The organism is Streptomyces similanensis (assembly GCF_039543625.1).
Taxonomy (GTDB): Bacteria; Actinomycetota; Actinomycetes; order Streptomycetales; family Streptomycetaceae; genus Streptomyces; species Streptomyces similanensis.
In genome coordinates, this window is sequence record NZ_BAABKC010000073.1 from 1 (window position 1) to 56,731 (window position 56,731).

General features: G+C 73.0%; 49 protein-coding genes, 1 tRNA gene and 1 pseudogene. 26 read left to right on the plus strand and 25 right to left on the minus strand.

Annotated features, from left to right (window positions below; genetic code table 11):
* Together ABEB07_RS23880 and mscL are read left to right on the plus strand one after the other, a co-directional pair.
* Positions 1-485 (plus strand): RcpC/CpaB family pilus assembly protein (locus ABEB07_RS23880; RefSeq protein WP_345670213.1); only part of this gene is annotated, 485 nt, incomplete at its 5' end.
* Between the two features lie 57 nt (positions 486-542).
* Positions 543-1,004 (plus strand): large conductance mechanosensitive channel protein MscL, encoded by a 462-nt coding sequence (gene mscL, locus ABEB07_RS23885; protein WP_164585536.1) that lies wholly within the window; start codon positions 543-545, stop codon positions 1,002-1,004.
* Positions 1,005-1,021: 17 nt separating this feature from the next.
* Here mscL and ABEB07_RS23890 read toward each other — a convergent pair whose 3' ends face one another.
* Positions 1,022-1,192 (minus strand): hypothetical protein, encoded by a 171-nt coding sequence (locus ABEB07_RS23890; RefSeq protein ID WP_203634320.1) that lies wholly within the window; start codon positions 1,190-1,192, stop codon positions 1,022-1,024.
* Between the two features lie 112 nt (positions 1,193-1,304).
* Here ABEB07_RS23890 and ABEB07_RS23895 point away from each other — a divergent pair, with 112 nt between their 5' ends.
* The 3 genes from ABEB07_RS23895 (at position 1,305) to ABEB07_RS23905 (ending at position 4,673) form a co-directional block, all read left to right on the plus strand.
* Positions 1,305-2,333: a P1 family peptidase gene (locus tag ABEB07_RS23895; RefSeq protein WP_345670216.1), complete on the plus strand. Its 1,029-nt coding sequence runs from the start codon at positions 1,305-1,307 to the stop codon at positions 2,331-2,333.
* 195 nt (positions 2,334-2,528) lie between these two features.
* Positions 2,529-3,749: a L,D-transpeptidase gene (locus ABEB07_RS23900; protein WP_345670217.1), complete on the plus strand. Its 1,221-nt coding sequence runs from the start codon at positions 2,529-2,531 to the stop codon at positions 3,747-3,749.
* 177 nt (positions 3,750-3,926) lie between these two features.
* Positions 3,927-4,673 (plus strand): DUF6227 family protein, encoded by a 747-nt coding sequence (locus tag ABEB07_RS23905; protein ID WP_345670218.1) that lies wholly within the window; start codon positions 3,927-3,929, stop codon positions 4,671-4,673.
* Between the two features lie 45 nt (positions 4,674-4,718).
* Here ABEB07_RS23905 and ABEB07_RS23910 read toward each other — a convergent pair whose 3' ends face one another.
* From ABEB07_RS23910 to ABEB07_RS23930, 5 genes are all read right to left on the minus strand, one after another.
* Positions 4,719-4,979 carry a hypothetical protein gene (locus ABEB07_RS23910; protein ID WP_176149360.1) on the minus strand — a complete coding sequence of 87 codons (261 nt, stop codon included), beginning with the start codon at positions 4,977-4,979 and terminating at the stop codon, positions 4,719-4,721.
* Positions 4,980-5,107: 128 nt separating this feature from the next.
* A complete protein-coding gene (locus tag ABEB07_RS23915) occupies positions 5,108-7,237 on the minus strand; it encodes a PTS fructose transporter subunit IIABC (protein ID WP_345670219.1) in 2,130 nt (709 codons plus the stop codon).
* A gap of 118 nt (positions 7,238-7,355) precedes the next feature.
* A complete protein-coding gene (gene pfkB, locus ABEB07_RS23920; RefSeq protein ID WP_345670220.1) occupies positions 7,356-8,303 on the minus strand; it encodes a 1-phosphofructokinase in 948 nt (315 codons plus the stop codon).
* A complete protein-coding gene (locus ABEB07_RS23925; RefSeq protein WP_345670221.1) occupies positions 8,300-9,061 on the minus strand; it encodes a DeoR/GlpR family DNA-binding transcription regulator in 762 nt (253 codons plus the stop codon). Before ABEB07_RS23925 ends, pfkB begins: the two co-directional genes overlap by 4 nt.
* Positions 9,062-9,309: 248 nt before the next feature.
* Positions 9,310-10,860, minus strand: coding sequence for an MFS transporter (locus ABEB07_RS23930; RefSeq protein ID WP_345670222.1), 1,551 nt, complete (start codon positions 10,858-10,860; stop codon positions 9,310-9,312).
* Positions 10,861-10,922: 62 nt separating this feature from the next.
* Here ABEB07_RS23930 and ABEB07_RS23935 point away from each other — a divergent pair, with 62 nt between their 5' ends.
* A complete protein-coding gene (locus ABEB07_RS23935; protein WP_176149365.1) occupies positions 10,923-11,945 on the plus strand; it encodes a helix-turn-helix transcriptional regulator in 1,023 nt (340 codons plus the stop codon).
* A gap of 501 nt (positions 11,946-12,446) precedes the next feature.
* Here the strand turns inward: ABEB07_RS23935 and ABEB07_RS23940 are convergent.
* Together ABEB07_RS23940 and ABEB07_RS23945 are read right to left on the minus strand one after the other, a co-directional pair.
* Positions 12,447-13,445 (minus strand): sigma-70 family RNA polymerase sigma factor, encoded by a 999-nt coding sequence (locus ABEB07_RS23940; protein ID WP_164588258.1) that lies wholly within the window; start codon positions 13,443-13,445, stop codon positions 12,447-12,449.
* 543 nt (positions 13,446-13,988) lie between these two features.
* Complete coding sequence (locus ABEB07_RS23945) at positions 13,989-14,780, minus strand: dioxygenase family protein (protein ID WP_345670224.1); 792 nt, start codon at positions 14,778-14,780, stop codon at positions 13,989-13,991.
* Positions 14,781-14,983: 203 nt separating this feature from the next.
* Here ABEB07_RS23945 and ABEB07_RS23950 point away from each other — a divergent pair, with 203 nt between their 5' ends.
* Complete coding sequence (locus tag ABEB07_RS23950) at positions 14,984-15,520, plus strand: MarR family winged helix-turn-helix transcriptional regulator (RefSeq protein WP_176149367.1); 537 nt, start codon at positions 14,984-14,986, stop codon at positions 15,518-15,520.
* Positions 15,521-15,578: 58 nt separating this feature from the next.
* Here the strand turns inward: ABEB07_RS23950 and ABEB07_RS23955 are convergent, their stop codons facing one another.
* The gene (locus ABEB07_RS23955) at positions 15,579-17,132 is read right to left on the minus strand and encodes an MFS transporter (protein ID WP_345670226.1); all 1,554 of its coding nucleotides are present in this window, start codon (positions 17,130-17,132) and stop codon (positions 15,579-15,581) included.
* Between the two features lie 209 nt (positions 17,133-17,341).
* The gene (locus tag ABEB07_RS23960; RefSeq protein ID WP_345670227.1) at positions 17,342-18,025 is read right to left on the minus strand and encodes a TetR/AcrR family transcriptional regulator; all 684 of its coding nucleotides are present in this window, start codon (positions 18,023-18,025) and stop codon (positions 17,342-17,344) included.
* A gap of 312 nt (positions 18,026-18,337) precedes the next feature.
* Here ABEB07_RS23960 and ABEB07_RS23965 point away from each other — a divergent pair, with 312 nt between their 5' ends.
* Positions 18,338-19,621, plus strand: coding sequence for a M6 family metalloprotease domain-containing protein (locus tag ABEB07_RS23965; RefSeq protein WP_164588263.1), 1,284 nt, complete (start codon positions 18,338-18,340; stop codon positions 19,619-19,621).
* Positions 19,622-19,762: 141 nt separating this feature from the next.
* Here the strand turns inward: ABEB07_RS23965 and ABEB07_RS23970 are convergent, their stop codons facing one another.
* Entirely contained in the window at positions 19,763-22,492 is a 2,730-nt protein-coding gene (locus ABEB07_RS23970) for an ADP-ribosylglycohydrolase family protein (protein ID WP_345670228.1), read from the minus strand.
* 352 nt (positions 22,493-22,844) lie between these two features.
* Here ABEB07_RS23970 and ABEB07_RS23975 point away from each other — a divergent pair, with 352 nt between their 5' ends.
* The 4 genes from ABEB07_RS23975 to ABEB07_RS23990 all read left to right on the plus strand — a co-directional run bounded on the left by ABEB07_RS23975 (position 22,845) and on the right by ABEB07_RS23990 (position 26,190).
* Positions 22,845-23,393 (plus strand): hypothetical protein, encoded by a 549-nt coding sequence (locus ABEB07_RS23975; protein ID WP_345670229.1) that lies wholly within the window; start codon positions 22,845-22,847, stop codon positions 23,391-23,393.
* A 9-nt stretch (positions 23,394-23,402) separates the two neighbouring features.
* Entirely contained in the window at positions 23,403-25,217 is a 1,815-nt protein-coding gene (locus tag ABEB07_RS23980; RefSeq protein ID WP_345670230.1) for an alpha/beta hydrolase, read from the plus strand.
* Positions 25,218-25,306: 89 nt separating this feature from the next.
* Positions 25,307-25,789, plus strand: coding sequence for a hypothetical protein (locus ABEB07_RS23985; protein WP_345670231.1), 483 nt, complete (start codon positions 25,307-25,309; stop codon positions 25,787-25,789).
* 328 nt (positions 25,790-26,117) lie between these two features.
* Positions 26,118-26,190 (plus strand) — tRNA-Arg (locus ABEB07_RS23990).
* 608 nt (positions 26,191-26,798) lie between these two features.
* Here the strand turns inward: ABEB07_RS23990 and ABEB07_RS23995 are convergent.
* The 3 genes from ABEB07_RS23995 to ABEB07_RS24005 all read right to left on the minus strand — a co-directional run bounded on the left by ABEB07_RS23995 (position 26,799) and on the right by ABEB07_RS24005 (position 27,928).
* Positions 26,799-27,017 carry a hypothetical protein gene (locus ABEB07_RS23995; protein ID WP_345670233.1) on the minus strand — a complete coding sequence of 73 codons (219 nt, stop codon included), beginning with the start codon at positions 27,015-27,017 and terminating at the stop codon, positions 26,799-26,801.
* A gap of 184 nt (positions 27,018-27,201) precedes the next feature.
* The gene (locus tag ABEB07_RS24000; protein WP_345670234.1) at positions 27,202-27,669 is read right to left on the minus strand and encodes a type II toxin-antitoxin system VapC family toxin; all 468 of its coding nucleotides are present in this window, start codon (positions 27,667-27,669) and stop codon (positions 27,202-27,204) included.
* On the minus strand, positions 27,659-27,928 hold the full coding sequence (locus ABEB07_RS24005) for a type II toxin-antitoxin system Phd/YefM family antitoxin (RefSeq protein WP_345670235.1): 270 nt from the start codon (positions 27,926-27,928) through the stop codon (positions 27,659-27,661). Before ABEB07_RS24005 ends, ABEB07_RS24000 begins: the two co-directional genes overlap by 11 nt.
* 240 nt (positions 27,929-28,168) lie before the next feature.
* On the opposite strand from ABEB07_RS24005, the pseudogene ABEB07_RS24010 reads away from it, so the two are divergent.
* The 4 genes and pseudogenes from ABEB07_RS24010 to ABEB07_RS24025 form a co-directional block, all read left to right on the plus strand.
* Positions 28,169-28,231: pseudogene (locus ABEB07_RS24010) on the plus strand (cold shock domain-containing protein); the annotation flags it as partial.
* A gap of 200 nt (positions 28,232-28,431) precedes the next feature.
* The gene (locus ABEB07_RS24015) at positions 28,432-28,767 is read left to right on the plus strand and encodes a deoxyxylulose-5-phosphate synthase (protein ID WP_345670237.1); all 336 of its coding nucleotides are present in this window, start codon (positions 28,432-28,434) and stop codon (positions 28,765-28,767) included.
* A gap of 192 nt (positions 28,768-28,959) precedes the next feature.
* Positions 28,960-29,082 (plus strand): hypothetical protein, encoded by a 123-nt coding sequence (locus ABEB07_RS24020; RefSeq protein WP_345670238.1) that lies wholly within the window; start codon positions 28,960-28,962, stop codon positions 29,080-29,082.
* A gap of 4 nt (positions 29,083-29,086) precedes the next feature.
* Positions 29,087-29,824 carry a hypothetical protein gene (locus ABEB07_RS24025; protein ID WP_345670239.1) on the plus strand — a complete coding sequence of 246 codons (738 nt, stop codon included), beginning with the start codon at positions 29,087-29,089 and terminating at the stop codon, positions 29,822-29,824.
* Between the two features lie 63 nt (positions 29,825-29,887).
* Here ABEB07_RS24025 and ABEB07_RS24030 read toward each other — a convergent pair whose 3' ends face one another.
* Both ABEB07_RS24030 and ABEB07_RS24035 read right to left on the minus strand, forming a co-directional pair.
* On the minus strand, positions 29,888-30,346 hold the full coding sequence (locus ABEB07_RS24030; protein ID WP_345670240.1) for a DUF7144 family membrane protein: 459 nt from the start codon (positions 30,344-30,346) through the stop codon (positions 29,888-29,890).
* A 90-nt stretch (positions 30,347-30,436) separates the two neighbouring features.
* Entirely contained in the window at positions 30,437-31,633 is a 1,197-nt protein-coding gene (locus ABEB07_RS24035; protein ID WP_345670242.1) for an MFS transporter, read from the minus strand.
* A gap of 157 nt (positions 31,634-31,790) precedes the next feature.
* On the opposite strand from ABEB07_RS24035, the gene ABEB07_RS24040 reads away from it, so the two are divergent.
* Positions 31,791-32,786, plus strand: a complete 996-nt coding sequence (locus ABEB07_RS24040; RefSeq protein ID WP_345670243.1) for an ArsR/SmtB family transcription factor — start codon at positions 31,791-31,793, stop codon at positions 32,784-32,786.
* An 87-nt stretch (positions 32,787-32,873) separates the two neighbouring features.
* Positions 32,874-33,383: a glutathione peroxidase gene (locus ABEB07_RS24045; protein ID WP_164586911.1), complete on the plus strand. Its 510-nt coding sequence runs from the start codon at positions 32,874-32,876 to the stop codon at positions 33,381-33,383.
* 82 nt (positions 33,384-33,465) lie between these two features.
* Here the strand turns inward: ABEB07_RS24045 and ABEB07_RS24050 are convergent, their stop codons facing one another.
* Together ABEB07_RS24050 and ABEB07_RS24055 are read right to left on the minus strand one after the other, a co-directional pair.
* Positions 33,466-35,346 carry an MFS transporter gene (locus ABEB07_RS24050; RefSeq protein ID WP_345670244.1) on the minus strand — a complete coding sequence of 627 codons (1,881 nt, stop codon included), beginning with the start codon at positions 35,344-35,346 and terminating at the stop codon, positions 33,466-33,468.
* A gap of 151 nt (positions 35,347-35,497) precedes the next feature.
* Positions 35,498-37,936 (minus strand): D-alanyl-D-alanine carboxypeptidase family protein, encoded by a 2,439-nt coding sequence (locus tag ABEB07_RS24055; protein WP_425589068.1) that lies wholly within the window; start codon positions 37,934-37,936, stop codon positions 35,498-35,500.
* Between the two features lie 462 nt (positions 37,937-38,398).
* Between ABEB07_RS24055 and ABEB07_RS24060 the strand changes: the two genes are divergently transcribed.
* The 3 genes from ABEB07_RS24060 to ABEB07_RS24070 all read left to right on the plus strand — a co-directional run bounded on the left by ABEB07_RS24060 (position 38,399) and on the right by ABEB07_RS24070 (position 40,776).
* Complete coding sequence (locus ABEB07_RS24060) at positions 38,399-39,130, plus strand: GOLPH3/VPS74 family protein (protein ID WP_345670246.1); 732 nt, start codon at positions 38,399-38,401, stop codon at positions 39,128-39,130.
* Between the two features lie 380 nt (positions 39,131-39,510).
* Positions 39,511-40,368: a helix-turn-helix domain-containing protein gene (locus ABEB07_RS24065; protein WP_176149391.1), complete on the plus strand. Its 858-nt coding sequence runs from the start codon at positions 39,511-39,513 to the stop codon at positions 40,366-40,368.
* Positions 40,369-40,584: 216 nt separating this feature from the next.
* Positions 40,585-40,776: a DUF397 domain-containing protein gene (locus ABEB07_RS24070; protein WP_176149392.1), complete on the plus strand. Its 192-nt coding sequence runs from the start codon at positions 40,585-40,587 to the stop codon at positions 40,774-40,776.
* Positions 40,777-40,885: 109 nt separating this feature from the next.
* Here the strand turns inward: ABEB07_RS24070 and ABEB07_RS24075 are convergent, their stop codons facing one another.
* The 3 genes from ABEB07_RS24075 to ABEB07_RS24085 all read right to left on the minus strand — a co-directional run bounded on the left by ABEB07_RS24075 (position 40,886) and on the right by ABEB07_RS24085 (position 45,447).
* Entirely contained in the window at positions 40,886-42,004 is a 1,119-nt protein-coding gene (locus ABEB07_RS24075) for an ADP-ribosylglycohydrolase family protein (RefSeq protein ID WP_345670249.1), read from the minus strand.
* Positions 42,005-42,192: 188 nt separating this feature from the next.
* On the minus strand, positions 42,193-42,762 hold the full coding sequence (locus tag ABEB07_RS24080) for a hypothetical protein (RefSeq protein ID WP_345670250.1): 570 nt from the start codon (positions 42,760-42,762) through the stop codon (positions 42,193-42,195).
* A 99-nt stretch (positions 42,763-42,861) separates the two neighbouring features.
* Positions 42,862-45,447, minus strand: coding sequence for a bifunctional FO biosynthesis protein CofGH (locus tag ABEB07_RS24085; RefSeq protein ID WP_345670251.1), 2,586 nt, complete (start codon positions 45,445-45,447; stop codon positions 42,862-42,864).
* A 382-nt stretch (positions 45,448-45,829) separates the two neighbouring features.
* On the opposite strand from ABEB07_RS24085, the gene ABEB07_RS24090 reads away from it, so the two are divergent.
* The 3 genes from ABEB07_RS24090 to ABEB07_RS24100 all read left to right on the plus strand — a co-directional run bounded on the left by ABEB07_RS24090 (position 45,830) and on the right by ABEB07_RS24100 (position 50,122).
* Complete coding sequence (locus ABEB07_RS24090; RefSeq protein WP_345670252.1) at positions 45,830-46,660, plus strand: SAM-dependent methyltransferase; 831 nt, start codon at positions 45,830-45,832, stop codon at positions 46,658-46,660.
* Between the two features lie 138 nt (positions 46,661-46,798).
* On the plus strand, positions 46,799-49,741 hold the full coding sequence (locus ABEB07_RS24095; RefSeq protein WP_345670253.1) for an AfsR/SARP family transcriptional regulator: 2,943 nt from the start codon (positions 46,799-46,801) through the stop codon (positions 49,739-49,741).
* Positions 49,742-49,954: 213 nt separating this feature from the next.
* Positions 49,955-50,122, plus strand: a complete 168-nt coding sequence (locus ABEB07_RS24100; protein WP_203633724.1) for a hypothetical protein — start codon at positions 49,955-49,957, stop codon at positions 50,120-50,122.
* A gap of 140 nt (positions 50,123-50,262) precedes the next feature.
* Here ABEB07_RS24100 and ABEB07_RS24105 read toward each other — a convergent pair whose 3' ends face one another.
* The 3 genes from ABEB07_RS24105 to ABEB07_RS24115 form a co-directional block, all read right to left on the minus strand.
* Positions 50,263-50,820 carry a hypothetical protein gene (locus ABEB07_RS24105; protein ID WP_345670255.1) on the minus strand — a complete coding sequence of 186 codons (558 nt, stop codon included), beginning with the start codon at positions 50,818-50,820 and terminating at the stop codon, positions 50,263-50,265.
* A gap of 174 nt (positions 50,821-50,994) precedes the next feature.
* Positions 50,995-53,334, minus strand: coding sequence for an outer membrane protein assembly factor BamB family protein (locus ABEB07_RS24110; RefSeq protein WP_345670256.1), 2,340 nt, complete (start codon positions 53,332-53,334; stop codon positions 50,995-50,997).
* A 343-nt stretch (positions 53,335-53,677) separates the two neighbouring features.
* Positions 53,678-54,409, minus strand: coding sequence for a VOC family protein (locus ABEB07_RS24115; protein ID WP_345670257.1), 732 nt, complete (start codon positions 54,407-54,409; stop codon positions 53,678-53,680).
* Between the two features lie 134 nt (positions 54,410-54,543).
* Here ABEB07_RS24115 and ABEB07_RS24120 point away from each other — a divergent pair, with 134 nt between their 5' ends.
* The gene (locus tag ABEB07_RS24120) at positions 54,544-55,179 is read left to right on the plus strand and encodes a TetR family transcriptional regulator (protein ID WP_345670322.1); all 636 of its coding nucleotides are present in this window, start codon (positions 54,544-54,546) and stop codon (positions 55,177-55,179) included.
* A gap of 131 nt (positions 55,180-55,310) precedes the next feature.
* Positions 55,311-55,982 carry a pyridoxine/pyridoxamine 5'-phosphate oxidase gene (locus ABEB07_RS24125; protein ID WP_345670258.1) on the plus strand — a complete coding sequence of 224 codons (672 nt, stop codon included), beginning with the start codon at positions 55,311-55,313 and terminating at the stop codon, positions 55,980-55,982.
* Positions 55,983-55,994: 12 nt separating this feature from the next.
* Here the strand turns inward: ABEB07_RS24125 and ABEB07_RS24130 are convergent, their stop codons facing one another.
* The gene (locus ABEB07_RS24130) at positions 55,995-56,606 is read right to left on the minus strand and encodes a GNAT family N-acetyltransferase (protein WP_345670259.1); all 612 of its coding nucleotides are present in this window, start codon (positions 56,604-56,606) and stop codon (positions 55,995-55,997) included.
* Positions 56,607-56,731: the final 125 nt, after the last annotated feature.

Genomic DNA, 56,731 nt, shown 5'->3' on the forward strand with positions numbered 1-56,731 from the left:
CGCGGCCGGGGGCCGGTCCACCGGGCGGCGGCCCGGCGCGGGCGCACCCGGCACGGTCGGCCGACCCGCCGCCGGGCGGCACGCACGGCCTCGGGACGGACGGTCTCGGGACAGACGGTCTCGGGACGGACGGCGTCGGCGCGGACGCGGGGCGGACGGTGACCGCGCCCGTGCGCATCGCCGACGCGGAGACGGTACGGCTGCTGCGCCCCGGCGACCGGGTCGACGTGATCGCCGCCGGGGACCCGGCGACGGACGGCACGGCCCGGGTACTGGCCCGCGGCGCACGAGTGAGCCGGGTGCCGCAGCCGGTGACCGGCGGGGCGGCCCAAGGAGAGGCCGGTACGGACTGGGCCGGTGCGGACGGGGCCGGCCGGCGAGGGACGGAGAGTGGTGCGCTGGTCGCGTTGCGTGTGCCGCGTGCCACGGCCGCGCGGCTGGCCGGGGCGAGTGCGACCACCCGGTTGGCGGTGACCCTGTGGTGACCCGTAGGTTGAGTGGCCGTTTGTCCGACGAGCAGCACATCCGAGAAGGGGCCACCGGTGAGCAAGAAGCAGGACCCGAGCATCTGGCAGGGTTTCAAGGCCTTCCTGATGCGCGGCAACGTGGTCGACCTGGCCGTAGCGGTGGTCGTCGGCGCGGCCTTCACCAACATCGTCAACGCGGTGGTGAAGGGGATGATCAACCCCGTCGTGGGGGCGATCGGCACCAAGAACCTCGACCACTACAGTTCGTGCCTCAGCTCCTCGTGCAAGGGCGACCAGGGCATCGAGATCGCGTGGGGCTCCGTGCTCGGCGCGACGCTCCAGTTCATGATCACGGCCGCGGTGGTCTACTTCCTGATGGTCCTGCCGATGGCCAAGTTCCTGGCCCGGCAGGAGGCGCGGCGGAAGGCCAAGGAGGGCGCCCAGGAGATCGTGGACGTGACCGAGCTCCAGGTGCTCAAGGAGATCCGCGACGAGCTGGTCGCCCAGCGCGACGGCACGCACAGCGCCGGACGATAGCCACGGGGCCGCCGGCCTCAGATGTGGTGCGGCGGCTTCTCGTCGAGGAAGCGCTTCAGGTCGGCGGCGGCGTCGCCGTCCGGACGCTCGCCCCATCCCTTGTCGGTGTCGTCCGTGGACTGCTGGCTCAGCGGGTCGTCGAAGATCAGCGCGCTCTTCGGATCACGCGGCTCGGGGGCGGTACTCATGCCTCAAGGGTACGGTCCGCGCCGCGCGCCCCCGCCCCGGCGGCGGGCGACCCGGCGGCAGGCGACCCGGCGGCAGGCGTCCCGGCGGCGGGGTGCGGGGAGACTGGCCTCCATGACAGCTGACGCTTTGACGGATGTCGCCGGTCTGCGGGTGGGGCACGCCACGCGCCGGGGCGAGGGGTGGCTGACCGGGACGACCGTCGTGCTCGCGCCGGAGGGCGGCGCGGTCGCCGCCGTGGACGTACGCGGCGGCGGGCCGGGGACCAAGGAGACCGACGCGCTCGATCCGCGCAACCTGGTGCGGACCGTGGAGGCGGTGGTGCTGTCCGGCGGCAGCGCCTACGGACTGGACGCCGCGTCCGGGGTGATGGCCTGGCTGGAGGAGCGCGGACGCGGGGTGCGGGTCGGCCCCGATCCGACGCACGTGGTGCCGGTCGTCCCCGCCGCCTGCGTGTTCGACCTGGGGCGCGGCGGTGACTTCCGGGCCCGGCCGGACGCGGCCACCGGACGCGCGGCGGTGGCGGCCGCCGCGGCGAGCGAGCCGGGCGCCCCCGTGCAAGAGGGATGCGTCGGCGCCGGGACGGGAGCGGCCGTGGGCGCGCTCAAGGGCGGGGTCGGCACGGCCAGTACGGTCCTCGGCTCGGGCGTCACGGTGGCGGCGCTGGTGGTGGCCAACGCGTCCGGTTCGGTGATCGATCCAGAAACGGGGGTGCTGTACGGGGAGTTGTTCCAGGGCCGGGTGGAGTACCCCGACCCGCGCACGCACCGGGCGGCGCGTGCGCGGCTCGCCGAGTGCGCCGAGCGGAACGGGCCGCCGTCGCTGAACACCACCCTCGCGGTGGTCGCCACCGACGCCGACCTGTCCAAGGCGCAAGCGCAGAAGCTGGCCGGCACGGCGCACGACGGCATCGCGCGGGCGGTGCGGCCGGTGCATCTGCTCAACGACGGGGACACGGTGTTCGCGCTGGCCACCGGAGCCAGGCCGCTCGACGCCGGGCGGCCACTGGCCCTGAACACCGTGCTCGCGGCCGGCGCGGACGTGGTGACCCGCGCGATCGTCCGCGCCGTGCGCGCCGCCGACCCGGTGGACGGGCCCGGCGGGGCGTGGCCGGCGTACGAGGAGCTGTACGGGAGCCGGTGAGGCGAAGGGCGGGCGGCGGGGGCGCGGTCGGCTCCGCGCGGCGCCTCCGCCGTGTCACACCGCGTCGGCGATTGTCCCGGTTCTGTCACGTGCGGGCCTCACGGGCGTTCGGCGGGAACCCGGTGCCGGGCGGGCCGCCTCTTGCTCCACACACGTGCAGTGGATCACGCACCTCACACGAACCTGGAGCAGCCCGTGACTAGGCCGGACATAGCAGCGCGGCGCGTACTGGGGGCCTGTGCCGCCCTGATGGTCGGCACCCTCACCCTCACCGGATGCGGCGGCGACGCCAAGGCCGACGACGCCGGCAAGGACGGCGGCCAGAGCGCCGCCAAGTCCTCCACGGCGCGGATCACCATCTCCGCCAAGGACGGTTCGACGAGCGCGTCGATCAACGCGACCGGGGTGAAGGTCAGCGACGGCAGGCTCACCGACGTGAAGATGACGGTGGCCGGGTCGGGGCAGGCCGTGCCCGGGGCGATCTCGGCGGACGGCTCCGCCTGGAAGCCGAAGGAGCAGCTGGAGCGCGGGACCAAGTACCAGATCTCGGCGACCGCGAAGGACTCGGGCGGCCGGCCCGCCGCCGCGAACTCCATCTTCACGACCGTCTCCAAGGCGAACAGCTTCATCGGCACCTACACGCCGGACAACGGCACGACGGTGGGCGTCGGCATGCCGGTGTCGTTCACCTTCGACAAGGCGATCAGCGACAAGAAGGCCGTGCAGTCGCACATCACGGTCACCTCCAGCAGCGGCCAGCAGGTGGTCGGGCACTGGTTCGGCGAGCAGCGGCTCGACTTCCGGCCCGACGACTACTGGAAGGCCGGCTCCAAGGTCACGATGAAGATCGACCTGGACGGCGTGCAGGGCGCGAACGGCCTCTACGGCACGCAGAAGAAGACGGTGACGTTCACGGTCGGCCGCTCGCAGGTCTCCACGGTGGACGTCAGCACGCAGACCATGACGGTGGTCCGGGACGGCAAGACCGTCAAGTCGGTGCCGGTCTCCACGGGCAGCGCCGAGCACACCACGTACAACGGCGCGATGGTGATCGCGGAGAAGTTCCCCCAGACCCGGATGAACAGTCAGACGGTCGGCCTGGGCGGCGAGTACGACATCCCCGACGTGCCGCACGCCATGCGCCTGACCACCTCGGGCACCTTCATCCACGGCAACTACTGGTACAACAAGGGCAACCCGCCCTTCGGCCGCGAGGGCACCAGCCACGGCTGCGTCGGTCTCGCCGACGTGCAGGGCGCCCAGGGCGACACCACCGCCAAGTGGTTCTACGACAACTCGCTCATCGGCGACGTGGTGGTCGTGAAGCACTCCCCCGACAAGACCGTCTCCCCCGACAACGGGCTCAACGGCTGGAACATGTCGTGGAGCGAGTGGACCGCCGGCAGCGCCGTCTGAGCGCCTCGAAACGCCCTTGAGCAGCGGATTTTGACGACTCGGCGGGCCGCGCGGGAACTTCTCGCGCGGCCCGGCCGTTTTTCCGGCAGACGTTTTCTCGGTTCCGGGTCACGATGTCCGACCGAGGGGCTACGGTATGCACCCACCAGGTGACATGCAGCAACGCCGGGAGAAACCTTGAGCGTTCCGTACGAGACGGCAGCGTACGAGCCACGCGAGTCCCCGCAGTCCCCGGAGGAGCACCTCGCGCGGCTCCTCGGCCGTGCGCTGAACTCCTTCGAACTGCCCGACGAGACGATACGCCGGCTCGACTGCGCGCTGGCGTACGACGGCTCGCTGCGTTCGGCGCACCACAGCGCCGGACTGCACCGCGAGACCTACCGGCACACCTGGCTGCTCGCCGACGGTTCGGCGCTCACCCTGTGGGAGCTGGTGCACAACACCGTGCCCGGCGGCGAGTCGCAGCACGAGGTGTACCTGGACGAGGAGGAGCTGCGCTGCGCCACCGGCCGGCTGCCGCTCCCGCCGGACGCGCCGGACTTCGAGCTGCCGGTGCCGGTGCGGTTCGCGCCGCTGCCCGAGAAGCGGCCCCGCTACGTCCCGGACGCCTCGGGCGACCACGCGCGCCGGCTGCTGCGGCGCGCGGAGAACGCGGACCGGCCGGGCGCGGACGTCGTCGCGCTGCTGGCGGAGGCGTGCGGGCACCGGATCACCCAGGCGTTCGGCCGCCCCTGCCGGTCGGTGCGGGCCGGACTGTGCTTCTCGCTCTACGAGCACGCGTTCCTGCTGAGCGACGGCGCGGAGGTCTCCCTGTGGGAGGTGGAGCACACGGCGACCCCGGACGGACGCCACATGTGCGAGGTGTACGCGACGGAGGAGGCCGCGCGGGACGCCATGGAGCGGCGGGCGGCGCAGGTGTCGTGACCACGGCCGCGCCGCAGGCCGGGGAGTCCGGCGGGCGGGGCCGGGTCAGCCGTCGCTGAGCCGGCGCATCAGGCCCGCGAAGGCGGCCCGCTCCGCCGCCGAGAGTTCGACGTACTCGCGGTGGGGGCCGGAGGTGCGCTGCGGCGGGAGGGCCGGCAGGCTCGGCAGGCCCGGCACGGGGGTCCGGCGGCGGATCTCGAACCGGAGGCCGTAGCGGTAGCCGGCGAGAACGAGGGCGCAGGCGATGATCAGCACGGCGGGCAGGGCCACGCCGCACAGGATCAGCATCGAGACGTGCTCAGGCATGCGTCAAGTGAACACCACGGTCCGGGACATCGGCCCCGGACCGTGACGTATCTCGCAGGTGACGTGAACTACTCACAGCACCCCAAACCGACAGGGCGGCGGATGCCGCGGGTGACGTGGGTGGGCCGTCAGGCGGCCACCGGCTGTTCGCGGCCGGCGCGCGCGGACCGCGCCTCCTCGCCGTCCCCCTGCCCGCCGCCCGCGCCCGGGGCTCCGCGCAGCGTCTTGAGGGCGACCACCAGCGCCGTCGACGCGCACACGCCGGCCGCGACGGCGATCAGGTAGAGGAACGGGTTGCCGATCAGCGGGACCACGAAGACGCCGCCGTGCGGGGCGCGCAGGGTGGCGCCGAAGGCCATCGAGAGGGCGCCGGTGAGCGCGCCGCCCGCCATCGCCGACGGGATCACGCGCAGCGGGTCGGCCGCGGCGAACGGGATCGCGCCCTCGGAGATGAAGGAGGCGCCCAGGACCCAGGCGGCCTTGCCGTTCTCCCGCTCGGTCTCGTCGAACAGGCGGCCGCGCACGGTGGTGGCCAGCGCCATCGACAGCGGCGGCACCATGCCCGCCGCCATCACCGCGGCCATGATCTTCATCGCCGAGTCGCTCGGGTCGGCGACCGCGATCCCGGCGGTGGCGAAGGTGTAGGCGACCTTGTTGACCGGGCCGCCGAGGTCGAAGCACATCATCAGGCCGAGCAGCGCGCCGAGCAGGACGGCGTTGGCACCGCTCAGGCTGGTCAGCCAGTCGGTCATGCCCTGCTGCGCGGTGGCGATGGGCTTGCCGATGACGACGAACATCAGGAATCCGACGACCGCCGAGGAGATCAGCGGGATGACCACCACCGGCATGATGCCGCGCAGCGCCCGCGGGACGCGCACCCGCTGGATCGCGGTCACCACCGCGCCGGAGAGCAGCCCGGCCGCCAGGCCGCCGAGGAAACCGGCGTTGACGGTCAGCGCGATCGAGCCGCCGACGAAGCCGGGGACCAGGCCGGGGCGGTCGGCCATGCCGTAGGCGATGTAGCCGGCCAGGACCGGGACGAGGAAGGCGAAGGCCACTTGGCCGATCTGGAACATCAGCGCGGCCCAGCTGTCGCTCTGGGTCCAGAGGAAGTGGTCCATGACCGAGGGCGCCTTGTTGACCTCGTACCCGCCCAGGGCGAAGCCCAGCGCGATCAGCAGGCCGCCCGCCGCGACGAACGGGACCATGTAACTGACGCCCGACATGAGCCACTTGCGCAGCTTGGTGCCGTAGCCCTCGCCGGGCTCGCCCGCGCGGTCGACGGGGGTGGCGGCGGAGCCGGCGGGTGCGGTCGTCTCGCCGCGGGCTGCCTTCCGGCGGACCTCGGCGATCAGTTCGGCGGGCCGGTTGACGCCGGCCTTCACGCCGACGTCGACGGTGGGCTTCCCGGCGAAGCGGTGCTTGTCCCGTACGGGGACGTCGTGGGCGAGGATCACGCCGTCGGCCGCGGCGATCACCGCCGGGTCGAGGCGGGTGAAGCCGGCCGAGCCCTGTGTCTCCACGACGAGTTCGACGCCCGCCTCCCGGCCGGCGTTCGCCAGCGACTCGGCCGCCATGTAGGTGTGCGCGATGCCGGTGGGGCAGGAGGTGACGGCGACGATCCGGAAGGGCGCCTCGGTCTCCGGCGGGGACGCGGGCGCTTGCGCGGACTCGGGGGGCGTCTCCCGCGCCGAGTCCTGAGCCGTCTCAGGTGCGGGCGCAGGGGTGGGCGCAGGGGTGGGCGCAGGGGTGGGCGCAGGGGTGGGCGCTTGCGCGGGGTTCGCGGGCGTCTCCGGCGCGGCGGCCTCCGTGGGAGGGGTGTCTCCGCGGATCAGCGCGGCGACGGTCGTCGCGTCGGTCGCCGCCCGCAGCGCGGCGGTGAACTCGGCGTTCATCAGCTTGCGGGCCAGCGCGGACAGGAGGGTCAGGTGGGCGTCGTCGGCGCCGGCCGGTGCGGCGATCAGGAAGACGAGGTCGGCGGGACCGTCCGCGGCACCGAAGTCGATCCCGGCGGCGCTGCGCCCGAAGGCGAGCGTCGGCTCGGTGACGTGCGCGCTGCGGCAGTGCGGGATGCCGATGCCGCCGTCGAGACCGGTCGGCATCCGCGCCTCGCGGGCGGCCACGTCGGCGAGGAAGCCCTCCACGTCGGTCACCCGGCCGCGGGCCGCCATCCGCTCGGCGAGGGCGCGCGCCGCCGCCTCCTTGGTGTCGGCGGACAGGTCGAGGTCGACCAGGTCCGCGCCGATCATCTCGCTCATCGCGGGCTCCTTCGCTCGCGTATCGCCCGAACGGCGGGGATAGCCGGGGCGGGGGTGGGGACGGGGGTGCCGTGGGGGGCGGCGGGTGCTGAGAAAAGGGCCGGGACCGGAGGCGGGGTCATGGCGCGGGTTCCGACAGGGGGCGGTCCAGGGGGACGTCGGACGTCACCGTGACGGTCGCCGGGGACAGGTCGGGCGGGGTGGGCATCAGGCTGCCGGGCAGCTGGACGGCGGCCGCGCCGTGGGCGACGGCCGAGGCCAGGGCATCGGGACCGGCGCCGCCCGCGATCAGGAAGCCGGCCAGCGAGGCGTCGCCCGCGCCGACGTTGCTGCGGACCGCGGCCACCGGTGCGCCGCCGTACCAGAGGCCCGCGCCGTCCACGAGCAGCTGGCCGTCCGCGCCCAGGCTCGCCAGCACCGCGCCCGCGCCGAGCGCGCGCAGTTCCTCGGCCGCCTTCACCGCGTCGCCCACCGTCGCCAGGGGGCGGCCGACGGCCTCGGCGAGTTCTTCGGCGTTCGGCTTGACCACGTCCGGGCGCTCGCGCAGCGCGGCCAGGAGCGCGGGCCCGGAGGTGTCCAGCGCGATGCGCGCCCCGGCGGCGTGCGCGCGGGCGACCAGGTCGGCGTACCAGGAGGGGGCGAGTCCGCGCGGGAGGCTGCCGCAGCAGGCGATCCAGTCGGCGGCGCGCGCCCGCTCCCGCACGGTCCGCAGGAGCAGTTCGCGTTCCTCGGGCGCGAGCCGCGGGCCGGGCGCGTTGATCTTCGTCAGGACGCCGTCCGCCTCGGCGAGGGCGATGTTGGAGCGCGTGGTCCCGGCGACCGGGACAGCGGCGACCTCGATGCCCTGCGCGGCGAGGAGTTCGGCGACCAGGGCGCCCGGCGCCCCGCCCAGGGGCAGTACGGCGACGGTGCGGCGGCCGGCGGCGGCGACGGCGCGCGAGACGTTCACGCCCTTGCCGCCCGGGTCCATGCGCTCGCCCGTGGCCCGCACGACCTCGCCGCGGTCCAGCGCGGGGACCTCGTAGGTGCGGTCCAGGGACGGGTTGGGGGTGACGGTGACGATCACGCGCGGAGCACCTCCGTGCCGGCCCGCTCGATGGCGGCGGCGTCCTCGGGGCTCAGCGCGCTGTCGGTGACGAGCAGGTCCACGTCGCTCAGGTCGCCGAAGCGGGCGAAGTGCTCCTGGCCGTGCTTGGCGGAGTCGGCGAGCAGCACCACCCGGCGGGCGGCGGCGATCGCGGCCCGCTTCACGGCGGCCTCGGCGAGGTCGGGCGTGGTCAGACCGTGCGCGGCGGAGAAGCCGTTGGCGGCGACGAACAGCACGTCGGCGCGGATCTCGCCGTACGCCCGCAGCGCCCAGGCGTCCACGGCGGCCCGCGTACGGTGCCGTACGCGCCCGCCGACCAGGTGCAGCTGGAGGCCGGGGTGGTCGGCGAGGCGGGCGGCGATGGGCAGCGAGTGCGTGACCACGGTCAGCTCGCTCTCCAGCGGGAGGGCGGCGGCCAGCCGGGCCACGGTGGTGCCGGCGTCCAGGATCAGCGTGCCGTCGGCGGGCAGTTCGGCGAGGGCCGCCCTGGCGATGCGGTCCTTCTCGTCGGCCGCCGTGGACTCGCGCTCGGTGAGGTCCGGTTCGAAGTCGAGGCGGCCGGCCGGGATGGCCCCGCCGTGCACCCGGCGCAGCAGCCCGGCCCGGTCCAGGGTCTTCAGGTCGCGGCGGATCGTCTCCGCCGTCACCTGGAACTCCTCGGCGAGCGACACCACGTCCACCCGGCCCCCGTCACGGGCGAGCCGGAGGATCTCCTGCTGCCGCTCCGCCGCGTACATGTCCGACTGCCTCCGACCGATGCCCGAATCTGTGTGTACCGGGGGAGGCTACGCCCGGCCAACCGGAAAGTAAACAGATCCGGGCACTATCCGGGCACGAACGGGCACACCCTTCCGATGGGTACCGACCGGGACACCGCCCCGGAGGCCGCCCCGGGCACGGCGAAGGGCCCGGCGCCGCCCTCGCGGCACCGGGCCCCGCACCCGAACTCACCTCACCGTCGCACTCACCTCACCGTCGCCCCCGTTCAGCCGACCAGCGCGCGCTCCCGCCCCCGCTCGCCGTCCGCCGCGGCCGCCTCCGCCGCCGTGTCCGCCTCCTCGCCCGAGCCCTCGCCCTCCACGTGCTGGGCCGGCCGCTTCGGCAGCGCGGACATCAGCAGGAAGATGACGCCCAGCACCGCCGCCACCCACACCAGCGCGTGCTGGAAGGCGTGCACGAAGGCCGGGCCCACCTGGGCCGGGGTGAGCCGGTCGCCGATGACGCCGAAGAACACCACCGACACCAGCCCGAGCCCCAGCGCGTTGCCCATCTGCTGGACGGTGTTGATCAGACCGGAGGCGGAACCGGCGTGCTCGCGCGGCACCTCCGAGAGGACCGCGTCCGTCAGCGGGGCCACGATCAGGCCCATGCCCGCGCCCATCACCACCAGCGGCAGCGCCATCTGCCAGGGCGTGATGTCCAGACCGTAGCGGTGGGACTCGCCGATGTAGAGCAGGACGCCGGCCGCCATCAGCAGCGCGCCCGTCTGGAGCACCTTGCGGCCGAAGCGCGGGACCAGCTTCTGCACCGACAGGCCGGCCGCGGTGGACACCGCGAGCGAGAACGGCACGCCCGTCAGCCCCGCCTTCAGCGGGCTCCAGCCCAGCCCGGTCTGCATGTACAGCGTCCAGACCAGGAAGAACACCCCGAGCGCGACGCCGAACACGGTCTGCACGGCGATGCCGGCCGCGAAGCTCTTGACCCGGAACAGCGACAGCTCGACGAGCGGGGACCCGTCCCGCGCCGCCTTGCGCCGCTCGTACGCCACCAGCGCGGCGAAGACCGCGAACGCGCCCGCCATCGACACGTACCCCCACACCGGCCAGCCCAGCTCGCGGCCCCGGGTCAGCGGGTAGAGCAGCATCAGCAGGCCCAGCGTCACCAGGGCGACGCCCACCAGGTCCAGCTTCATGGCGCGCGGCGCGCGGGACTCCGTGATGAACCGGCCGCCGAGCAGGAAGGCGACGACGCCGACCGGCAGGTTGATCAGGAAGATGGGCCGCCATTCGAGGCCGAACAGGTTCCACTGGGTCAGCAGCGCGCCCAGCAGCGGCCCGGAGACCGCGCCCAGGCCGACGATCGCGCCGAACAGGCCGAAGACCTTGCCGCGTTCGCGCGCCGGGAAGGTGGCGTGCACGATCGACAGCACCTGCGGGACCATCAGCGCGGCCATGCCGCCCTGGAGGATGCGCGAGGCCACCAGCATCTCCGGGTTGGCGGCGAAGCCGCACAGCGCGGAGGCGAGGGTGAAGCCCGCGACGCCGACGAGGAAGAGCCGCTTGCGGCCGTGGATGTCGCCGAGCCGGCCGCCGGTGATCAGTCCGGCCGCGAAGGCGAGGGCGTAACCGGCGGTGATCCACTGGATCTGGCTGAAGGACGCGCCGGCGTCCTGCTGGATGGACGGGATCGCGATGTTGACGATCGTGACGTCCACGAGGTCCATGAAGGCCGCGGTCATCACGATCGCCAGCGCGAACCAGCGGCGGCGGTCGCCCGCCGGCGCCGGGCTGCTGACAGGGGTTTCGCTGGAGGTCATGCAGGCACGGTAGGAGGCCAGTAGGCCAGATCGTGTCCTAGATGTGCGGCATCCTCGGACCCATGACGACGGACACCCCGGCCCGGCTCCTCCAGCTGCTGTCCCTGCTCCAGACACCCCGCGAGTGGCCCGGCGGCGAGCTGGCCGAACGGCTCGGGGTGTCCCGGCGCACCGTGCGGCGGGACGTGGACCGGCTGCGCGAGCTGGGCTACCCGGTGCAGGCGACCATGGGCGCCGACGGCGGCTACCGGCTGGTCGCGGGCAAGGCGATGCCGCCGCTCGTCCTGGACGACGAGGAGGCGGTGGCGATCGCGGTCGGGCTGCGGGCGGGCGCCGGGCACGCGATCGAGGGCGTGGACGAGGCGTCGGTGCGGGCGCTGGCCAAGCTGGAGCAGGTCCTGCCGGCCCGGCTGCGCCACCGCGTCACCACGCTCCAGGCCGCCACCACCCCGCTGACCAGCGGCGACGGCGCGAGCGTCGCCCCCGAGACGCTGACCGTGATGGCGTCCGCGGTGGCCGGACGGGAGCGGCTGCGGTTCGCCTACCGGGCCGGGGACGGCGCCGGGACGCGGCGGACGACGGAGCCGTACCGGCTGGTGTCGACCGGGCGGCGCTGGTACCTGGTCGCCTACGACCTGGACCGGGCGGACTGGCGGACGTTCCGCGTCGACCGGGTGAGCGAGCCGTTCGCGACCGGGGCCCGGTTCGCGCCGCGGGAACTGCCGACGGGCAGCGCGGCGGAGTACCTGCGGCGGTCGGTGTACCAGCGGCACCAGGAGACGTACCGGGTCGGCGTGACGTTCGCCGCGCCGGCCGAGGTGGTCGCGGCGCGGCTGCCCGCCTGGTTCGGCACGCCCGAGCCGCTGGCCGACGGCCGCTGCCGGCTGCGGGCCTCGCTCGGCGACCAGTTGGAGTGGGTCGCGACGCGGCTGGCGCTGCTCGGCTGCGACTTCACCGTGCACGAACCGGCCGAACTGGTGCGGTGCGTACGGGAACTGGGGGCGCGGCTGAGCCGGGCCGGCGCCGCCGGCTCCCCGTCCGACGCCGGCGTCGGGGCCGAGCGGCCCGCGCGACCTGGGGATTAGCGATGCGTAGTTCCGCTGTGGCAGAGTGCTACGCGCGGGCCACCCCGGGGTTCAGGTCCGGGGTGTCCCGCTCTTTCGACACGCGCGGACGCGGATGTGGGGCCGGGCCTCGGCACCCGGGGGGTGGGGCGCCGAAGCCCGGCTCTGGGAAGGTCCCGGCGCCGGGGGGGAGTGCGTCGGGACGTGGCTCGCTTCGTCGGGCCGCCGTCGTCGAGAAGCCGCCGCGGCCGTCAAGTCGCCGCCGGCCGTCTCGTCGTCGGCCGTCTCTTCAGTTCGTCGGGTTCGTCGGTTCGTCGTCAGGGTGCGTGCGCGTTCCGTTCCGTACGTACGGCCATACGTACGGCACCGGCGGAGCGTTCACGACCCGCCGTAGGGGTTGTTCCCGGAGCGCCGCCTCTCAAGCGGCGGTACACGGCCATGTTCGCGCGGTCTTCGGCCACCGGCGCACGCCGTACCGGCCCGGCAGGGGCGCCGACGCGCCTCTGAGCCGCCCCCGCGGGGTCACGCCGCCGCGTCGAAGCCGGTGTCGCGGGCCAGCTTCTTCAGCTCCAGCAGCGCGTGCTTCTCGATCTGCCGGATGCGCTCGCGGGTCAGGCCGTGCTCCTTGCCGACCTCGGTCAGCGTGCGCTCGCGGCCGTCGTCGATGCCGTAGCGCATCTTGATGATGGACGCCGTGCGCTGGTCGAGGCGGCCGATCAGGTCGTCCAGTTCCTCGCTGCGCAGCAGGGTCAGCACCGACTGCTCGGGCGACACCGCGGAGGTGTCCTCCAGCAGGTCGCCGAACTGGGTCTCGCCCTCGTCGTCCACCGACATGTTCAGCGAGACCGGGTCGCGGGCCCAGTCCAGGACGTCCGCGACGCGCTCCGGCGTGGAGCCCAGCTCCGCCGCGATCTCCGCGGGCTCGGGGTCGCGGCCGTTCTCCCGGTTGAACTCGCGCTGGACGCGGCGGATGCGGCCCAGCTCCTCCACCAGGTGGACGGGCAGCCGGATCGTGCGGGACTGGTCCGCTATCGAGCGGGTGATCGCCTGGCGGATCCACCAGGTGGCGTACGTCGAGAACTTGAAGCCCTTGCGGTAGTCGAACTTCTCCACCGCGCGCACCAGGCCGGCGTTGCCCTCCTGGATCAGGTCCAGCAGCGGCAGGCCGCTGCGCGGGTAGCGGCGGGCCACCGCGACGACCAGCCGCAGGTTGGAGCGGATGAAGACGTCCTTGGCCCGCTCGCCCGCGTCGACCAGCGCCCGCAACTCCTCGGGCGTGGCCTCGGCCTTCGGCTCCTCGTACCCGTCGAGGATCTGCCGCGCGAACACACCCGCCTCGATGACCTGGGACAGCTCGACCTCCTTGGCGGCGTCGAGCAGCGGTGTGCGCGCTATCTCGTCGAGGTACATGCCGACCAGGTCGCGATCGGCGATCTCGCCGCCATGGGCGCGAACACTGCTTGCCGCGTCGGCCGTCTCGCCGGTGGCGGACTTACGACGGGCGACGGCACGGGTTGCCATGCGTGCTCCCTTGCGAATGGGTCCCCCCTGTTCGAGCGAAGCCGAGAACGTGGGGGAGGGTCAGCGGGTGGTCCTCGGGACGCCGGGCACTCTCATCGGACTTTCAGGAACTCTCCTCGGGTGCCCCGCATCCGTTGGAAACAACGACTGGAATCAGGACAGAATTCCCAAGCCGCCCCTCAAATTTTCTGATCATGCAGTACCCTGTCCGCCGCAACGCCCTGTGTGCGCCGTCGACGGACGCGGTCCCGCAGGTCAGGGCGGGGAGCCGGAGGCTTCGGAGCCCTCGTGGGGCCGCTCGGCCGCCCGGTGCCTGAGACGCCCCTCACACGGACACCGCAACGCCGCCGGTGTCCGCGGGCACGCCGCTCGGCGCCCGCCGGTGGGAGCGTGTCGCCGTCGAGCACCCTCCCACCTCCCATGACGGCTCGTACCGGCGGAAGGTTGCCGCACACCCGGACTCTCAGGAGATTCCCAGACTCTCCACACCCTCGCCGCACACCGCCCCCGGACGGCCGCGGCCGCTCCCGCTCCCGCTCCCGCTCAGCCGAACTGCACCGACCGCTTCGCCATTCCCAGCCAGAAGCCGTCGATCACCGAGCGCGGCCCGTCCAGCTCGCCGCCGGCCTCGGCCGCGCCCATGGTGACGAACAGCGGGGCGAAGTGCTCGGTGCGCGGATGGGCGTAGCGGCCCGCCGGAGCCTTGTGCGAGAAGTCCAGCAGGGCGTCCCAGTCCCGGCCCTCCAGCGCCCGCCGGCCCCCGTCGTCGAACTCCGAGGACCAGCTCGGCACGCCCGGCCCGGTGTGCCGCAGCGCGGCCAGGTTGTGGGTGAAGAACCCGGAGCCGACGATCAGCACGCCCTCGTCGCGCAGCGGGGCGAGCCGGCGTCCGATGTCCATGAGGGCGACCGGGTCGAGGGTCGGCATGGAGACCTGGAGGACGGGGACGTCGGCGGCCGGGAACATCTCGACCAGCGGCACGTAGGCGCCGTGGTCGAGGCCGCGGTCGGGCACGTCCCGCACGGGCAGCCCGGGGCCGCGCAGCAGCTTGCGCACGCTCTCGGCCAGTTCGGGGGCGCCAGGGGCGGCGTAGCGCACCTGGTAGTAGTGCTCGGGGAAGCCCCAGAAGTCGTAGACGAGGGGAACCGTCTCGACGGCGCCGAGGGCGAGCGGTGCCTCCTCCCAGTGCGCGGAGACGACGAGGATCGCCTTGGGCCGGGGCAGTTCGGCGGACCAGGCGGCGAGCTGGCCGGGCCACACGGGGTCGTCGGCGAGCGGCGGGGCGCCGTGGCTGAGGTAGAGGGCGGGCATGCGCTCCTGGGCGGTGGCGGACACGGCGGCGGCTCCCTGCGGTCGTCTTAGAGGTACGTGGCGTACGTGGCGTACGTGGCGTACATGGCCCGCATGGCCTGCGTGGCGTACGCGACGTATGTAGCTTGAAGTTTCAAGCTCCTGGCTCCTCCGAGCCTACGACCGTTTTGTTTAGTCCTCAAGTTTTTTGTTTAACCTTCAAGGAACCGTCTCGTACAGTGGGATGTATGAACACGGCACCCTCCACCGCACCCGAGTCGCCCCACGCCGCTGCCGCCGGGACGCACCGTTGGCTCACCGCCGACGAGCAGCGCGTCTGGCGCGCCTACCTGCACGCCACCACCCTGCTCGAGGACCATCTCGACCGGCAGTTGCAGCGCGACGCGGGCATGCCGCACATCTACTACGGCCTCCTGGTGAAACTCGCCGAGGCCCCGCGCCGCCGGCTGCGGATGACCGAGCTGGCCAGGGACGCCAAGATCACCCGCTCCCGGCTCTCGCACGCCGTCGCGCGGCTGGAGAAGAACGGCTGGGTACGCCGCGAGGACTGCCCCTCCGACAAGCGCGGGCAGTTCGCGGTGCTGACGGACGACGGCCGTGACGTGCTGCGGCGCACCGCGCCGGGGCATGTGGCCGCGGTGCGCCAGGCGCTGTTCGACCGGCTGAGCCCGGAACAGCAGAAGTCCCTCGGCGAGATCATGCAGATCGTCGCCGAGGGACTCCAGCCGAACGAAGCGGGCGCGGACCTGCCCTGGCTGCGCTGAACCGGGCGGGTACGGAGCGCGCGGCCCCGTACCCGCACCGGTACCCGGTGGGGTGCGCTCAGTGTGCGATGACCGGCACCGGCATCTCGTCCGCCGCGATCTCGCCGTCGGCGGAGCCCGCGCCGGTCACCGTGGTGCTCCCCGGCCGGCCCGCGTTGACGAAGGTCAGCGCGATCACGCCGGCCACGGCCAGGATGCCGACGGCGAACCAGATGGCGTTGGTGTAGCCGTGCACCAGGCCCTCCAGCTGGACCCGCTGCTGCGCGCCCCGGTTCGTGCCCGCGCCCGCCAGGTGGCCGGTGAGGTACGCGGCCGTGGCGGAGGAGGCGATCGTGTTCAGCAGGGCGGTGCCGATGGCGCCGCCCACCTGCTGCGAGGTGTTGACCATCGCGGAGGCGACACCGGCGTCGCGCGGCTGGACGCCCAGGGTGGCCAGGGACATGGCCGGCATGAACGCCGTGCCCATGCCGAGACCGAGCAGCAGCATCCCGGGCAGCAGCAGGGCGGCGTAGGAGGAGTCGAGGCTCAGCTGGGTCAGCAGCAGCATGCCGACCGCGGCGACCAGGAAGCCGGGGCCCATCAGCAGCCGGGCCGGGACGCGGGTCATCAGCCGGGCGCCGATCTGGGTGGAGCCGGTGATCATGCCCGCGATCATCGGCAGGAAGGCGAACCCGGTCTTGACCGGCGAGTAGCCCCGCACGATCTGGAGGTAGTAGGTCAGGAAGAGGAACAGGCCGAACATGCCGATGATGGCCAGGCCCAGCGAGAGGTAGACGCCGCCGCGGTTGCGCTCGGTGATCACCCGCAGGGGCAGCAGCGGGGCCTTGACCCGGGACTCCACCAGCACGAAGGCGCCGAGCAGGACGACGGAGGCGACGAACATCGAGACGGTCAGAGCGTCGCTCCAGCCGGCGGACTCGGCGCGGGTGAAGCCGTAGACGAGGGCGACCAGGCCGAGGGTGGACAGGACCACGCCCGGGATGTCGAGCGGCGAGCGGTTGCGGCCGCCGGCCGGCTCGCGGATGACGAAGTAGGCGCCGGCCGCGGCGACCACGGCGAACGGGATGTTCACGAAGAACGTCCAGCGCCAGTTCAGGTACTCGGTGAGGAAACCGCCGAGGATCAGGCCGACGGCGCCGCCGCCGCCCGCGATCGCGCCGTAGATGCCGAACGCCTTGGCGCGCTCGCGGGCGTCGGTGAACATCACCGCGAGCAGGGAGAGCGCGGCGGGCGCGAGCAGCGCGCCGAAGGCGCCCTGGAGCGCGCGGGCGCCGAACATCAGCGTGCCGGTGGTGGCCGCGCCGCCGAGCGCGGAGGCCGCGGCGAAGCCGGTCAGACCGGTCACGAAGGCGCGCTTGCGGCCCCACAGGTCGGCGATCCGGCCACCGAAGAGGAGGAGCCCGCCGAACGCGAGGGCGTAGGCGGTGACGACCCACTGGCGGTTGCCGTCGGAGATGCCGAGGTCCTGCTGGGCGGAGGGCAGGGCGATGTTCACGATGGTGGCGTCGAGGACGACCATCAGCTGAGCGAGCGCGATGAAGACGAGCGCTTTCCAGCGGTTGGCGTCGCCGGCCTCCGGGAGGAGGGGAGCCGGTGCGGCTGTTTTGGACATGGGGATACCCACTTCAGGACTTCGTGACGGAAAAAGGGTGTCGTCAAGGAACGGCCCGCCCCTCGGTGGGCGGCCGTGCGCAGCTTGGTGGTTACGGGACGGTCGGTGGCGGCTGAGGGCGCGGGAGCTGGGTGCGCCCGGTCAGGACGCTTGGTCAGGGCGCCCGGTCAGGGGCGGGCGGTCAAGGGCGCTCAGTCAAGGGCGCTCGGTCAGGGCTTCGGGGTCGCCGGCTGGGTGGAGCAGTCCCGGCGGAGGTCCTCCATGGTGGTCGCCGTGCCCGGCAGGGCGGTGCGGGCCGGGGCCCGCAGTCCGTCCAGGAACAGCTGAAGATGACGGTGGACGTAACGGTCGTGGCTGGGGCAGCCGGTGCCGGCCGGGGGCCGGCTGAGCTGGGCCGCGGCGACCAGCAGATCGCCGACGCCCACGTCGGGCCGGAGTTGTCCGGCCGCGACGGCGCGGTCCATGACCTCCTGGACCAGGCGTTCGCACCGTTCGCGCGCCGCCTCCAGGTCGGGGTGGTTGCGGTCGAAGGCGCTGGCCACCATCGGGCACAGCGCGCCGACCCGTTCGTCGGCAGCGGTGTGCACGAAGCTCGACAGCGCCTCGAAGGCGTCGCCGGTCTCGGCGAGCGCCTGCTCGGCGGCGAGCGTCGTGCGGTCCATGACCGCGCACAGCACCTCGCGGACGAGGGCGGCGCGGTCGGGGAAGTTGCGGTACAGCGTGGCGTTGCCGACGCCGGCCCGGCGGGCGACCTCGTCGAGCGGCACCTCGGGGCCGTGCTCGACGAGCATCTCGCGGGCGGCGGTGACGATCCGCTCGCGGTTGCGCAGGGCGTCGGCGCGCGGCCTGGTCGCCTTGCGCTGCGCGGTTGTCGCGGTCGTCGCGGCCTGCACGGCGTACTCCTTCGGTCGGGTGATGAGGCGATCCGGAGAGTGAATCCCCGTTTCGCGCGGACACCTGACCAAACGGGGAAACGGTCCCCGGTTATTTCCGCCCCGGCGAGAAGTTTCCCGTGACCTGGGTCACATCACACCGCGTCACGGTCGTACCCGTCCCCCCGCCGTCCCACCGCCCCGTTCCCACGACCGGACCGCTCCAGCGCGCGCCCGCCGCACCCGCGACAGAGAGTGATCGAAAGGGTGCAGCCAAAGACCGGTGGCTGTCTGGGGGCGAACCGGTGGCTGCCTGGAGCGAAGGGTCCACGCATGCCGCCGCAGCCGCCCCGACGCCGGATACGCAAGCGCCGTGCCGCCGCTCTCACGTCCGTCGCCGTCCTGACCTTCGCGGCCAGCACCGCCGGGGCCGCGCACCTGACGACGGGAGCCTCGGCGAACGGCGCCGACGCCTACGGCCTGGCCCGCTCCCCCGCCCTCATCCCCTGCATGATCAGCGGCCCGACCACCGTGCAGATGACCGAGGGCGTCCCCACCGCACACGGCTACGCCCGCTCCACCGGCACCGTGCACGCCCTCACCGTGATGATCGACTTCTCCGACGCGCAGGGCCAGGGCGACGCCCTCGACCGCTTCCACGAGTTCTTCCCGCAGACCCAGAACTGGTTCCGCACCGCCTCCTACGGCCGCCTCGACTACCGCCCCGAGACCCCGATACCCCGCTGGCTGCGCATGCCCAAGCCGTTCAAGGCGTACGGCATAGAACGCGGCGCGCCCTTCGACCCCGGCTACCGCAAGCTGGTCCAGGACATCGTGGCGGCGGCCGATCCCACGGTGGACTTCCGCGACTACGACCTGCTCAACGTACTGATGACCCCGAACGCCGGCCCCTCCGCGCTGGACACCGTCCTGTCCGTCACCTTCGCCGGCAACGCCGAGGCCCCGGTCGCCGACGGCGTCCCGGTCTCGAACGCCTCCTTCGTCTACTCCCGCCAGGACGACGGCTCCGGTACCTACGACAGCACCGGCTACCGGGTCCTGCCGCACGAGAACGGCCACGTCTTCGGCCTGCCCGACCTCTACACGCAGGAGGGCGGCGGCGCGGTCGGCCACTGGGACATCATGAGCGAGGACTGGGGCGCCAACAACGACCTGCTCGGCTGGCACAAGTGGAAGCTGGGCTGGCTGGACGCGCACCAGGTGAGCTGCGCGAGCGGGCACGGCTCGGCCGAGTACACCCTGACCCCGCTGGAGCGCCCCGGCGGCCCCAAGCTGGTCTTCGTCCCGCTCGACGACCACACCGGCTACGCCCTCGAACTGCGCACCCACGAGGGCAACGACGAGACGGTGTGCCGGCCGGGCGTCCTCATCTACAAGGTCGACGCCGGCGTCGACACCGGCCGCGGCCCGATCACGGTCTACGACGCCCGCCGCGACTCCGGCGGCTGCACCCGCAGCCCCAACGTGCAGGCCGAACTCTCCGACGCGCCCTTCGCCCCCGGCGAGACCTTCAAGGACCCCAAGGCCAGGATCCGCATCGACGTGGCGGCGGCCGACCTGGACGGCAACTACCGGGTCCGGGTGACCAGGCAGTGACGGCGCGGGCCGGACTGCCGCAGCCCCCTCCCGGCCGCGACTACCACAGCCCCCTCCCGGCCGCGACTGCCACAGCCCCCTCCCGGCCGCGGCGGCGAACCCGGTGCCCCGCCTTCCCCCGCCTCCCCCGGCGCCGCCGGCTCACCAGCCCGGGTAGCGGTCCCACCAGTGCGCGTCCCACCCCGGCGTGTACTCCGTGCCGCCGGGCCGGTCGACGAGCTGGGCGACCAGGTCACGGGCCAACGTGTCCAGCACCCAGGCCAGTTCGTGCCGGCTGACCAGATCGAGCGGCAGCGCCTCCGCCCCGTGCGCCGCGCCGAGCAGCGCCCCGGTCACACAGGCCGCCGAGTCCCCGTCCGGCGCCCCGGCGGCGAAGCGCAGCGCGGCCGCCACCTGGTCCCGCTCCGGGAAGGACGCGGCGGCGTACAGGCCGCCGAGCAGCGCCGAGGGGGCGGTGGGGTCGGGCGCGAGACGGGCGAGACGGCGCGCGTCACCGGGGTACGCCTCGCCTTCCTCCAACGCCTCGGTGAGGCGGCCGCACTCCTGGCCGGACGGACCGGAGCCGGTTTCGGAACCGGAGTCGAGAGTGGCGATCGCGTGCACGGCGTCGTGGAGGGCGCGCCGTACCTCCGGTCGCGCGCCGGCGGCCAGCAGGTGGCCGGCCAGCACGGTGGCGTGGACGGCGGCGGTCTGGGCGGCGGGGTCGCCGTGGGTGAGGGCGGCGACGGCACGCGCCTCCTTCGCCCAGTAGCCCGAGTCGTGCCCGGCGCGGACCACGGCGAGGGGAAGGGTGCGGGTGAGCGCGTGGCAGCCGCGGCTGGAGGTGGTCGGCGTCTCGACGGTGCCCTGTTCGGCCTCGGCCAGCGCGGCCACGGTCGCCGGCGCCGACCCGCGCCGCAGGCCCAGCACCGGTACCTGGGCGAGCCAGCCGTCCGGCCACGCCTTGTCTCCGTACGGGGCCCAGCGGCGCCGTAGCCGCTCCGCCCCGATGCCCTGGAGGGCGGCCCACCGGCAGTAGGCGTGCCACAGCACGGACGGCGGATGGCAGACGCCCTTGTGGTCGCCGCGTACCAGCGCGCGGATCGTGCCCTCGGCGGTGAAGCAGGCCAACTGCGTGCTGACTCCGGCCCGCAGCGTGACCCCGGCGGGCAACTCGCCCCGCGCCGCGCCGAGCGTGTCCCCGACGGCCAGCCCGAGCAACAGCCCGCGCACCCGCGACAGCGCCCACTTCTCCCCCGGGAACCCGCCCGACGGCTGCCCCTCGTTCTCACTCTCCCGAACCTGAGAGCCACTCTCCTGGACCCGGGGGACGGTCTCCTGCACCTGTGCGGCCGTCGCCGGCGTACGCCCCGAAGCATCCCCGACGGTCAACGCCCGCACGGCGTCGTGCAGTTCTACGTGTGCGGAGAGCTTCCAGCCGTGCACCAGCGCACCCCGCAGATCGGCGAGCGCGGTGTCGCCGTCGACGCCGGTGGCCAGGTGGCCGTAGACGGCGGCGACGGCCGGGGTACGGCTCTGCCCGGCGGCGCAGTGCAGCAGCACCCGCTTGCCGGCGCGGCGCAGCCGCAGCACCGCGCGGGCGGCCTGATCGACGACGTAGTGGAGATTGGCGTTGTGGTCGTCCCGGTCGACGAGCCAGACGCGGACGTGCTCGACGTCGGCGCCGGGCAGCACGGGCCCCGTCCCCATCCGGCACAGCGACACGACCGCGTCGACGTCGACGGGCGCACCGCTGTGCAGCAGGGGGAGGTTGCCGAGCAGCACGCCGGGGTCGTACGGGTGCGGGAGGGCGAAGCCGCGGGGCGCGCCGGCCGGGACGGGCGCGCGGACGATCGAAGGCCAGCCGATGCCGTCGTCCTGCCCGCCCTGCGCGGTGCGCACCGCCAGCCGGACGAGGTCGGCGCCGGTGAGCCCGGGCCAGCCGTGCACGTCCTGCTGCCACCGCAAGGGGATGCCGGAGCAGCCCCAGCGCGCGCCGAGCAGGGCGCCGGCGATGGCGGCGACGGTGTCGGTGTCGTTCCCGGCGCGCACCGCCTCCTCCAGCGCGAGCCGCAGATGCTGCGCGGGGAAACGTTTCTGGGCGAGGTCCAACTCGGGGACGGGCGTACGGACGACGGCCGACCAGGCGGCCTGGAGCGCGTGCACGACCCAGCCGTTGCCGGCGAAGTACCGCGGCGGATGCGCCTCGGCCTCGTCCAGCCGCTCGGCCCACAGCGCCCGCCGCTCGACGGGCAGCAACTCCAGTCCGGCCCGCACCCCGTCGAAGGTCCCGTCCAGCACGGCGGTACGGATGCCGGAGCACCACAGGACGCAGGCGTCGGCGCAGTCGGGGTCCGGGTGGGTGAGCGCGCTGACGGCGACGGCGGCCTCGGCCATCGCGCGCACGTCGCCGAGATGGGCGAGGGCGACGATCCCGGTCCGCATCAGCGAGCCGTTGCCGGCGCTGCGCGGGTGCCGGTCGGCGTAGTCACGGGCGGCGTCCCGCAGCGCGGCGCCCGGCGCCCCGCCGGCCTTCTCGGCGGCGCGGAGCACGGCGCGCGTCTGCGCCCCGACATCGCTGGCGCCGCCGCTCAGCCAGCGCCGGAAGCCGGCGGCGACGGCGTCGAGGGCCTCGGGCGCGCGCAGGTCGGCGCCGGTGGCGGCCACTTCGGCGACGCACACCTGCATCTGGGTGTCGTCGGAGTACTCACCGGGCGCGTACGGCCCGAGCCCGCCCCCGACCATCTCCGGCCGCTGCTCGGCCCCGAGCACCGCCGCGAACTCGTACGGCACCCCGAGCGCGTCCCCCACACCGGCCCCGAGCAACACCCCGGCGGCCCGATCGGTCCGCCGCGCATCCAGCCGCGGATTGGGAACGCGCACACGCCCCATGAGACCTCCTTGACGAAGCGACGTCACGCGGGGGGGACGGGGTCGACACCGCCAGCCCCACCGACCGGCCGACCGGCCGACCAGGCAGCTGGCCGGCGAAACCCGAACCCGAACAGGCGGAACCGGCCCGCCGAACCAACGAACGAACCGAGGAACTCCCCCGCCCCTGACACTGCGCCAGCTTGGCACGCGCCCCCCTTATCGTCAAGCAGACGCTATCCCTCCACTCCTCCCCCTTGATCACCGGCCCCTGGGCGCAGACCCCCGTGCCTCCCTGTGGCCCGTCTGAGTACGCCTACTCAGACGGGCTGGTGGCCGATACGGATGGGTGGCTCGACGCGGCGTCACTACTGTGCTTCTCGACCACCGCAAAGTGGTGATCGAACGTTCAGAGGTCTCGCCGACGTACGACGAGGCACGGGGGGAGGGGCCGCGCGTGGCGTGGGACGAGTGGGAGCAGCTCAAGGCTACGGCGGCCGAACGGCACTCCACACGGATGCAGCTCAACCAGGCGCCCGGCGACCAGAACGGCGCGACTTCGAGCAGTAGCGGCGTTTCCGGCAGGCTCCGGTCCGACAAGAAGGCGTGGTCTACGGCCGGTCAAGGCGTGGGGGACTTGCGGGACAACATCGGCAAGGCGTTGACGAAGCTGGAGCACGGCGCGTCAGGGCTCGGCAAGGACGCCGCCTGTTCAACCGCGGCAGCTCAAAAGAGCGTGTACGACTCTTGGGAACGCCGCGTGAAGGAAATCAGCGAGCTGTGCGACGGGCTCGCCGACGTGCTGGAAAAAGTGGGGAACGACCAACTCAGGACGGATGAGTCCATCAAGGCCGGGATCGCTGGGCTGAAGGCCCACTCCGAGGGCACGTCCGCCGGCGGCGGCACGGGCACGGGCCGGTGATCCGGACGCATGGACCTCAAGAAACTCCAGGCCATCAACCCCTCCGAGTACGCGGACGCAGCAGACGGATACCGCGCGATCAGTGACATGGCCGACGCGGCCAAGGGGCGCATCGACAAGCAGATCACCAAGGCCATGCAGCAGGCCAACGAGGGTGAGGCGGCGAACGCGGCGCGGCAGCAGTTGACCAAGCTCTCGCAGAACTTCCACTACACCCAGACCGAATGCGGCCTGATCAGCGGAGCACTCACCGGCTTCTCATCCGAGATCGCCGCACCACGTCGCCGTCTGCTCGAGGCGCTCGATGACGCGAAGGCGCTGTCATACACCGTTCACGCGAACGGCGGCGTCACCTACCCCGCCGGTGGCGAGAACGAACAGACCGGAGAGAAGATCGTCGGCGGCACGGTCACCGGGTTCAACGGCATCTACAGCCGCGGACCCGGCCCGGACATGACCGGCCTGCGCAGCCCCAACCCGAACCGTGCGAAGGCTCAGGACATCGCCGACCGCGTCGCCCACGCCGTACAGGAAGCCAGGGAGATCGACGACCGCTACAGCACGGCGCTGGGAAAACTCAAGGCCGCACCGGGTCTGGCCGTCGACACCAAGATGTGGGCCGACGTGGCATCCGACGTCGACGCCGTCAGCTCAGCGGCAACCCCATACCTTCTGGACAACATCCCGATGGACAAGTCGCCGGCCGACATCACCAAGTGGTGGAACAGTCTGAGCGATGAGCAGCGGGATGAGTACAAGAGGGGTTTTCCTGAGCTCATCGGGAATCTGGACGGCATACAGGCGGTGGTGCGCGACGAGGCGAACCGCGAGAACATCCAGACGCTGATTGCAAAACTGGAGGGCCAGCACGACGACGACTCCCAGACGAAGCTGGACGGCTTGAAAGGCATCCAGGAGAAGCTTCTCGCGGGCAGCGACCCACCCATGTATCTCCTTGGCATCGGCGACCAAGGTAACGGCCGGGCCATTGTGGCCTACGGAAATCCGGACACCGCACAGAACGTCTCCGCCTATGTTCCGGGGCTCACCGCGAGACTTGACGGAGATTTTCCCGGAGGGACAATGAAGCGCGCCCAGGACACGGCTCTGACGGCCAGGGAAGTTTCCCCTCACAGCTCTACTTCGTCAATCGTCTGGCTCGGCTATGACGCACCCCAGCTCAGCGCGCGTGACTTCCTGAGCAGTAGGAGCGTCATGTTCAGGGACGACGCCGAGGCGGGAGCACCCGATTACAACCAGTTCATGGCCGGCATCTCGGCGACACACGAAAACGGCGATCCTCACATCACGGCCATCGGCCATTCGTACGGATCACTCACCGTCGGCCTCGCGGCTCAGGAGAAGGGCGGCATCCCGGGAGCCGATGACATCATTCTCGTGGGAAGCCCGGGGACTGGGGCGAACTCTGCGGACCAGTTGAATGTAGGTAAGGGACACGTGTTCGTGGGCGCGGCCGATCACGACATCGTCACGGGACTTCCCTCCAGGGGACAGGTCGGCAGCGGGGTCGCCGGGGGTATTCTGGGTTCTTTCGCGGGTGCGCCGGAAATCGGTGCGGCAGCTGGTGCGAGCGCGGGTGACCCGGACGGCGACGATCTCTGGTTCGGCAAGGATCCTTCCAGCAAGGCTTTCGGTGCCACACGGTTCGCGGTGAGTGACGGGCCGACTATTCTGGAGGATCACGGGAAGATGAAAGCCCACTCCAACTACTTCAACCCCGCAAAAGATCAGATGTCGGCGGACAATATCGCGAGGATTGTTGTCGGCAAATCTGACGAGATCGTTCAGGAGCAGCCGCGGTGAGAACTGCATACCCTGGAATTCTGCTTGGTGCTTTGCTGTTGACTGGATGCAGTTCTTCGGACGCGACGTCTGTAGGTGACTCGAAAAAAATGAACATGCAAGAAGCGGCAGAGCACGCGGACAAGATCCTTGACGGCACGTTCGCCGCGATCAAGCCGACAGTTCATTGGACCCATGGCCAGTCAACCGAGGGCAGCTGTGACGTATCGAGGCGACGGGCAGTAATGACCGTTATTTCGGAGGAGCGAAGGGGAAACTTTCTGGGCGTGGTGGAGCGCTACTGGAAATCTCAGGGATTCAGCCAGATCGGCATGAACCGGAATGCGAAGAGTCCGGCCATGTATTTTCAGACGCCGGATGAATTCAACGTACGCCTTTTGATCGGCGACAACGGGCAGGCGTTCTTCGAAGTAGCAACACCGTGTGTGGAAAAGTCATCGGTGTCACCGCCCGCTTCGAAGACGGTCGGCCCGAATTATGCAGGAAAGCCGATTCCGGACCCGAACGTCCACTCCGACTTCTGGTCGGCGTCAACCCCGATCACCTCAGCTTCACCGACGCGGTCGCGGTAGTCGACGGGGGGCCTGCCCGTCCAGGCTTGCCGTCAGCGGTGCAGGGCGGTGGCCGGGGGGGAACCACCGTCCACCCAAGGTCGGTCCACACGGAGCCGACGGCGCTCCGCTCATCCGCATCGGGTTTTGCCAGGTCAGCACAGAGGACTCGGCACACAGGGGCGGGGCCCCAGAACAGCAGGGCATGACACCTCGGTCCGCTGCCGCAACCGCTAGACTGTGCGCGGTGCACCACTCTGGTGGGGCGCCCTGCGGATGTCTGGGGCCCTCATGGGTCGGGATCCGTCCGATGTGGGCGGATTTCCAACACCCTTGCCCACACATCCCTGCCTTCGTAGCTCAGGGGATAGAGCACCGCTCTCCTAAAGCGGGTGTCGCAGGTTCGAATCCTGCCGGGGGCACAGAGAGATGGGCCGGTTCGAGAGGGGTTTCCTCTCGAACCGGCCTTTCGGCGCCTCAGGGGTCGCGCTGCGGAGGGACCGCCTGTCGCCTCGTTTCCACGCATCATGGGAGGCATCGAAAAGCGGGCGCACCGCCGGCCACCCGGGACCGGGCTGGAAGCCGCAGTCCGTCCAGAACATGTCGACGGCCTCCAGGCACAGAGTCCCAACGAGCCGATCCCCGCGCATGAGTTGCCAGATCTGCTCGGCCATAGTTCCATGCCCTTCGGTCACCTCGCCGGGAGTTGGCGCGTCGTTGCTCATCGCTCCACGGTTACGTCCGGGCAGCGCAGATCCAGCAAGTCGGGCATGCTGCGCTCGGCGTTCTCGGCAAGTACCCACCCGTACTCGTTGTGGGCGATGTCGAAGGCGTGTCGCGCGCCCAGCAGACGGTAGTAGCTGTCGTCGATTCCGGGGCGGTGCCGACCACCCGCGCAGGGCAGAGGCGGGGCCGCCCCTGGACGCGGGGGGACACAGGTGAGGCTGTGGTCGTTCAGCAACTGCCTCAGTTCCCGCTCCTGGATCTGCGGATTGGTGATGCGCTCCAGTCGAAGTCGCTCCCGGTCGAGTCAGATCCGCCTGCGCCACCGCGGCCTCCGCATGCGGCCTCGGCCCGACTGCGGAGCCTCCACGTCGAGCACGGTGAGAAGCAGCAACGGGAGGCGGGCCAGCAACCAGACCGGCGGTCCCCACAGCCACTGGAAGCCGTAGCGCGTCCAGAGGCGCAGCTCCGACTTCGGCGGACGGGGTCCCCAGACGCCGTCCGAGCCGTTCGTCGCGGTGGTCATCCGAGTGCTCCCGGTCCGCGCTGGATCACGTCCCTGTACTTCTCGACCTTGCCGTGGGACTCAAAGGATTCGGCGGCCTCGGGACCGATGTCCTTCGTCTGTTTCGACGCGGAGCGCATCCTGCCCGCATCACGCGCCGACACCGCGAAGCCCGTTGCGCGCCCACCTGCCCGGTGTCCGGGCGTCAGCCTTCGTGGGGCGCTTTCGGGCGGGTGACCGGGACGACAGTGAGGAGGTCGTCCAAGCCTTTGAAGTCGTCGGGATTGGTGGTGAAGAGGGGGAGGTCCTCGGCCACGGCAATGGCGGCGATCATCAGGTCGGCCACCCGGCGGCGCGGCTTACGGCCCGCGCTGATCACCGCGGCGCAGATGCGGCCGTAGATGCGCGCCGCGTCGGCGTCGAAGGGAATGGGGTCGAACTCGTTCTCGGCACGCTGGAGAACGTCGAGCCTTCGGGCGCGTTCGGCGTGTTCGTCATAGCCGCTCTGTTCGTCGTCGCGACGGACCTCGTGCGGGCCGGCGGAGAGTTCGGCCAGGGTGATGGCGGTGATCGCCATTTCGTCCGGCAGTTCCTCCGGGGCGACCCACCGACGCAGAATCATGATGTCGGTGTCGAGCAGTCCCTGCCTGTGCGCCGGGCGGTCAGCGGGCATAGGGGTCGTCCAGGTAGGCGTCAGCCGTGGCGTCCTGGTAGGCGCGGAACGCTTCCAGGTCGATGGCGGGAGCGGTCCGGGACATCGCGGCGAACTCCTGGCGGGAGACGAACCGGCGACGTCGGCGCAGAGGGACGAGCTGGCCGATGGGGTGCCCGTCACGGGTGACAGTGAACGACTGGCCGCCCTGTATGGCGTCCATGATCTCCCGGGACCGGTTACGCAGATCCCGCTGGGTGATTTCGGGCTGAACGCTCATAACCTTCACCGTAGCGCTCGGTGCTACAGCGTGGCATTCGGTGCGTAGAACTTCGGTTCGTGGTGCTCCAGCACGATGGCGGGGCGTTCGCCGTCGCCGTCCTCGAAGGCGTACCCCCGCACTCGCTCCCGGTTCCGTCCTCCACCCAGCCGAGTGCGGCCGTCGCGGGCACTGACCCGGTGTCCGCCGCGCACCTGCTTAGGCGAAGCCCCTGAGGTGGCGCGCCTGGCGATCGCGACGATGCATGAGTGGTACGACGAGGAAGGGTGGGGGGTGCTCGACTCGCCCGAGACTCCGGGAGGCAGGGAGCCACGGTGAACGCTGCCCCGCCCGAAGAGGCCACGACGTCACCGCCGCGGCGCGGGATGCCCGCCAAGGAGGGGCCGGCCCGGTGGCGGCAGGAGAGGCCGGTCGGCCGTCGTGATCCCGCCTTCGCTGGAGGGCCTGCGCAGCGGGCCGGAAATCTGTCGAGCCAGGCCCTGTGCCGGTTCTATCCTTCCCGCATGGCCCATGGAAAGACCTCGTACGTTTGCCTGCCCTGCCGGGCCTCGTACAAGCAGCCCTACCCCGGGCACCACGACCACGACCGGGTCTGTCCGCGCTGCGCCGAACCGCTGATCCACGTCGGCTCCGCCTTCGCGGCGCCCAGGAGGCGGGACACCGCCGCCTGGCGTGCCCTCTCCGTGCTGCTGCACGCCGGCGTGCGCTTCCACAAGAGCTGCTGCGGAGGCCCCGGCTACCGCCCGCGCACCCTCAGTGAGGTACGCGAGCGGATGGCTTACGCCCGTGCAACCGGAGAGCCCTTCGCTCAGGCGTTGGTCCGCCGCGTACTGCCCTGAGCCCGCCGTGCCGCAGTGATCAACCGACTGCCATCGTCTGCGCCCCCGACCGCACGGACCATGCAGCTTCTGGCACCGATCACACACGTGGGTGCTTCCCGTCGGCCCCTGACATGGCGCCGACGCGCCTGCTCTGCCAAGACCTCAGCCAACTCCGGTTCCCACCGTGCGAGAAACCTGTACACGGAAGGCATGCGCATCGCCACCGATCCGGTCCAGTACGGATCCGAAAAGATCCACGAACAGGTGGACCATGCCCGCGAGACGGTGGGCGACGTCTTGGGCCGCCTGTCGAGCGCCGATCCGTTTGGATGACAGAGTGGACACCATCCCGTACGCCTTCGTGGTCACCGTGATCAACCCCGTCCCGGTGTCGGCCTCGCCACCGGGTCACTTGCCGCCCGACGCTGAAATGAACTCGGTGATTCGGCTGTCGACCTCCCGGCTCCCCGAGGACGTCCCACTGGCACGGGTGTACGCCTCCCGTACCACCCACCGTCTCGACAACCAGAACCCTGTGCCCTTCTGGATTCATCTCGGGCCTGACAGCGGCTCGTGGTGTTCTGTCCGTCCCGTCGCTCCGGACGCCTACGACGTCCACGCGGCCGACGGCGCCTGCCTGGCCCGCATCACCCGCCGAGCCGCGCGCCTCCTGCCCTGGCCGCGACGCGCCCGATGGTCCGCACAGCTCACCAGCCCCTCGCAGTCGGTCACGGGGAACGTGGGCACCTGGTACGCGTGGCTCACCTATGTGGTGACCGCTCCCGTCTGGATTCTCTTCGCGCTCTGCGGGATGGCGTACTCGTTCTTCGACGGCACCGCGGACGACTACACGTTCCGCAGCCCGAGCCGCACCCGCTGGCGCACACGCGGCGCGGGCACGGTCCTGGACCGCCGGGGCATCAGCAAGACCTACCGCTTCGCCGGCCGGGGTCTGGACGTCCGGGTCGCGTACGCCCTGGCAGTTCTCCAGACTTGGCAACGCGGACGCCAGCCCGCGCGCGACCGTCAGGTCAGCTCCCCGGCCGGTCGGCCCGCGCACCGAGACAGGCCGTAAGGCCGGCGGTCGCGCTCGGGATCGTGCCTCGGGCTGGCTGACGGCCGTGCTGCCGCCGGTGTTTCACAGGCCCGCCGTGCGGGTAGAGCGGTGGGCGGTCAGGGCCCAGATGACCCAGGCGTCCAGTGCGATCGAGATCAGGGCCCACAGGGGCTGGTACGGGAGCCAGAGGAAGTTGGCGATCAGGCTCAGGGAGGCCATGAAGACGCCGACCACCCGGGCCCACAGGGCGTCGGTCAGCAGGCCGAGGCCGGTGATGACCGAGATCACGCCGAGGATCAGCAGGACCCAGCCCCAGCCGGTGAGGTTGAAGCGGTAGACGTAGTCGTTGATGTTCGCGTAGATGTCGTCGGACGCGATGGCCGTGATGCCCTTGAGGATGTCCAGCAGGCCGTCCACCAGCAGCACCACTCCGGCGAACACGGTGCCGCCCGCGACCCACATACTGGCCCGGTCCTTGCCGTCGCCGCTCGCGTGGCCCTGGTGCGGATGGCTTCCCGGCGATGTCGGCTGCTGCGTCATGGCGTCGTCCCTCCTGCGGTGCGATGCGTCCACCGTGTTCGCCGGGCGGACGCGCCACCAGCCGGAAGCCGCCGAACGGGTGAATCGACCCTACGGCTGCAGCGCCGGCTCCGGCCGCCGGCGTTCGGACGCCCCCGCCACGGCCAGCAGCAGCGTCACCGCCGCCGACGCCGCCGCCATCGCGGTCATCGCCGCGGCGGGCGAGGCGAACTGCGCCGCCGTGCCCGCCAGGGCCGCGCTCACGCCCTGCGTGGTCAGCATCCCGGCCGAGTGCAGCCCCAGCGCGTGACCGCTCAGTTCCGGCGGGGTCAGCCGCATCAGCCGCTCCTGCTGGACCAGGCTCGCGCCGAAGCCGGCCGAGGCCAGCGTCACCAGGCAGGCCGCCACCGGGACCGGCGGGTGCAGGGCGAACACGAGGTACGGCGCGGCCAGCAGCGTCAGCAGCGGCGTGGCCGTGCGGCGGCGCACCGCGGGCGGCAGCAGACGGCCCACCGTGACGTCGCCCGCCAGCATCCCCAGCGCCGCGCACGCGAACAGCGTCCCGGCCGCACCGGGGGCGTAGGAGACGTACAGCGACTCGCAGCCGACCACCAGGCCGTTGGGCAGCCACAGGCCCAGGTAGGTCAGGCGGCGCGGCCGGTCGCGCCACAGGCGGGCGTTGGCGTGCCAGGTCGCCGCCACCGACGGGCGGCCGGACGAGCGGGGCGCGCGGCCGGTCAGGCCCAGCCGGGCCACGGCCGCGGCCGTCGCGTACAGCGCCGCCGCCAGCAGCAGCGACACCCGCGGCGACAGCGCCGCCACCAGCGCCCCGCCGGTCGCGTACCCGGTGATCTGCATGAGGCCGCTCATCATGTTGAACACCGAGCGCCCCAGCAGATAGCCGTCGGCGCCGCCCGTCGCGAGGATCTCGTTCAGCAGGCCCCAGCGGACGCCGCCGCCCAGCGAGGCGACCAGGCCCTGGACGAGGACGACGGCGAGGACCGCCGTGAGCGGCAGGCCGGGCAGTGCCAGGGCCGCCGTGAGCGCGGCGAAGGCGAGCGAGACGCCCGTCAGGGCCGCGCGCGGCGGCAGCCGGTCGGCGCCCGAGAGGAACAGTGTCGCGCCCAGCACCTGGGCGAGCGAGGAGCCGAACATGCTCACCGCCGACAGCAGCGGTGAGCCGGTCGACCGGTACACCAGGGTGCCGAGCGCCAGCCCGCTCGCCGTCTGGGCGACGGTCTGGGCGGCGGCGGAGAGGAACAGCGGGGTGAACTCCGGGGTGCGGAAGAGGTCGCGGTAACTGCGCATGCGCCGGAGTCTCGGCCGGGCGCCGTCACGGCCGTTACTGTTTCGCGGGAGCGCGAAACCTCCGGGCGCGGAACGGAGCCGGAGCCCGGAGCACGAATCCTCCGGAACACGAAACCTCCGGAACACGAAACTTCCGGGAGTGGGGAGGCGGGGCATCGTGGGGCTCTGGCAGGTCAACGCCGACACCCTCGCCGGCAGCCGCTTCCTGATCTCCCCGCTCGCCGAGACCTTCGCGAGCCTCAAGCTGCTGCACGCCGGCGCCGGCCGGCACCCCGGCGAGCGGGCCTGGCTCCGCGCCCACCTGCCCGGCTACCGGCGGCTGCTGGCCGGCGATCCCGTCACCGCGCTGCTGGTGCGCGCCGGGCTCGGCCCTTCCTGGATCGCCGACTTCCTCACCCCCACGCCCCGCGACGAGGAGGACTTCGCGGCCGGGGCCGCCCGGGTCCGCGCCGCCGATCCGGTCGCCGCCCGCGCCCATCTGCGCACGGCGCTCGCCGGGCCGCTGCCGGCCGCCCTGGACCGCGACGACCTGCCCGAGCGCGCGGCCCGGCTGCTGGAGTACGTGTGGACCGAGACCGTACGGCCCTCCTGGGAGCGGCGGCGGCACGTCCTGGAGGCGGACGTCGGCGTGCGCACCGCGCGGGTGAGCCGGGGCGGCTGGGCGGCCGTGCTGGACGAGCTCAGGCCGGGCACCCGCTGGCTCGGCGGCAACCGGTTCCAGGTCAACACGCACGTGTATCCGCCGCGCGAGATCGCCGGCGCCCAGCTCGTCTTCGTGCCGGTCACCCCGCAGACCGGCTGGGTGTCGTGGGACGAGCCGCCGAGCCGGTACGCCGTCGTCTACCCCTGCGCGGGCGTCCTCGCCGACGCGGACGCCCGGCGCTCCTCGGTCTCCGCCGCGCTCGGCGCGCTGCTCGGGCCGGCCCGGGCCGAGGTGCTGGTCCTGCTCGACGCGCCGCTCAGCACCACGCAGCTGACCGCCATGACCGGGCAGGCTCTCGGGTCGGTCGGGCGGCATCTGCGGGTGCTGCGGGAGGCCGGCCTGGTGGAGCGGCGGCGGGCCGGGCGGTCGGTGCTGTACGCGCGCACGGAGGCGGGCCGGGTGCTGGTCCGGGCGGCCGCGCCGGACGGCGGGCGGGCGCGGCCGCGATAGGGTCCTGCGTTCGGTCCGGGACCGATCCGGGCTACCCGGCCCCGGCGGCCGGTCCGGGCGCGGCGCACAGGCGCTAGCATCCGGCCCATGACGACAGCAGACAGCAACGGCGCCTCGCCCCTCGACGTGGAGATCGGCGCCCTGCGGGGCGGCCCGGCGGACCTGAAGCAGTACGCGGGCCGGCCCGTGCTCATCGTGAACGTGGCGTCCAAGTGCGGGCTCACCCCGCAGTACGCCGTCCTCGAACAGCTGCACGAGCGGTTCGCCGGGCAGGGCTTCACCGTGCTGGGCGTGCCCTGCAACCAGTTCGCCGGGCAGGAACCGGGCAGCGCGGCGGAGATCGCCGAGTTCTGCTCGGCGACGTACGGCGTCACCTTCCCGCTGACGGAGAAGGTCGACGTCAACGGCGAGGACCGGCACCCGCTCTACGACCGCCTGGCCGGCTTCGCCGACGCCGAGGGGCACAGCGGCGACATCCGCTGGAACTTCGAGAAGTTCCTCATCGGACGGGACGGCGAGGTCGTCGCCCGGTTCTCCCCGCAGACCGCGCCGGACGCCCCCGAGGTGGTCGCGGCCGTCGAGGCGCAGCTCGCCTGACGCACGGCGCGCCGCACCACGGAAGCGCACCGCACAGCGCCGCACCGCGGCACGGCGACGCGCCGTGCCGCGGTGCGGCGCCTCACTTCAGTTCGTCGGGGCAGGGCGTCCCGCGCGGCACCTTGTACGGCGCCGCCAGCCGGTACGTCCCCGCCCGCGGCGCGAGCAGCATCGTCCACTTGTCGCCCTTGTCGTCCTCGGACGTCTCCCACAGGCAGCCGTTGACGTTGTCGTACGTCTTCGGCGTGCCCTCGGCGCGGTGCTTGGACGCCTCGGTCTCCTCGGGCGCCTTGAGCCGCTCGCCGTGCTCGTCGACGATGCTCAGCCAGGGCGAGTACGGGATGCGGATGAGGACGCGGCCCGGCTCGCTCACCTCCAGGGTCAGCTCGTCCTGCTCGGCCCGGTCGACCACCGCGTGCGGCTCGGCGAGCGGCGCCGGGTCGGTCACCTCGAACAGCTGCCAGTTGGCGTCGCCCCAGAGCTGCCGCAGATAGGGCTGGCCCTGGCGCACCAGCTCGCGCTCGCGCTGGCCGCCGTCGCCGTCCGGCTCGCCCTTGGGCAGCACCACGTACTGCACGGCCCAGCGCTGGAGCCACTCGTGGTAGTTGGCCGAGTTGAGGGTGTCGTCGTAGAAGAGCGGGTTGCGCTTCATGTCGGCCTGGCGGTTCCAGCCGCGGGCCAGGTTGACGTACGGCGCGAGCGCGGAGGCCTCGCGGTGGGAGCTGGCCGGGACGACCTCGACCCGGCCCTTCTCGGCGCCGGCCTTCTGGAGCTGGTGGACCAGCGGGGCCAGCTCGTGCGACCAGGAGGCGGCGGGCGCGGTGTGCACGACGTCGTCCACCGACTTGACGCCGATCCAGCTGACGAAGCCGATCAGCGCCACCACGATCGCGTACCACTTGCGCGAGCGCGGCACGGCGAAGGGCAGCGCCGCCACCAGGATCACCCCGCCGAACAGCATCGCGAGCCGGGTGATGTTGGAGCCGATCTGCGAGCTGACCACCCACACCCCGACGACCGACAGGGCGTACACCCAGGAGGTGATCCGGACCGTCTTCCACTCCCGCGGGACGAGGACGGCGGCGAGGATCGCGTAGAGCAGCGGCAGGCTCGCCGAGCCGAAGCCCATGGGCTGGGTGCCGGAGAAGGGGAACAGCAGGGCCGAGACGGCCACCACGGCGGCCGGCGCGAGGCCCAGCGCCCAGGCGCCCGGGCGGCGCTTCTGGAGGAACAGCGCGACCGCGACCAGACCCACGAACAGGCCGGCCACCGGTGAGGACATGGTGGCGAGCGCGGCCAGCGGGGCCGCGGTCAGCGCCTTCGCCCAGCGCTTGTGGCGCCAGCGGTAGGGCCAGCAGAACACGGCCGCCAGCGCGCCCAGCGCGAACAGCGAGCCGAGGCCGAACGTCACCCGGCCCGACAGCGTGTTGCACACCAGGCCGAAGACGCCGGCCAGCGCCGCCCACAGGGGGTTGCGGACCGCGCGGCTGCGGATCAGGACCAGGGTCAGCAGACCCGCCGACAGCGTCCCGGCGATCATCATCGTCGTGCGGACGCCGAGGACGGACATCAGGTACGGCGACACCATGCTGTAGGAGACGGCGTGCATGCCGCCGTACCAGGCCAGGTTGTACGCCGAGTCCGGGTGCCGGCCGACGAACTCGGCCCAGGCGTCCTGGGCCGCGAGATCGCCGCCGCTGTTCGCGAGGGCGAAGATCCAGACGAGGTGCAGGGCCCCGGACAGGACGGTGAGGGAGAGGGCCGGGTGCCGGAGCATCCGCTCCCGCAGCGCCATGACGGCGGCCCCGGCGCGGGACCGCCCGCCGCCGCTGCCGGCGGCGGCCCGGTCACCGCGTGGAGCCGGTGCGTCACGTTCCGCGGTGTTCGTCCGCGGACGTATTCGCGGCCCGGCTCCCGGGCCCGGCTCGGCATCGTCGGCGCGTGTCGGCTCCGCTGTGGCCACCTGAAGGCACTCCCCGTGTCCCGTCCCTGAGTTTCCGGCCGCGTCCCGCGTCCGGCGACGTGCCCCGTCTCGCGACGCTAGCACGCACCCCGCCGGGCGGCCCCACCTGGAGGGCGTACCGACGGGGTGCGTGGGCCGGGCCGGCCGGGTGTCAGGAGATACGGGTCAGCTTGTCGGTGAAACCGGGCTCGGCGAGGTCCTTCTGGAGGGCCACCGGGACCCGGATCGCGCTGCCCGCGCCGCCGTCGCCGACGGTGAGCGTGCCGACCTTGGTCCCCGCCTTCGCGGAGTGCGGCACGGCGTCGGCGGTGAAGGACAGCTTCACCTCGGAGCCGGCCCAGCCGACCGCGGTGACGTCCCGGGTGAGCACGACCGGGGTGTGGCCGCCGAGCCGGTCGTCGACGTAGCCGACGACGTCGCCCTTCTTGAGGATCTTCGCCGAGGTCAGCGCGTCCTGCGCGCCGAGCAGCGCGGTCTTGCTGACCTCGTTGGCCGTGGCGAGGATCGACGGTCCCTTGTGCTGGCCGAGGATCGCGCCGACGATCGTCACCGTCTGGCCGCCCACCTTCTTGCGGGAGGCGAAGAGCAGGTTGCCGCCGGCCGCGGTGGTGGTGCCGGTCTTGAAGCCGATCGCGCCGATCCGGTACGGCAGCTCGTTGTAGTTGGGCCAGTTGTGCCCGGAGGGGTCGGTCCAGCTGGCCACGCTGGTGATGGCGACCATGGCCGGGATCCGCACGGCGGCGTTCCCCAGCTTCACCTGGTCCTCGGCGGTGGAGACGGTGGTCTTCGTCAGGCCGGAGGGGTCGGTGTACGTGCTGTTCGTCATCCCGAGTTCCTTGGCGGTGGCGTTCATCTTCTTCACGAACGCCGCCTCCGAACCGGAGTCCCAGCGCGCCAGCAGCCGCGCGATGTTGTTCGCGGAGGGGATCATGACGGCCGACAGCGCCTGCTTCTCGGTGAGGAAGTCGCCGGCCTTGACGGTGTTGAGCGTGGACTCGTCACCGGTCTTGTCGTAGCCGCCCTCCTTCTCCGCCGTCGGGTCGACCTTGATCTTCGGGCCTTCCTCGCCGGGCTTGAGCGGGTGGTCCCGGAGGATGACGTACGCCGTCATGGTCTTGGCGACCGAGCCGATGGCCACCGGCGTCTGCTTGCCGAAGTGGCCCATCGTTCCGACGCCGGTCACGTCCATCCAGCCCTGGCCCTCGCCCGGCCACGGCAGGGTCAGCCTGCCGCCGCCGAAGGTGTAGCTCTCCTTCGCGGTGAGCTGGAGACCGGGCGCGGGCAGCGGCCGCATGGCCTGCGCGACTGCGAAGACGATCAGCAGCAGCAGCACCAGCGGCGTCCAGATCTTCACCCGGCGCACCGTGGTGCGCAGCGGGGTCTGGGGCGGCGGCGGGGTGTTGGTCAGCTCGGCGAGCAGGTCCAGCGGGGGCTTGGGGGGCAGCGGCTGCTGGGTGGTGCGCTCGGGGCCGACCGGGGCGGCGGCGGGGATGGCGGTGGTGGCCGTCACGTCCGCCTTGGGCCGCGGCGACTGCTTGCCGGGGGCGTCCTTCGGCTTGCCCTGCGGGTCCGGCTTCGGCTTCGGCCCCGCGTCGTCACCGGCGTCCGGCTCCGCCTTCGGCTGCGACGTCGTCTGCGGCTTGCGGGTCGCCGGGTCGTCGAGGTGCTTGAGCGCGACGAACTTGCTGGTGCGCTCGGCCTCCGACTCGGGGGCGGACTTACCGTCCGGGCCGGCGTCCTTCTTCGCGCCGGTCGCCTTCTTCGCGCCGGCCTTCGTCCCGCCGTCCTTCTCCGGGGTCCTCCCGCCGTCCTTCTCCGGGGTCCTCCCGCCGGCCTTCTCCGGGGCCTTCCCGTCGTCCTCCGGTCCTGCCTCGCCGTCCTTCTTCGCGCCGCCGCCCAGCTTGAGCATGGTGGTCGGCTGGTCCACCGGGGGCTTGGGCGCCTTGAAGATGGCGGTGGGCTGATCGACCGGGGGCTCGGGGTCGGCCTCGGGGGCCGGGTCGGATGCGGACTCGGGTGCGGGCTCGGCGGACGCGGGCTCGGGCTTGGACGCGGGCGTCTTGGCCTCGGACGTCTTGGCCTCGGGCTTCGAGTCGCTCTTCGCTTCGGTGGGCTTGGCCTCGGTGGGCTTCTTCGCGTCGGCCTCGGCCTCGGCGGCCTTCGCCTCCGGCTCGGCCACGGCCTCGGCGTCCGGCTTCGCGCCGCCGGTCTTCGCGTCCGGCTTCGCCACGGGCGCGGCCACGGGCGAGGCGTCGTCCGTCGCGTCGGCCTTCGCATCGGCCTTCGCATCGGTCTTCGGCTCGTCCGCGTCGGCGGCCTCCGGCTCGTCGCCGCGCTCGGCGTCGTCCCGTACGGCGTCGTCGCGCTCGTCCTCGTCGCCGGACCCGCCGGCGCCGTCCGCCTCGGGGGCCGTCTCCGGCTCGGGGGCGTCCCCGGCGGGCTCCTGCCGGTCCTCGGCCGCGTCGGCGGCCTTCTCCCCGGCCGCCCCGGCCTTACCGCCTTCCGTGTCCTTCTCGGAGGATCCGGAGGTCTCGGTGTCCTCCGCCGTCTTCAGTTCCCGTACCGAAAGCACCCGAGTGGCGGTGTCCACGCCACCGCGCCGCTCGGACGTATCGGCCGACCCGCTCTTCCCGGTGGTGCCGGACGTGCCGGACTCCCCCGCCAGCGCCAGGCGCGGGTCGCGGGCGTCGCGCGCCTCACTCCTCGCCCCGGGAACCGGACCCGCGCTCCCCGACGTCGGTTCTGCCGACGACTCGCGCTGCTTCGACCTGTCGGGGGACTCGCCCGCCACCGATGCCTCCTCCGTGTGCCGCACCCCGCGTACGGCTGCTGAAACCGTGAACCGCCACCTGGACGCCGGCCGGTCACGACCGGCCGTAGCGACCGGTCGTACCGCTGTCCGAACCATGTACCAGTGTCCTGTGTGCGGACCAAACCCACGCGGAAGACGAGAACGACATACCTACTGGTTCCACTACGAACCGGTCACGCACCCTCGACAGACCAATGTGAGAGGGGTCACCCTGTCATTCATCCACGCGGGGAGGCATGGATGGGCAGGAGCCGCAGAACCATTCCGGAGGAGCTTCTGCTGCTGGCGCTGGACCCGACCACGGGTACCACTGCACAGCCGCAGTCGCTCGACCTGGGTCTGGCCGGAGCGCAGCTAGTGGAGCTGGCGCTGGCCGGACGGATAGCCCCAGACGGGGATCGTATCGCCGTGGTGGTGCCACGGCCGACAGGAGATCCGACTCTGGACTGCGCGTTGGAGTTGCTGCGAAGGCGCGGCGCTCCGGTACGGGCCGTCCACTGGATCGGCGGGCCCCGTCTCGGGCTCCGCCAGACCTATCTCTCGCATCTGGAGCGGTGCGGCATGGTCGCCGCCGTGCCCGGCCAGATGTGCGGGGTGCTGCCGACGACGCGCTACCAGGCGACGGACACGGCCATCAGCCGGGAGATCAGGGCCCGGCTGGACTCCGCGATCCGCACCGGCGTGCCGCCGGACCCGCGGACGGCGGCGCTCGCCGCGCTGGCGCACGCGGTCGGCCTCGGCAAGCACCTGTATCCGGGCAACGAGGGCCGCTCGTCGCGTTCCCGGCTGCGGGACCTGATCCGGCACGACCCGATGGGCGGACTCGTCGCGCACGCCGTGATGGACGTCCAGAACGGCGCGGCGGCCCAGCCACGCCGCGGCCAGGCCACGGCCGGGGCCCGGCCGGAACCCGCCCGCGGCGTGCCGATGCAGGCGCACCACGGGTCCATGGCGCGCGCCGTGGCCCACTGAGGCACGGCACGCACGGACACCGGCACGGCAGGCGCCATCCACGCCACGGGCGCCACGCACGGCACGCACGGCACGCACGACCCACCGCGCTCATGAACCACCGCACGCCACGCACCACAGCACGCCACGAACGACCGCCGCACCGCACGTCCCCAGTCCCGGTTCCGGGAGCCGCAGGCCGAGCGGGGTGGGGAGGCCCCAGGGTCTCGCCACCCCGCTCCGCCGTGTCCGGGGCGCGCGGCACCCGATCCGGCGTGCACGCGAACTGGCGCGCGGCGGCCGCATATCCGGCGTTTTCCAGCGGCGGGAAGCACGTTGGTGGCAATCTGCTCAACAGCAGATACGCAAAGTAGAGGTACGCAGCCGGAGGTGCACGTCCCGTGGCGTCCAATGTCAATCCCACCGTCCGGCGGCGCCGGCTGGGCCAGGAACTGCGCAGGCTCCGTGAGCTGAAGGGCATGACGGCCGAGGAGGTGGCGGAGCGGCTGCTGGTGTCGCAGTCGAAGATCAGCCGCCTGGAGAACGGCCGGCGCAGCATCAGCCAGCGCGACGTCCGCGACCTGTGCGGGGTCTACGAGGTGGAGGACCACCGGATCGTCGAATCGCTGATGCAAATGGCCAAGGACTCGCGCCAGCAGGGCTGGTGGCACTCCTTCGGCGACATCCCATACAGCGTCTACATCGGTCTGGAGACGGACGCGGCGAGTCTGCGGGTCTACGATCCGCAGGTCGTCCCGGGCCTGTTGCAGACCCGGCAGTACGCGGAGGCGCTGATCGCCGGCGCGCTGCCGGAGACGGCGCCCGCCGACGTCGACAAGCGCGTCCAGGTGCGGCTGCGGCGGCAGGAACGAATCTCCGCCGCGGAGAACCCGTTGCGGCTGTGGACGGTGCTCGACGAGGCCGCGCTGTGCCGCACCGTCGGCAACTCCGACGTGATGCGCGACCAGTTGGAGCACCTGGTGGAGCAGTCCCAGCTGCCGCACGTCACCGTGCAGGTGATCCCCTTCGACATGGGCGCGCACCCGGGTCTGAACGGGCAGTACGCCATCCTGGAGTTCCCGGACGCGGCGGACTCCAGCGTCGTCTACATCGAGGGCGTCACCAGCGACCTGTACCTGGAGAAGGCCAACGACGTGCAGAGGTACAGCGTGATGTACGAGCACCTGCGGGCCCAGGCGCTGAACGTGGAGCAGTCGCGCGAGTTCATCGCGAAGATGGCCAAGAAGCACGCTAGTTGACGAGCGGGCGGCACGGTACATCGTGATCTCGCTACGTGGAAGACCTGTGGAAAAAAGCCATTCGGACGAGTGAACGGGTTTCCTCCGACACCGAGTCCGGCGAGTAGCGTCGATCACGCCATCGAGCAAGAACGGTGGCGTGAACCGCGCTGTGGGTTTCCGACGCGTCGTGCGGTGTCAGCGACTCAACCACACCACTCGCATTCCGGAGCAGAAATGGCAATTCGTCAGGGCGCCACGGCCACCTGGACCAAGTCCTCGTACTCCACGGGCAACGGCGCGTGCGTCGAGATCAAGTCACCGGTGACCGCGGCCATGGCCGTCCGGGACTCCAAGGTCACCGAGGGGCCGGTGCTCGACTTCCCCGCCGAGGCGTGGAACTCCTTCGTGCACGCGATGAAGGCGTGAGGGGGAGCGACCCCCAGCACCTGGAGCCCTCTCGACGAGGTCGCCGTCCTTGCCGAGGGGGCTCTGTCCTGCCCGGCCTCCGGGCCACGACGCGCGAGGACGGACCGGTCTAGGCGCCCCTCGGGTACCGGGCCAGCCAGCCCGGGGACGAGCCGCCGGGGCCGTGCAGGGCGGGGCCCTGGGTCATCTCCATCGCGAAGTCGTCCGCCAGGGCCAGCAGGGTCGGACGGCCCTCCAGCTCGGCCAGCCAGGCCGGCGGGAGGGCCGTCTCGCCGTGCAGGGCGCCCAGCAGGCCGCCGGTGAGCGCGCCGGCCGCGCCCGAGGGCCCGCTCTGGTTCACCGCCAGGCACAGCCCGTGCCGTACGTCCTCGCCGACCAGCGCGCAGTACACGGCGACCGCCAGCAGCTCCTGCGCGCTCCCCTCCCGCGCCAGCTCCGCCACCCGCCCGGGGCCCGGCATGCCCTGGCGCACCGCGCCCAGCGCGTGCTGGAGGGCGTCCGACACCGGCTGGTGCCCGGGCCGTACGGCCAGCAGCGCCAGCGCCTTCTGCACCGCGCCGTCGAGATCGTCGCCGCGGGCGAGGCCGTGCACGATCACGGCGTACGCGCCGGCCGCCAGGCACGCGGCGGGGTGGCCGTGGGACTGTGCGGCGCACTCGACGGCGAGCTGCACCACGAGCTGCGGCTCCCAGCCGACGAGCAGCCCGAACGGCGCCGATCTGGCGGCCGCCTCCGGTCCCGGCTCGGCGGGGTTCTTGGGCGCCTCCAGGGTGCCCATGACGTCGTCGCCGAAGCCGAGGAGCAGCGCCCGCGGCGCGTCCCGGCGGGCGTAGAGCCATTCCTCCCGGGCCAGCCAGCCGTCCTCCGCGCGCCGTTCGTCGGGCCCCCAGTCGCGCTGGGTGGCCGCCCACCGCAGATAGGCCCGGTGCAGGTCGGTCGGCGGGTGCCAGGCGCCGGTGTCGCGGCGCACCTGGGCGCGGATCAGCCCGTCGACGGAGAACAGGGTGAGCTGGGTGAGGTGCGAGACCGCGCCGCGCCGGCCGTGCGCGGGCAGCAGGTCGACGACGCCCTCGACGCCGTGCTCGGCCTGGATCTCCGCCAGGTCGAGCCGGTCCACCGGCGCGCCCAGCGCATCCCCGAGCGCCGCCCCGAGCAGGGTGCCGCGCACCCGGCCGCGGAAGTCCTGCTGTTCGGCGCGGCCCCAGACGACACCGGTCGTCGTACTCACCCAGACCTCCCTCACGGCACCGTCCGTACGCACGACGCTCGGCACTGTAGTCGAACGGGAAGGCTGTGTTCAGGGGGCGATTTCGGGCGGGGCGCCGTCCGCCGGGGGCGGGGGCGCCGCCAGGTGTCGGGGCGGGGCGGCGCTAGGCGACGGGGCGGGGCGCAGCCAGGTGTCGGGGCGGGGCGCCGCTAGGCGACGACCACGACCCGGGTCGCCTTGGCCGCGAACGTCCACAGGGCCGCGCCGTCGGCCTTGCCCGTGCGGACGCCGCCCGTCTTGACGTCGGGGGCGACCGGCGGCGGCGAGGCGCCGTCCACGGCGTTGCTGAAGGCGACGAAGACGCCCGCCTTGCCCGCGAAGTACAGGACGTGCTCGATGCGCACGCCGTCGGAGCCGGTGCCGGTCTCCGTCCGCTTGGAGATCGCGTAGGCGCCCGGGTCCGGGTTCACCGTGCCCGGCCAGACGGCGAAGGTGCGCACCGGCATGCCGCGCACGTCCATCAGCCACACCCGCTTCTGGCCCAGCGAGTAGACCACGCGGCGGCCGGTGCCCGAGCCGGCCGGCGGCTCGGGCGGGGTGCTGGGCTTGGGCGAGGCGGCCGGGTGGTGCGCGCCGGCCGACGCCGACGTGCTCGGGCGGGCGGTCGCGGCCGTGGGCTGCGGACCGTGGCCGGCCTGTACGGCGAGCACGGCGACCGCCGCGACGGCTCCCGCGGTCAGGCCGCTGACCCAGGCCCACGAAGGTATTCGGGCCGGCATGGGCACGCATCTCCTCGGCTACTCGACCCCTCCTGTCGGGGCCGGATCATCCTACTGCGAGCGATCCGGGCCCCGACCGGTCAGCGGACGCCGGACGGCTCACTCCAGCACCGGCAGCAGCTTCGGCAGGTGCCCGTCCGAGGCCGCCGCCGCGCGCTGCCGCTCCTCGGGCACCTCGCCGTAGAGCGTCGTGCGCGGCCTGGCCGGACGGCCGGCCGCCGCCGCCACCGCGACGAGGTCCTCGACCGACTTGTACGACCCGTACGACGAGCCCGCCATCCGCGAGATCGTCTCCTCCATCAGCGTGCCGCCGAGGTCGTTGGCGCCCGAGCGCAGCATCTCGGCCGCGCCCTCGGCGCCCAGCTTGACCCAGCTCGTCTGGATGTGGGGGATGTGCGGGTGCAGCAGCAGCCGGGCCATCGCGGTGACCGCGCGGTTGTCCCGCACCGTCGGGCCCGGGCGGGCGATGCCGGCCAGGTAGACGGGGGCGTTGGTGTGCACGAAGGGCAGGGTGACGAACTCCGTGAAGCCGCCGGTCTCCTGCTGGACGCGGGCGAGGGTGCGGAAGTGGCCGAGCCAGTGGCGGGGCTGGTCGACGTGGCCGTACATCATCGTGGAGGACGAGCGGATGCCCAGCTCGTGCGCGGTCGTCACCACCTCGATCCAGGTCGCCGTGGGCAGCTTGCCCTTGGTGAGCACCCAGCGGACCTCGTCGTCCAGGATCTCCGCCGCCGTGCCGGGAATGGTGTCGAGGCCGGCCTCCTTGGCCGCGGTCAGCCACTCGCGGATCGACATCCCGGTGCGGGTCGCGCCGTTGACCACCTCCATCGGCGAGAAGGCGTGCACGTGCATGCCGGGGACGCGCTCCTTGACCGCCCTCGCGATGTCGAAGTACGCGGTGCCGGGCAGGTCCGGGTGGATGCCGCCCTGCATGCACACCTCGACCGCGCCCACCTCCCACGCCTGCTGCGCCCGGTCGGCGACCTGGTCCAGGGAGAGGGTGTAGGCGTCGGCGTCGGTGCGGCGCTGGGCGAAGGCGCAGAAACGGCAGCCGGTGTAGCAGACGTTGGTGAAGTTGATGTTCCGCGTGACGATGTACGTCACGTCGTCGCCCACCGCCGCCCGGCGCACGTCGTCCGCGATCCGGCACAGCGCGTCCAGGGCGGGGCCGTCCGCGTGCAGCAGGGCGAGGGCCTCGGCGTCGGTGAGCTTCGTCGGGTCGTCGGCGGCGGTGCGCAGCGCCTGCCGCACGTCGGTGTCGATGCGCTCGGGGACCATGCCGGGGGCGGCCGCCTCGCGCAGGGCGTCCCAGTCGCCGTAGACCTCGTCGAAGTCGTCGCGGCGGTCGGCGGTGCGGCCCTCGGTGTCGATGGCGGTGTGCAGGTCGGTGCGTCCGGAGGAGGTGAACGCCTCGTCCGGCTCCTGCCAGGGGCGGCCCTCGACGACGGCGTCCGCCCGGGCGAGGCCGGTCGCCGGGTCGGCCAGGGCGCGCACGTGCGGCAGCAGCCGCGGGTCGAGCCAGGGTTCGCCGCGGGTGACGAACTCCGGGTAGACGCAGAGCCGTTCGCGCAGTTCGAAGCCGGCCACGCGGGAGTGCTCGGCGAGCTTGTCGATCTGCGGCCAGGGGCGCTCGGGGTTGACGTGGTCGATGGTGAGCGGGGAGACGCCGCCCCAGTCGTCGACGCCGGCGCCGATGAGCCGTCCGTACTCGCCGTCGACCAGGTTGGGCGGGGCCTGGAGGCAGGCGGCGGGGCCCATGAGGTGCCGGGCGACGGCGACGGTGGCGACCAGTTCGTCCAGTTCGGCGTCCGGCATGCCGCGCATCGCGGTGTCCGGCTTGGCGCGGAAGTTCTGGATGATCAGCTCCTGGACGCCGTGGTAGGCGCGGGCGACCTTGCGCAGGGCGAACAGGGACTCGGCGCGCTCCTCGTACGTCTCGCCGATGCCGATGAGGATGCCCGAGGTGAACGGCACCGAGGAGCGCCCGGCGTCCTCCAGCACCCGCAGCCGTACGGCGGGTTCCTTGTCCGGGGAGCCGTGGTGCGGGCCGCCCGGCTCCGACCACAGGCGGGTCGCGGTGGTCTCCAGCATCATGCCCATGGAGGGCGCGACCGGCTTGAGCCGCTGGAAGTCGGTCCAGGTCAGGACGCCCGGGTTGAGGTGCGGCAGCAGTCCGGTCTCCTCCAGGATGCGGACGGAGACGGCGCGGACGTAGGCGATGGTGTCGTCGTAGCCGTGCGCGTCGAGCCACTCGCGCGCCTCCGGCCACCGGTCCTCGGGCTTGTCGCCGAGGGTGATCAGGGCTTCCTTGCAGCCGAGTGCGGCGCCCTTGCGGGCGATGTCGAGGACCTCGTCGGGGGACATGAACATCCCGTGGCCGGCGCGGCGCAGCTTGCCGGGGACGGTGACGAACGTGCAGTAGTGGCACTTGTCCCGGCACAGCCGGGTCAGCGGGATGAACACGCTCTTGGAGTAGGTGATGACGCCGGGGCGGCCGGCGGCCTCGAGTCCCGCGTCGCGCACCCGGGCGGCGGAGGCGGCGAGGTCGTCGAGGTGCTCGCCGCGGGCCTGGAGCAGCACCGCCGCCTCGGCCACGTCGAGTGCGACGCCGTCCCGGGCACGCTTGAGCGCGCGACGCAGGGAGTTCTCGGTGGGGCCGGTTCCGTAGGTCGCGGAAGTCGTCATCCTTCGAGCATACGGTCGTGATGATCAGCGCAAACGGCGGCGGGGCGGGCGGTGCGCGGCCCGGCGACGGTCCCCGGCGGCGGTCCCCGGCCGTGGCCGGCCGGACGTCGGCCGGCGAGGTCTCGAACCGCTTCGGCAGGTCGTGGCCGCCGGCGGGGCGTTCCGGGAGCAGGCCGGGCAGTGCGTGTCTCAGGCTCGGTCCGCTGTGTCGCCCCCGTCCGTAGCGAGGCCGCGGCCACGGTCACGGCCGCGGCCACCGGACAGGCCGCCCGGTGACGGCGCCGGGAACCGCCCGGTGCGGCGCGGGCGTTGGGACATATGTTGGCCGCGACACACGACGTACGCACGGGACGGCCGGGGCCCGGCCGGGGAGATGGGAACCATGAGCGAGCACGCGCACACCTCCGCCCCCGGGGCGGCCGCCGACCGGATCGACACCTCGGTGCCGCACTCGGCCCGGATCTGGAACTACTGGCTGGGCGGCAAGGACAACTACCCCGTGGACGAGGCGGCCGGCGACGCCTACACCGCCGTCTTCCCCGGCATCGTGACCATCGCCCGCAGCAGCCGCGCCTTCCTCGGCCGCAGCATCCGGTACCTGGTCGAGGAGGCCGGCGTACGCCAGTTCCTGGACGTCGGCACCGGCCTGCCCACCCAGGACAACACCCACGAGGTCGCCCAGCGCGGCGCGCCGGACGCCAGGATCGTCTACGTCGACCACGACCCGCTGGTGCTCGCCCACGCCCGCACCCTGCTCTACTCAAGCCCCGAGGGCGCCACCGCCTACGTCGAGGCCGACCTGCACGACACCGACCGCATCCTGGCGGCCGCCGCCGACACCCTGGACCTGTCCCGGCCCACCGCCCTGATCCTCAGCGGCACCCTCGGCCACGTCGCCGACCACGCCGAGGCGTGCTCCGTCGTCGCCCGGCTGCTGGCCGGCCTGCCCTCGGGCAGCTACCTGTCCGTCAACGACGGCTCCCGGGGCACCGACCCGGAGTACGAGCGCGCCCAGGACGCCTACAACGAGACCGGCGCCGTTCCCTATTTCCTGCGGCCCGTCGAGGAGATCGAGGGCTACTTCGAGGGCCTGGAACTGGTCGCGCCCGGCGTGGTGCCGGTGCCGCTGTGGCGGCCGGAGCCGGCCGCGGACGGCGGCGCCGGCGTCCCGAAGCCGATCGGGCAGCACGGCGGACTGGGCCGCAAGCCCTGATCCACAGTTGTGAGGGCCTTGTGACACCGCGCCCCGCGGCCTGTGATCGCCGTCTCGCGGAGCTGACGCATCCGGCACGAGCAAGGCAAACTGGGCCTCTCGACGGTGGTTGGTTCGGCAGGTGGCCAGGGGGCAGCGATGGACGGTGTACCGCGAATGCCTGAGCAGCGGGGTCCCGGAGCACCGGCGACGCTGCGCTTCGGCGTCCTCGGCCCGGTGCGCGCCTGGCGCGGGACGGAGCTGCTGGCCACCGGCTCACCGCAGCAACGCGCCCTGCTCGCCGCCCTGCTGCTGCGCGAGGGCCGGACGGCGACCGCGGCCGAGCTGATCGACGCGCTGTGGGGCGAGGAACCGCCGCACCAGGCGCTGGCCGCGGTGCGCACCTACGCCTCCCGGCTGCGCAAGGCCCTTGACCCGCAGATCCTGGTCAGCGAGTCCGGCGGCTACGCCGTACGCGGCCTCGGCGAGGGCGCGCTCGACCTGGCCGCGGCCCAGGAACTGGCGGCCGAGGCCGACAAGGCCCGCTCGGCCGGCGACCTCGGGCGCGCCCGCGAGGCGCTGCGCGGCGCGCTCGGCCTGTGGGACGGCGAACCGCTGGCCGGGCTGCCGGGCCCGTACGCCGAGGCGCAGCGCGCCCGCCTTGAGGAGTGGCGGCTGCAACTGCTCGAAGCCCGGCTCGACATGGACCTCGAACAGGGCTGCCACGCGGAGGCCGTCTCCGAGCTGACCGCGCTGACCGCCGCGCACCCGCTGCGCGAGCGGCTGCGCGAACTGCTGATGCTCGCCCTCTACCGCAGCGGCCGCCAGGCCGAGGCCCTCGCGGTCTACGCCGACACCCGGCGGCTGCTCGCCGACGAACTCGGCGTGGACCCGCGCCCGGAACTGCGCGACCTCCAGCAGCGCATCCTCCAGGCCGACCCGGCCCTCGCCGAACCCTCCGCGCCGCCCGCCGAACCGCCGCCCGCGCCGGTGCGCCCCGCCCAGCTCCCGGCGACCGTGCCCGACTTCACCGGCCGCTCCGCCTTCGTGGTCGAGCTGAGCGAGGTGCTGGCGTCGGCGGACGGCCGGGTGATGGCGGTCTCCGCGCTGGCCGGGATCGGCGGCGTCGGCAAGACCACGCTGGCCGTGCACGTGGCGCACCAGGCCAGAGCCGCCTTCCCCGACGGCCAGCTCTACGTCGACCTCCAGGGCACCGGCTCCCGCGCCGCCGAACCGGAGACCGTCCTCGGCTCCTTCCTGCGCGCCCTGGGCACCGCCGAATCGGCGATCCCGGACTCCCTGGCGGAGCGCGCGGCGCTGTACCGCTCGGTGCTGGACGGCCGCCGGGTGCTCGTCCTGCTGGACAACGCCCGCGACGCCGCCCAGGTCAGACCGCTGCTGCCGGGCACCGAGGGGTGCGCGGCCCTGGTCACCGCCCGGGTGCGGATGGTGGACCTGGCGGGCGCGCACCTGGTGGACCTCGACGTGATGAGCCCGGAGGAGGCGCTGTCCCTCTTCACCAAGATCGTGGGCGAGGAGCGGGTGTCCGCCGAACGGGAGGCCGCCCTCGACGTCGTCGCCGCCTGCGGCTTCCTCCCCCTGGCCATCCGCATCGCCGCCTCCCGGCTCGCCTCCCGGCGCACCTGGACGGTGTCGGTGCTGGCCGCGAAGCTCGCCGACGAGCGGCGGCGGCTCGACGAGCTCCAGGCGGGCGACCTGGCGGTCAAGGCCACCTTCGAACTCGGCTACGGCCAGCTGGAGCCGGCCCAGGCCCGCGCCTTCCGCCTGCTGGGCCTGGCCGACGGCCCGGACATCTCCCTGGCCGCCGCGGCCGCCCTGCTCGACCTGCCGGCGGAGGACACCGAGGACCTGCTGGAGTCCCTGGTCGACACCTCCCTGCTGGAGTCCGCCGCGCCCGGCCGCTACCGCTTCCACGACCTGGTCCGCCTCTACGCCCGCGCCTGCGCGGAACGCGACGAGCAACCCCTGAGCGAACGCGACGCGGCTCTGTCGCGGCTGCTCGACTTCTACCTGGCGACGGCGGCGGGGGTGTACGCGATCGAACGCCCCGGCGACCGGCTCGTCGACCACCTGGAGAAGACGGCCGTGCCCGGACTCGTCTTCCCCGACCGCCGCGCCGCGTGGGACTGGCTCTACGCCGAGGCGGTGCCGCTGCTGGCCTGCGTACGGCAGTCCTCGGGCCCGACGACGCTGCGCCGGGCCGTCGACCTGCTGTGGGCGGCGGTCGACCTGGCCGAGTCGGGGGCGAACTCCAAGGAGTACGAGGCGGTCGGAGCGGCGCTGCGCGACGCCGCGCGCGAGGCGGCCGACAGCCGGTCCGAGGGGCGTGCCGTCCTGGTGCTGGCCAACGCCCGCCACTGGTCGGGCCAGTTCGACCAGGCCGACGAGGAAGCCCGCCAGGCCCTCGCCCTCGCCGAGTCCGCCCATGACGCGCTGCCGTGCTGCTGGGCCGCGAACATCCTCGGGGTGTTCGCCTTCTACCAGAGCCGGTACACCGAGGCCGAGGAGTATCTGGAGCGGGCCATAGCGGACTTCCGCGCCTGCGGCGACCTCTCGGGGGCGGCGGCTGCGCTGTGCAACCTCTCCCGTCTGCACCTCCAGACGGGCCGGGCCGACAGCGCCGTGGACCTCGCCCGGCAGGGCACGGAGATGTACGAGGAACTGGGCCACCTCCTCAAGGCGGCCAACGGCCACTACGCCCTCGGAGTCGCGCTCGGCAAGAGCGGCCGGCCGGCCGACTCCACCGGGCATCTGAGCCAGGCGCTACAGGTGTTCCGGGCCAGCCGGCAGCGGCTGTGGGAGGGCATGACCCTCTTCCGCCTCGCCGAAGTGGACCTGCTGGCCCAGCGTCCTGCCCAGGCGGCGGCAAACGCGGAGATGGCCCTCACCCCGCTGCGGGAGATCGGCGGCGCGTGGCGGCGCGGGAACGTGCTCACCGTGCTCGGGCAGGCACTGAACGGCATCGGTCAGTCCGGCAGGGCCGAGGTGTGCTGGCGCGAGGCGCTGGACATCTACCAGCGGCTCAACTCACCTGAGGCCGCCACCGTCCAGGCTCTGCTGGCGTCGGCGAACGTCGCCTGAGGGGCGCCTCGCCGGGGCGTTCATCGAACGTTTATCACCCCACGGCATGCTTCTCCTATCGGTCCGTCACGTCGGGGGGCGTACGGGCCAGCGGGGAGACCGCCGCGCTCGCGATCTAGAGTGGCGGCTCCATGGCTCATCCGGCCATCCACGGGGGAATGTCCGGATGAGCCGGTCACGCCTTGCACGTCATCTCCAAGGGGAGGCACCACCATGAGCGACATCGCCAAGGACGAGCCGGTCGTCACGCCGGACAACACCCACATCACCGACGAGAAGGCCGGCTCGGAGATCAAGCCGCTCAACACGCACATCACCGACGCGGCGGCCGGTTCCGAGGTCAAGCCGCTCAACACGCACATCACCGACGAGAAGGCCTGACACACCGGCCTTCCGGGGGGACGGGGGGACCGGCCGCGGTGGCGCCGAGGGGGAGCCGCCGCGGCCGAGTCATGTCCGGATTCAGACGCGGTTCACCGGCGCGCCCGCTTCCTGCGGGCGCGTTCGCGTCTCACGCTCCGTCAACCGCCAGCCGGCACGGCCGCGGGGTCCGGGTCGCAGTGGTCGACCTCGTCGATCAGGCCGTCGTCCCCTACGGTGTCGTCGGCCAGGGGGACGCGGACCCGGGACTTGCCGTTCGCCGGGACGGTGACCCGGGCGGAGTGGTAGGCGATCACCTGGTCGACGGTGTTGCGGAAGTCGACGCTGACGGTGAAGTCCACTTCGGCGCCGTTGGGGTTGGCGACCTCGACGGTCGCGTACGGCGCCTTCGGCGTCGCGCAGCTCACCAGCCGCACCGTGCCCTCGGCCGGGCCGTCGCCGCTCGCCGTGCCGGAGGACGACGGCGTGGAGCGGTACCCGGGGCGGCGGTTGTAGGAGCCGCCGCTCGTGCCGCCGCTGCCGTAGGTCTCCTCGTCGTCGGTGTCGTCGTACGAACTCCCGCCGCCCGACGAGGACGACGACGTGCTGTCGTGGTCCTGGTGCGAGCTGCTGCACCCGCCCCCTCCGCCGCCGTGGCCGTGACTGTGGCCGTGGCCCCGGGAGAAGCCGGTCAGCGCCAGTACCGTCGCCCCCAGCACCGCCGCCAGCCTGAGGCTGCGACCCCGTCCCCGTCCCCGCGCTTCGCGTGCTCCCCGTATATGCATGGCGGTCACCCTATCGACCGGGCGACGGGTGCCGCGCACCTGCTGTAGCCCCGCGGGAGCGGACGGTGACGCGGTGCGGTGGCCGTCACCGGCGGCCGCGGGGCCCGGTCACGTGGTGCGCGCCGTGCCCGTTCCCTTCTCCGCGTCCAGCGCGTACACGCAGCGGTCCTTGCTGCACGCGTAGACGACGCCGTCGCGCACCACCGGGGAGCCGGTGATCTCGCCGCCGGTGGCCAGCTTCCAGCGCAGCCGGCCGTCGTCGGCCTTCAGCGTGTACAGCAGGCTGTCGGTGGAGCCGAAGTGGATGCGCCCCTCGGCCACCGCCGGGGAGCCGACGATCTCGCCGCCGGACTGGAAGCGCCACTTGGGCGTGCCGGTCACCGCGTCCAGGGTGTAGAGGCCCTGGCCGCTGCCGACGTGCACATGGCCGGCGGCCACCAGCACCGGGTCGATCGCGGCCCGCGCCTCGGTGGCGATGCGCCAGCGGTCGCGGCCGTCGGCGGCGTCGAGGGCGTAGACCGTGCCGAGGTAGTCGGCGAGGTAGACGCCGCCGCCGGTGACCGCCGGGCCGGGGGCGAAGGCGGGCGGGCACAGGAACACCGCGGGGGCCTCGAAGTGCCAGCGGACGTGCCCGCTCGCCACGTCGAGGGCGACGACGCGGGTGCCGGCGCAGACGTAGACGCGGCCGTCGGGGGCCGGGGTGACGCGGACCGGGACGCCGCCGCAGGAGGCCGCGTCGCCGATCGGGTACGCCCAGCGCTCCTCGCCGGTGCGGGCCTCCAGGGCGCGCAGCCGGGCGTCCTGCCAGACGTAGACCGTGCCGTCGTGCAGGGCGGGGCCGGCCTCGGGGGTCTCGAAGTCGCTCTGGCAGCCGGTGATCTCCCACAGCTTCTGGCCGCCGGCCGCCTCCCAGCCCTGGACGCCGCCGCCGCGGGTGCCGGTGACGACGGTGCCCCGGTCGGCCTTGAGGGAGTACACCCAGGCGTCGGTCTGGAGCCGCCACAGGTCGGCGCCCTCACGGGCGTCCAGCGCGAACAGGGTGGGGCCGTCGGAGGCGTGGACGCGGCCGTCGGCGACCGCCATCGACCAGGCCACGTCACGGGTCTTGAAGCGGCGGCGGCCGGTGGCCACGTCCAGGGCGTGCACCTCGAAGGAGGTGACGTAGACGAGGTCGTCGGCGACGGCGGGGGTGCCCCAGACGTCGTTGGACATGCGGAAGCGCCAGGGGCGCCAGCCGGGCGCGGTCTCCGGGGGCACGGCCGGCACGCCGGGCATGGGGGCGACGGCGGAGGCCATCGGGTCGGCGCCGGGGCGCGGCTTGGACCAGGAGGCGGCGAGGCCGGCCTCGGGCGGGGGCGCCTTCACGGCGGCGGCGCGGGCGTCGGCGACGCGCGGCCCGGGTCCGATCGGCACCCGTGCGCCGGCCAGCCGCACCGGGCCGGGGTCGGGCGCGCCCACCGGGAGAGGGGCGTGCGGGCCGGGGACGGCCGGGGCGTGCGAGGGCGGCGGCGGCACGTGCGGCCGGGGTCCGGGCGAGGTGGGCTGCGGGGTGGGGCGGCCGCCGCGGCGGGACTCGATCAGGCCCACCGCCGGTTCGGGCAGCCAGGCGGAGGCCGTTCCGCTGTCGTCGGAGCCGGAGCCGAAGAGGTGGGGGGCGAGCTGGGCCTGGAGGTCGGCGGGCGAGGGGCGGCCGGTGGCCTCCATCTGCATGCAGGAGTCGATCAGCGGGCGCAGCTCGTCCGGGAGACCTTCGAGGTCCGGGCCCTCGCGCAGCAGCATGAAGACGGTCTCGACCGGGTTGGCGCCGTGGAAGGGGGCGTGCCCGGTGGCCGCGAAGACGAGGGTGGAGCCGAGCGAGAAGACGTCGCTGGCGCCGGTGACGCTGCGGGAGTCCTTGGCCTGCTCGGGGGACATGTAGGCCGGGGTGCCGACGGCGACGTTCGTCATCGTCAAACGGGTGTTCGAAACGCCGGACGCGATGCCGAAGTCGATCACCCGCGGTCCGTCCTCCACCACGAGGACGTTGGACGGCTTCAGGTCCCGGTGGACCAGTCCGGCGCCGTGGATGGACTGGAGCGCCTCGGCGATGCCGGCCGCCAGCCAGCGCACCGCCTGGGCCGGCAGCGGCCCGCACTCGGTCACTATTTCTTCCAGGGAGGGCGCGGGGACGTAGGCGGTGGCCAGCCAGGGCACGGCGGCGCGCGGATCGGCGTCCACGACCGCGGCCGTGTAGAAGCCGGACACCGCGCGCGCGGCCTCCACCTCGCGCGTGAAGCGGACCCGGAAGAGCTGGTCCTCGGCCAGCTCGGTGCGGACGGTCTTGATCGCCACCCGCCGGCCGGACGCCGAGCGCGCGAGATAGACCAGCCCCATGCCGCCGGCGCCCAGCCGTCCCAGCACCTCGAACGGCCCGATCCGCCGCGGATCGTGCTGCGTCAGCTGATCCACTTGCCTGCCACCTCCCCGTACGGGCCGCGTCACCACCTGTGTACGCGGCCCCCGTGCAGCGTCTCACCCACCGCACCGCCATGGCGGCGCGCACCCCGATTCTTCCTGGCCGGGGCACTGGTTGCGAACCCGCCGACCAATCGGGATGTCCCACCGCAATTCTCCGCCAAAGCGGTGCTTTCCAGCCGGACCGCGTGCCGATTTCACCTGTCCGGGACACCCGGCCCCCGTCCGAGGGCGCCCGGACTCCGCTTTCCGGGGACGCCGGGGCTCCGTTTTCCGTTCCGGCGGGGCTCCGCGTTCCCGGCCCGGCGGGGCCCCGCCTCGTCCGTGCGGCCGGGCCTCACCGCTCCAGTACGGCGAAGGACGCCCCCTGATCGTCCACGACGACGCCGACGGTGCCGTAGGACGTCTCGAAGGGCGGTACCTGCACCCGGCCGCCCAGGGCGACGGCCGCGTCCAGGGCCTCGCCGGCCCGCTCGACGACGAAGTGGACGAGGAAGTGCGGCGGCATCTCGGCCGGGAAGACGTCGGCGACGGGGGCGCGGCCGAAGTCGGGGCGGGCGTCGGGGCCGAAGAGGGCGTCGTGGAAGAGGGAGCCGTAGAAGGCGTTGGCGGCCTCGGTGTCGCGGGTGTAGAGCTGCGCCCAGCCGAAGGCGCCGGGCTCGTGCCGGCGGCCGAAGCCGGCGCGGCCGGCCGGCTGCCACAGCCCGAAGACGGCGCCCTCCGGGTCGGCGGCCAGGACGGCCGTGCCGAGCCCGCCGACGCCCGCCGCCGGGGCGACGATTTGGCCGCCCCCGGCGAGGACCCGCCCGGTCAGCGGCGCGGGGTCCGGGGCGGCGAAGTACACCGTCCACACCGTGGGCATCCGGCCGTCCGTCTTCGGCGTCAGCGCGGCCACCGGCTCGCCGTCCAGCCGGGCCAGCACGGAGCGGCCGTACGACGGCTCCCGCTGCTCGAACTCCCACCCGAAGAGCGCACCGTAGAAGCGCCGGCCCGCCGCCACGTCGGGGAGCTGAGCGTCCACCCAGCAGGGGACGCCTTCGGTGTACACGGATGCCCTGTTTTCGGCCATGCCGCCAAAGTAACCGGCTCCTCCGCAGCCCGCAGACCAGGCACACCAGCCCCGAGCCGCCCGCGCACCCCATTTGCAGTCGGCCGAATCGCGCTCCCATCACCCCTCGGTAAGCTGACGACATGACAGGACAAGTGCGTACCGTCGACGGCCGTGTGGCCGGGCGGCGTGGGCAGGCGACCCGGCAGAAGCTGCTCGACTGCCTCAGCGACATGCTCAGCTCTTCTCCCTACCGGGACGTCAAGGTCATCGACGTCGCCCGCAAGGCGGGAACTTCGCCCGCGACCTTCTACCAGTACTTCCCGGACGTCGAGGGCGCCGTCCTGGAGATCGCCGAGCAAATGGCCGCCGAGAGCGCCGATTTGACCGGTCTGGTGCAGGGGCGCTCCTGGGTCGGCAAGGCCGGCTGGCAGACCGCCCAGGAACTCGTGGACGGCTTCCTGGAGTTCTGGCGGCGCAACGACGCGATCCTGCGCGTCGTGGATCTCGGGGCGGCCGAGGGCGACAAGCGCTTCTACAAGCTCCGGATGAAGATCCTCAACGCGGTGAACGGCTCCCTCGCGGATTCGGTAGCCGAACTCCAGTCCAAGGGCAAGGTCGACAAGGACGTGAACCCGGCGGCGATCGCCGGTTCCCTCGTCGCGATGCTCGCCGCGGTCGCCTCGCACCAGAAGGGTTTCTCCTCCTGGGGCGTGAAGCAGGCCGAACTCAAGCCGAACCTGGCTCTGTTGGTGCATCTCGGCATCACCGGCAAGAAGCCGAGCAGATAACCGGCGCCCGGTCGGCCGCCGGTTCACCCCGGCCACAAGTCCTGTCAGGCAGGCGGCGGTTCACCCGAGTGGACCGCCGCCTGTCGCGTTGTCCGGCCGGTCCCGTGGCCCGCACCGCTGATACTCGGGGCATGGACACCGATCTCCAGGAGCTGCTGAAGTCGCTGCGGGTGTGGGACCCCGAGGTCACCACGCTGCCCGGCCTCGATCCCGCCGCCGCACCCGACGCGCCCCTCCCCCTGTTCGCCGCCTGGCTCGCCGAGGCGGCGGCGGCCGGTGAGCGCGAGCCGCACACGATGTCGCTGGCGACGGCCGACGAGGAAGGGCGTCCGGACGTCCGCGTCGTGATGCTGCACGGCGCCGACGCGGCCGGCTGGGCCTTCGCCACCCACGCCGACAGCCGCAAGGGACGGCAGCTGGCCGCCCGCCCGCACGCGGCCCTCGCCTTCTACTGGCCGGTGCTCGGCCGCCAGGTCCGGGTGCGCGGCCCGGTCGCGACCGCACCCGCCGAGCAGGCCCGGGCCGATCTGCGGGTCCGCTCCACGGGCGCCCTCGCCGCCGCCCTCACCGGCCGCCAGAGCGAGGTCCTCGGCTCCCTGGAGGAGCTGGCCGAGGCGTCGCGGACGGCCTGGGAGCGGGCCGAGGACGATCCGGGGGCCGAGGCGCCGACCTGGACCCTGTACCGCCTGCGCCCCACCGAGGTCGAGTTCTTCCAGGGCGACGCCCGCCGCCGCCACGTACGCCTGCGCTACCGCCGGGCCGCCGCCGGGGACACCTGGACCCGCGAGCTGCTGTGGCCGTGACGCCTCGCCGCCTCAGCGGCCCGGGCGCGGCTCCGGCTCCGGGTCCGTCGTCAGCCGGGCGTGCAGGTGGCAGTCGCGGTAGGCGTCGTGGCGGCCCTCCTGCCACATCGCGTCGCGCTGCACCCCCTCGGCCGGGTACCCGCACCGCTCGGCGATGCGGCAGGACGCCTCGTGCCCGACGGCGTGACCCAACTCGATGCGGTGCAGGGGAAGTTCCCTGAACGCCCAGCGGGTGGCGAGCCGCAGCGCCCGGGTGGCGACGCCCTGTCCGCGCGCCTCGGGCAGTATCCAGTAGCCGACCCGCCCGCAGCGCAGGGTGCGGTTGGTGACGTGCAGGCCGACGTGGCCCAGGACGGCGCCGGTCGCCTCGTCGGTGACGCAGACGGGCATGCCACTGCCGTCGGCGGCCTCCGCCAGGTGGGAGGCGAGGGACTCGCGGGCGTCGGCGAGGTCGCGCTCCATGATCAGCGGGGTGTTCCAGCGCCGGAACTCCGGGTCCGCGCGCCCGCGCAGCCAGGTCCGTACGTCCTCCTCGCGGCCCTGGTCCCACAGGCGCAGCCGGAGTCCGTCCCCGCGCAGGTCGAGGGCGTGCGGGGCGAAGGTCTGCTCACGTATGTCGGCCATCGGGTCATTGTGGCCGAGCGGACGGCGGGTGCGCGGAGACGGCGGCCCCGAAGCGCCGGGCCGCGTACGGACCGTGGGCACGTGTGATCAATCCGCAACCAATTCCGGTCTTGACCGAGACCCAT

Coding starts and splice junctions, on each gene's coding strand:
- ABEB07_RS24100 (WP_203633724.1), top strand. CDS start 49,955: ATGAGCGACATCGCCAAGGACGAGCCGGTCGTCACGCCGGACAACACC.
- ABEB07_RS24070 (WP_176149392.1), top strand. CDS start 40,585: ATGGCAATTCGTCAGGGCGCCACGGCCACCTGGACCAAGTCCTCGTAC.
- ABEB07_RS24115 (WP_345670257.1), bottom strand. CDS start 54,409: ATGGCCGAAAACAGGGCATCCGTGTACACCGAAGGCGTCCCCTGCTGG.
- ABEB07_RS24125 (WP_345670258.1), top strand. CDS start 55,311: ATGGACACCGATCTCCAGGAGCTGCTGAAGTCGCTGCGGGTGTGGGAC.
- ABEB07_RS23935 (WP_176149365.1), top strand. CDS start 10,923: ATGACGACGGACACCCCGGCCCGGCTCCTCCAGCTGCTGTCCCTGCTC.
- ABEB07_RS24020 (WP_345670238.1), top strand. CDS start 28,960: ATGCGCATCGCCACCGATCCGGTCCAGTACGGATCCGAAAAGATCCAC.
- ABEB07_RS24085 (WP_345670251.1), bottom strand. CDS start 45,447: ATGACGACTTCCGCGACCTACGGAACCGGCCCCACCGAGAACTCCCTG.
- ABEB07_RS23925 (WP_345670221.1), bottom strand. CDS start 9,061: ATGTACGCGGCGGAGCGGCAGCAGGAGATCCTCCGGCTCGCCCGTGAC.
- ABEB07_RS24000 (WP_345670234.1), bottom strand. CDS start 27,669: ATGCCCGCTGACCGCCCGGCGCACAGGCAGGGACTGCTCGACACCGAC.
- ABEB07_RS24035 (WP_345670242.1), bottom strand. CDS start 31,633: ATGCGCAGTTACCGCGACCTCTTCCGCACCCCGGAGTTCACCCCGCTG.
- ABEB07_RS23910 (WP_176149360.1), bottom strand. CDS start 4,979: ATGCCTGAGCACGTCTCGATGCTGATCCTGTGCGGCGTGGCCCTGCCC.
- ABEB07_RS23890 (WP_203634320.1), bottom strand. CDS start 1,192: ATGAGTACCGCCCCCGAGCCGCGTGATCCGAAGAGCGCGCTGATCTTC.
- ABEB07_RS23940 (WP_164588258.1), bottom strand. CDS start 13,445: ATGGCAACCCGTGCCGTCGCCCGTCGTAAGTCCGCCACCGGCGAGACG.
- ABEB07_RS23965 (WP_164588263.1), top strand. CDS start 18,338: ATGCCGCCGCAGCCGCCCCGACGCCGGATACGCAAGCGCCGTGCCGCC.
- ABEB07_RS23970 (WP_345670228.1), bottom strand. CDS start 22,492: ATGGGGCGTGTGCGCGTTCCCAATCCGCGGCTGGATGCGCGGCGGACC.
- ABEB07_RS24030 (WP_345670240.1), bottom strand. CDS start 30,346: ATGACGCAGCAGCCGACATCGCCGGGAAGCCATCCGCACCAGGGCCAC.
- ABEB07_RS24130 (WP_345670259.1), bottom strand. CDS start 56,606: ATGGCCGACATACGTGAGCAGACCTTCGCCCCGCACGCCCTCGACCTG.
- ABEB07_RS24045 (WP_164586911.1), top strand. CDS start 32,874: ATGACGACAGCAGACAGCAACGGCGCCTCGCCCCTCGACGTGGAGATC.
- ABEB07_RS24060 (WP_345670246.1), top strand. CDS start 38,399: ATGGGCAGGAGCCGCAGAACCATTCCGGAGGAGCTTCTGCTGCTGGCG.
- ABEB07_RS23915 (WP_345670219.1), bottom strand. CDS start 7,237: ATGAGCGAGATGATCGGCGCGGACCTGGTCGACCTCGACCTGTCCGCC.
- ABEB07_RS23950 (WP_176149367.1), top strand. CDS start 14,984: ATGAACACGGCACCCTCCACCGCACCCGAGTCGCCCCACGCCGCTGCC.
- ABEB07_RS24005 (WP_345670235.1), bottom strand. CDS start 27,928: ATGAGCGTTCAGCCCGAAATCACCCAGCGGGATCTGCGTAACCGGTCC.
- ABEB07_RS23930 (WP_345670222.1), bottom strand. CDS start 10,860: ATGACCTCCAGCGAAACCCCTGTCAGCAGCCCGGCGCCGGCGGGCGAC.
- ABEB07_RS23980 (WP_345670230.1), top strand. CDS start 23,403: ATGGACCTCAAGAAACTCCAGGCCATCAACCCCTCCGAGTACGCGGAC.
- ABEB07_RS24080 (WP_345670250.1), bottom strand. CDS start 42,762: ATGCCGGCCCGAATACCTTCGTGGGCCTGGGTCAGCGGCCTGACCGCG.
- ABEB07_RS24090 (WP_345670252.1), top strand. CDS start 45,830: ATGAGCGAGCACGCGCACACCTCCGCCCCCGGGGCGGCCGCCGACCGG.
- ABEB07_RS23955 (WP_345670226.1), bottom strand. CDS start 17,132: ATGTCCAAAACAGCCGCACCGGCTCCCCTCCTCCCGGAGGCCGGCGAC.
- ABEB07_RS23985 (WP_345670231.1), top strand. CDS start 25,307: ATGAACATGCAAGAAGCGGCAGAGCACGCGGACAAGATCCTTGACGGC.
- ABEB07_RS23895 (WP_345670216.1), top strand. CDS start 1,305: ATGACAGCTGACGCTTTGACGGATGTCGCCGGTCTGCGGGTGGGGCAC.
- ABEB07_RS24095 (WP_345670253.1), top strand. CDS start 46,799: ATGGACGGTGTACCGCGAATGCCTGAGCAGCGGGGTCCCGGAGCACCG.
- ABEB07_RS24015 (WP_345670237.1), top strand. CDS start 28,432: ATGGCCCATGGAAAGACCTCGTACGTTTGCCTGCCCTGCCGGGCCTCG.
- ABEB07_RS23995 (WP_345670233.1), bottom strand. CDS start 27,017: ATGACCACCGCGACGAACGGCTCGGACGGCGTCTGGGGACCCCGTCCG.